The 56,413-nt window shown below is 67.1% G+C and carries 46 protein-coding genes, 1 tRNA gene and 8 pseudogenes (2 of these 55 cut by a window edge); 23 read left to right on the top strand and 32 right to left on the bottom strand.

Annotation, left to right across the window (positions count from 1 at the left end; all coding sequences use genetic code 11):
- A pseudogene (locus tag ACIQAK_RS24280) lies at window positions 1-471 on the bottom strand (restriction endonuclease) (it extends 1,629 nt beyond the left edge of the window).
- Between the two features lie 434 nt (window positions 472-905).
- Here ACIQAK_RS24280 and ACIQAK_RS24275 point away from each other — a divergent pair.
- Window positions 906-1,142 (top strand): annotated as a pseudogene (locus ACIQAK_RS24275) (aminoglycoside phosphotransferase family protein); the annotation flags it as partial.
- 233 nt (window positions 1,143-1,375) lie between these two features.
- On the opposite strand, the gene ACIQAK_RS24270 reads toward ACIQAK_RS24275, so the two are convergent.
- The 4 genes from ACIQAK_RS24270 to ACIQAK_RS24255 form a co-directional block, all read right to left on the bottom strand.
- A tRNA-Arg gene (locus ACIQAK_RS24270) sits at window positions 1,376-1,448 on the bottom strand.
- Between the two features lie 205 nt (window positions 1,449-1,653).
- Window positions 1,654-3,159, bottom strand: a complete 1,506-nt coding sequence (locus ACIQAK_RS24265) for a hypothetical protein (protein ID WP_366391219.1) — start codon at window positions 3,157-3,159, stop codon at window positions 1,654-1,656.
- Window positions 3,156-4,070, bottom strand: a complete 915-nt coding sequence (locus ACIQAK_RS24260; RefSeq protein ID WP_366391218.1) for a hypothetical protein — start codon at window positions 4,068-4,070, stop codon at window positions 3,156-3,158. Before ACIQAK_RS24260 ends, ACIQAK_RS24265 begins: the two co-directional genes overlap by 4 nt.
- Window positions 4,071-4,286: 216 nt before the next feature.
- Window positions 4,287-5,159 carry a hypothetical protein gene (locus ACIQAK_RS24255; protein WP_366391217.1) on the bottom strand — a complete coding sequence of 291 codons (873 nt, stop codon included), beginning with the start codon at window positions 5,157-5,159 and terminating at the stop codon, window positions 4,287-4,289.
- 185 nt (window positions 5,160-5,344) lie between these two features.
- Here ACIQAK_RS24255 and ACIQAK_RS24250 point away from each other — a divergent pair, with 185 nt between their 5' ends.
- On the top strand, window positions 5,345-5,707 hold the full coding sequence (locus tag ACIQAK_RS24250) for a helix-turn-helix transcriptional regulator (RefSeq protein WP_366391216.1): 363 nt from the start codon (window positions 5,345-5,347) through the stop codon (window positions 5,705-5,707).
- 221 nt (window positions 5,708-5,928) lie between these two features.
- On the opposite strand, the gene ACIQAK_RS24245 is transcribed toward ACIQAK_RS24250, so the two are convergent.
- On the bottom strand, window positions 5,929-6,600 hold the full coding sequence (locus ACIQAK_RS24245) for a hypothetical protein (RefSeq protein ID WP_366391215.1): 672 nt from the start codon (window positions 6,598-6,600) through the stop codon (window positions 5,929-5,931).
- 1,388 nt (window positions 6,601-7,988) lie between these two features.
- On the opposite strand from ACIQAK_RS24245, the gene ACIQAK_RS24240 reads away from it, so the two are divergent.
- Window positions 7,989-8,195, top strand: coding sequence for a hypothetical protein (locus ACIQAK_RS24240; RefSeq protein WP_366391214.1), 207 nt, complete (start codon window positions 7,989-7,991; stop codon window positions 8,193-8,195).
- A gap of 87 nt (window positions 8,196-8,282) precedes the next feature.
- Here ACIQAK_RS24240 and ACIQAK_RS24235 read toward each other — a convergent pair whose 3' ends face one another.
- Complete coding sequence (locus ACIQAK_RS24235) at window positions 8,283-9,479, bottom strand: hypothetical protein (protein ID WP_366391213.1); 1,197 nt, start codon at window positions 9,477-9,479, stop codon at window positions 8,283-8,285.
- Window positions 9,480-9,938: 459 nt separating this feature from the next.
- Between ACIQAK_RS24235 and ACIQAK_RS24230 the strand changes: the two are divergent.
- Window positions 9,939-10,169, top strand: a pseudogene (locus tag ACIQAK_RS24230) (transposase); the annotation flags it as partial.
- 254 nt (window positions 10,170-10,423) lie between these two features.
- Here the strand turns inward: ACIQAK_RS24230 and ACIQAK_RS24225 are convergent.
- The 3 genes from ACIQAK_RS24225 to ACIQAK_RS24215 all read right to left on the bottom strand — a co-directional run bounded on the left by ACIQAK_RS24225 (window position 10,424) and on the right by ACIQAK_RS24215 (window position 14,043).
- Window positions 10,424-11,743: a UDP-glucose/GDP-mannose dehydrogenase family protein gene (locus ACIQAK_RS24225; RefSeq protein WP_366391212.1), complete on the bottom strand. Its 1,320-nt coding sequence runs from the start codon at window positions 11,741-11,743 to the stop codon at window positions 10,424-10,426.
- A gap of 67 nt (window positions 11,744-11,810) precedes the next feature.
- Window positions 11,811-12,248: an NUDIX domain-containing protein gene (locus ACIQAK_RS24220; RefSeq protein ID WP_366391211.1), complete on the bottom strand. Its 438-nt coding sequence runs from the start codon at window positions 12,246-12,248 to the stop codon at window positions 11,811-11,813.
- A 28-nt stretch (window positions 12,249-12,276) separates the two neighbouring features.
- Complete coding sequence (locus ACIQAK_RS24215) at window positions 12,277-14,043, bottom strand: asparagine synthase-related protein (protein ID WP_366391210.1); 1,767 nt, start codon at window positions 14,041-14,043, stop codon at window positions 12,277-12,279.
- Window positions 14,044-14,371: 328 nt separating this feature from the next.
- On the opposite strand from ACIQAK_RS24215, the gene ACIQAK_RS24210 reads away from it, so the two are divergent.
- Both ACIQAK_RS24210 and ACIQAK_RS24205 read left to right on the top strand, forming a co-directional pair.
- Window positions 14,372-15,766 (top strand): sporulation protein, encoded by a 1,395-nt coding sequence (locus ACIQAK_RS24210; protein ID WP_366391209.1) that lies wholly within the window; start codon window positions 14,372-14,374, stop codon window positions 15,764-15,766.
- Between the two features lie 390 nt (window positions 15,767-16,156).
- Window positions 16,157-16,357, top strand: coding sequence for a hypothetical protein (locus ACIQAK_RS24205; protein WP_366391208.1), 201 nt, complete (start codon window positions 16,157-16,159; stop codon window positions 16,355-16,357).
- A gap of 105 nt (window positions 16,358-16,462) precedes the next feature.
- Here ACIQAK_RS24205 and ACIQAK_RS24200 read toward each other — a convergent pair whose 3' ends face one another.
- Entirely contained in the window at window positions 16,463-17,071 is a 609-nt protein-coding gene (locus ACIQAK_RS24200) for an epimerase (protein WP_366391207.1), read from the bottom strand.
- 55 nt (window positions 17,072-17,126) lie between these two features.
- On the opposite strand from ACIQAK_RS24200, the gene ACIQAK_RS24195 reads away from it, so the two are divergent.
- From ACIQAK_RS24195 to ACIQAK_RS24180, 4 genes are all read left to right on the top strand, one after another.
- Entirely contained in the window at window positions 17,127-18,407 is a 1,281-nt protein-coding gene (locus ACIQAK_RS24195) for a hypothetical protein (RefSeq protein ID WP_366391206.1), read from the top strand.
- A 1,132-nt stretch (window positions 18,408-19,539) separates the two neighbouring features.
- A complete protein-coding gene (locus ACIQAK_RS24190; protein WP_366391205.1) occupies window positions 19,540-20,619 on the top strand; it encodes a helix-turn-helix transcriptional regulator in 1,080 nt (359 codons plus the stop codon).
- Window positions 20,620-20,705: 86 nt separating this feature from the next.
- Complete coding sequence (locus tag ACIQAK_RS24185) at window positions 20,706-21,086, top strand: sigma factor-like helix-turn-helix DNA-binding protein (RefSeq protein ID WP_175516023.1); 381 nt, start codon at window positions 20,706-20,708, stop codon at window positions 21,084-21,086.
- A 261-nt stretch (window positions 21,087-21,347) separates the two neighbouring features.
- Window positions 21,348-22,100, top strand: coding sequence for an SAM-dependent methyltransferase (locus ACIQAK_RS24180; RefSeq protein ID WP_366391204.1), 753 nt, complete (start codon window positions 21,348-21,350; stop codon window positions 22,098-22,100).
- Here ACIQAK_RS24180 and ACIQAK_RS24175 read toward each other — a convergent pair.
- The 3 genes from ACIQAK_RS24175 to ACIQAK_RS24165 form a co-directional block, all read right to left on the bottom strand.
- Complete coding sequence (locus tag ACIQAK_RS24175) at window positions 22,043-22,648, bottom strand: DUF5753 domain-containing protein (RefSeq protein WP_366391203.1); 606 nt, start codon at window positions 22,646-22,648, stop codon at window positions 22,043-22,045. The two genes, ACIQAK_RS24180 and ACIQAK_RS24175, sit on opposite strands and share 58 nt — an antisense overlap.
- Window positions 22,540-22,986 carry a helix-turn-helix transcriptional regulator gene (locus ACIQAK_RS24170; protein ID WP_366391202.1) on the bottom strand — a complete coding sequence of 149 codons (447 nt, stop codon included), beginning with the start codon at window positions 22,984-22,986 and terminating at the stop codon, window positions 22,540-22,542. The genes ACIQAK_RS24175 and ACIQAK_RS24170 overlap by 109 nt, the downstream gene beginning before the upstream one ends.
- Window positions 22,987-23,075: 89 nt before the next feature.
- Window positions 23,076-23,336, bottom strand: a complete 261-nt coding sequence (locus ACIQAK_RS24165) for a DUF397 domain-containing protein (RefSeq protein WP_366391201.1) — start codon at window positions 23,334-23,336, stop codon at window positions 23,076-23,078.
- A gap of 308 nt (window positions 23,337-23,644) precedes the next feature.
- Between ACIQAK_RS24165 and ACIQAK_RS24160 the strand changes: the two genes are divergently transcribed.
- Window positions 23,645-24,058, top strand: coding sequence for an ATP-binding protein (locus tag ACIQAK_RS24160; protein ID WP_366391200.1), 414 nt, complete (start codon window positions 23,645-23,647; stop codon window positions 24,056-24,058).
- A gap of 18 nt (window positions 24,059-24,076) precedes the next feature.
- On the opposite strand, the gene ACIQAK_RS24155 is transcribed toward ACIQAK_RS24160, so the two are convergent.
- The 4 genes from ACIQAK_RS24155 to ACIQAK_RS24140 form a co-directional block, all read right to left on the bottom strand.
- Window positions 24,077-24,652, bottom strand: coding sequence for an ImmA/IrrE family metallo-endopeptidase (locus tag ACIQAK_RS24155; protein WP_366391199.1), 576 nt, complete (start codon window positions 24,650-24,652; stop codon window positions 24,077-24,079).
- 34 nt (window positions 24,653-24,686) lie between these two features.
- Window positions 24,687-25,190: a helix-turn-helix transcriptional regulator gene (locus ACIQAK_RS24150; RefSeq protein WP_366391198.1), complete on the bottom strand. Its 504-nt coding sequence runs from the start codon at window positions 25,188-25,190 to the stop codon at window positions 24,687-24,689.
- A 30-nt stretch (window positions 25,191-25,220) separates the two neighbouring features.
- A complete protein-coding gene (locus ACIQAK_RS24145) occupies window positions 25,221-25,439 on the bottom strand; it encodes a hypothetical protein (protein WP_366391197.1) in 219 nt (72 codons plus the stop codon).
- Window positions 25,440-26,050: 611 nt separating this feature from the next.
- Complete coding sequence (locus ACIQAK_RS24140) at window positions 26,051-26,512, bottom strand: hypothetical protein (RefSeq protein ID WP_366391196.1); 462 nt, start codon at window positions 26,510-26,512, stop codon at window positions 26,051-26,053.
- 499 nt (window positions 26,513-27,011) lie between these two features.
- On the opposite strand from ACIQAK_RS24140, the gene ACIQAK_RS24135 reads away from it, so the two are divergent.
- Window positions 27,012-27,473 (top strand): hypothetical protein, encoded by a 462-nt coding sequence (locus ACIQAK_RS24135; RefSeq protein ID WP_366391195.1) that lies wholly within the window; start codon window positions 27,012-27,014, stop codon window positions 27,471-27,473.
- A 215-nt stretch (window positions 27,474-27,688) separates the two neighbouring features.
- Here ACIQAK_RS24135 and ACIQAK_RS24130 read toward each other — a convergent pair whose 3' ends face one another.
- The gene (locus ACIQAK_RS24130) at window positions 27,689-28,486 is read right to left on the bottom strand and encodes a hypothetical protein (RefSeq protein ID WP_366391194.1); all 798 of its coding nucleotides are present in this window, start codon (window positions 28,484-28,486) and stop codon (window positions 27,689-27,691) included.
- Window positions 28,487-28,619: 133 nt separating this feature from the next.
- On the opposite strand from ACIQAK_RS24130, the pseudogene ACIQAK_RS24125 reads away from it, so the two are divergent.
- Window positions 28,620-28,904 (top strand): annotated as a pseudogene (locus ACIQAK_RS24125) (HNH endonuclease); the annotation flags it as partial.
- 294 nt (window positions 28,905-29,198) lie between these two features.
- Here the strand turns inward: ACIQAK_RS24125 and ACIQAK_RS24120 are convergent.
- The 4 genes and pseudogenes from ACIQAK_RS24120 to ACIQAK_RS24105 form a co-directional block, all read right to left on the bottom strand.
- Window positions 29,199-31,145, bottom strand: coding sequence for a DUF3732 domain-containing protein (locus tag ACIQAK_RS24120; RefSeq protein ID WP_366391193.1), 1,947 nt, complete (start codon window positions 31,143-31,145; stop codon window positions 29,199-29,201).
- Window positions 31,142-31,618, bottom strand: coding sequence for a three component ABC system middle component (locus ACIQAK_RS24115; RefSeq protein ID WP_366391192.1), 477 nt, complete (start codon window positions 31,616-31,618; stop codon window positions 31,142-31,144). Before ACIQAK_RS24115 ends, ACIQAK_RS24120 begins: the two co-directional genes overlap by 4 nt.
- Window positions 31,615-32,754: an ABC-three component system protein gene (locus ACIQAK_RS24110; protein WP_366391191.1), complete on the bottom strand. Its 1,140-nt coding sequence runs from the start codon at window positions 32,752-32,754 to the stop codon at window positions 31,615-31,617. The genes ACIQAK_RS24115 and ACIQAK_RS24110 overlap by 4 nt, the downstream gene beginning before the upstream one ends.
- Window positions 32,755-33,035: 281 nt before the next feature.
- Window positions 33,036-33,278: pseudogene (locus ACIQAK_RS24105) on the bottom strand (transposase family protein); the annotation flags it as partial.
- On the opposite strand from ACIQAK_RS24105, the pseudogene ACIQAK_RS24100 reads away from it, so the two are divergent.
- Window positions 33,270-33,433: pseudogene (locus ACIQAK_RS24100) on the top strand (transposase family protein); the annotation flags it as partial. The pseudogenes ACIQAK_RS24105 and ACIQAK_RS24100 overlap by 9 nt on opposite strands.
- Here the strand turns inward: ACIQAK_RS24100 and ACIQAK_RS24095 are convergent.
- The 5 genes from ACIQAK_RS24095 to ACIQAK_RS24075 all read right to left on the bottom strand — a co-directional run bounded on the left by ACIQAK_RS24095 (window position 33,355) and on the right by ACIQAK_RS24075 (window position 38,204).
- Window positions 33,355-34,335, bottom strand: a complete 981-nt coding sequence (locus tag ACIQAK_RS24095; RefSeq protein ID WP_366391190.1) for a hypothetical protein — start codon at window positions 34,333-34,335, stop codon at window positions 33,355-33,357. The pseudogene ACIQAK_RS24100 and the gene ACIQAK_RS24095 sit on opposite strands and share 79 nt — an antisense overlap.
- A 263-nt stretch (window positions 34,336-34,598) precedes the next feature.
- Window positions 34,599-34,817: a hypothetical protein gene (locus ACIQAK_RS24090; protein ID WP_366391189.1), complete on the bottom strand. Its 219-nt coding sequence runs from the start codon at window positions 34,815-34,817 to the stop codon at window positions 34,599-34,601.
- A 31-nt stretch (window positions 34,818-34,848) separates the two neighbouring features.
- Window positions 34,849-35,529: a hypothetical protein gene (locus tag ACIQAK_RS24085; RefSeq protein ID WP_366391188.1), complete on the bottom strand. Its 681-nt coding sequence runs from the start codon at window positions 35,527-35,529 to the stop codon at window positions 34,849-34,851.
- A 78-nt stretch (window positions 35,530-35,607) separates the two neighbouring features.
- Window positions 35,608-37,767: a hypothetical protein gene (locus ACIQAK_RS24080; protein ID WP_366391187.1), complete on the bottom strand. Its 2,160-nt coding sequence runs from the start codon at window positions 37,765-37,767 to the stop codon at window positions 35,608-35,610.
- Window positions 37,764-38,204, bottom strand: coding sequence for a hypothetical protein (locus ACIQAK_RS24075; RefSeq protein WP_366391186.1), 441 nt, complete (start codon window positions 38,202-38,204; stop codon window positions 37,764-37,766). The genes ACIQAK_RS24080 and ACIQAK_RS24075 overlap by 4 nt, the downstream gene beginning before the upstream one ends.
- Before the next feature lie 1,027 nt (window positions 38,205-39,231).
- Between ACIQAK_RS24075 and ACIQAK_RS24070 the strand changes: the two genes are divergently transcribed.
- The 4 genes and pseudogenes from ACIQAK_RS24070 (at window position 39,232) to ACIQAK_RS24055 (ending at window position 45,562) form a co-directional block, all read left to right on the top strand.
- The gene (locus ACIQAK_RS24070) at window positions 39,232-41,784 is read left to right on the top strand and encodes a hypothetical protein (RefSeq protein ID WP_366391185.1); all 2,553 of its coding nucleotides are present in this window, start codon (window positions 39,232-39,234) and stop codon (window positions 41,782-41,784) included.
- Window positions 41,785-41,802: 18 nt separating this feature from the next.
- Complete coding sequence (locus ACIQAK_RS24065; protein ID WP_366391184.1) at window positions 41,803-42,483, top strand: hypothetical protein; 681 nt, start codon at window positions 41,803-41,805, stop codon at window positions 42,481-42,483.
- Window positions 42,484-42,749: 266 nt separating this feature from the next.
- Window positions 42,750-43,491: pseudogene (locus tag ACIQAK_RS24060) on the top strand (transposase family protein).
- Between the two features lie 826 nt (window positions 43,492-44,317).
- The gene (locus ACIQAK_RS24055) at window positions 44,318-45,562 is read left to right on the top strand and encodes an AMP-binding protein (protein ID WP_401848904.1); all 1,245 of its coding nucleotides are present in this window, start codon (window positions 44,318-44,320) and stop codon (window positions 45,560-45,562) included.
- Window positions 45,563-45,708: 146 nt separating this feature from the next.
- On the opposite strand, the gene ACIQAK_RS24050 is transcribed toward ACIQAK_RS24055, so the two are convergent.
- Window positions 45,709-46,986, bottom strand: a complete 1,278-nt coding sequence (locus ACIQAK_RS24050) for a M6 family metalloprotease domain-containing protein (RefSeq protein ID WP_366391183.1) — start codon at window positions 46,984-46,986, stop codon at window positions 45,709-45,711.
- Window positions 46,987-47,272: 286 nt separating this feature from the next.
- On the opposite strand from ACIQAK_RS24050, the gene ACIQAK_RS24045 reads away from it, so the two are divergent.
- Together ACIQAK_RS24045 and ACIQAK_RS24040 are read left to right on the top strand one after the other, a co-directional pair.
- Window positions 47,273-47,935: a TetR/AcrR family transcriptional regulator gene (locus tag ACIQAK_RS24045; protein WP_366391182.1), complete on the top strand. Its 663-nt coding sequence runs from the start codon at window positions 47,273-47,275 to the stop codon at window positions 47,933-47,935.
- A gap of 198 nt (window positions 47,936-48,133) precedes the next feature.
- Window positions 48,134-49,690: an MFS transporter gene (locus ACIQAK_RS24040; RefSeq protein ID WP_366391181.1), complete on the top strand. Its 1,557-nt coding sequence runs from the start codon at window positions 48,134-48,136 to the stop codon at window positions 49,688-49,690.
- A gap of 60 nt (window positions 49,691-49,750) precedes the next feature.
- Here the strand turns inward: ACIQAK_RS24040 and ACIQAK_RS24035 are convergent, their stop codons facing one another.
- Window positions 49,751-50,263, bottom strand: coding sequence for a MarR family transcriptional regulator (locus tag ACIQAK_RS24035; RefSeq protein WP_366391180.1), 513 nt, complete (start codon window positions 50,261-50,263; stop codon window positions 49,751-49,753).
- A 104-nt stretch (window positions 50,264-50,367) separates the two neighbouring features.
- Between ACIQAK_RS24035 and ACIQAK_RS24030 the strand changes: the two genes are divergently transcribed.
- Entirely contained in the window at window positions 50,368-51,150 is a 783-nt protein-coding gene (locus ACIQAK_RS24030; RefSeq protein WP_366391179.1) for a class III extradiol ring-cleavage dioxygenase, read from the top strand.
- A gap of 65 nt (window positions 51,151-51,215) precedes the next feature.
- On the opposite strand, the gene ACIQAK_RS24025 is transcribed toward ACIQAK_RS24030, so the two are convergent.
- Window positions 51,216-52,259: a questin oxidase family protein gene (locus ACIQAK_RS24025; RefSeq protein ID WP_366391178.1), complete on the bottom strand. Its 1,044-nt coding sequence runs from the start codon at window positions 52,257-52,259 to the stop codon at window positions 51,216-51,218.
- Window positions 52,260-52,802: 543 nt separating this feature from the next.
- Here ACIQAK_RS24025 and ACIQAK_RS24020 point away from each other — a divergent pair.
- Window positions 52,803-53,804, top strand: coding sequence for a sigma-70 family RNA polymerase sigma factor (locus ACIQAK_RS24020; protein WP_366391177.1), 1,002 nt, complete (start codon window positions 52,803-52,805; stop codon window positions 53,802-53,804).
- A 376-nt stretch (window positions 53,805-54,180) separates the two neighbouring features.
- Here ACIQAK_RS24020 and ACIQAK_RS24015 read toward each other — a convergent pair.
- Window positions 54,181-55,198 (bottom strand): annotated as a pseudogene (locus tag ACIQAK_RS24015) (helix-turn-helix transcriptional regulator); the annotation flags it as partial.
- Window positions 55,199-55,259: 61 nt separating this feature from the next.
- Here ACIQAK_RS24015 and ACIQAK_RS24010 point away from each other — a divergent pair.
- On the top strand, window positions 55,260-56,413 hold the 5' portion of the coding sequence (locus ACIQAK_RS24010; protein ID WP_366391176.1) for an MFS transporter. Its footprint extends 406 nt past the window's final position; the window shows 1,154 of its 1,560 coding nt (coding positions 1-1,154); its start codon is at window positions 55,260-55,262; its stop codon lies beyond the right edge, outside the window.

The raw sequence follows: 56,413 nt of genomic DNA, 5'->3' as shown, positions 1-56,413 counted from the left end.
ACGCTGCGCCTCCGCGACCTGGGCGGCCTGCCGGTCACGCTCGAACGAGGCCCGTGCTTCTGCCTACGCCTGGGATCGTCGGGTGGCGGTCCAACCGCCCTGCGGCTGGTACTGATGCTGCTCCGGCATACGGATGGGCTGCGCGAGCTGCCCCGGGGCGAACGCCGCGACCTGCTCCGCCCGGGCCAGGGTCCCCGCCCTGAACGCCGGGGACCGGCACCCCGCCGCCAGCAGCCGCTGCAACGACTCGACCCGCGCGTCGATCTCCTCCGTACGCCGACGCGCCTCCGCCTCGCGCTGCTCCCGGTACGCCCTCCGCTGCTCGCGATAGCTGGGCGCGAGCTCCCCACGGACGGCGCGTTGCTGCCGATCCAGGTCCCGCTGGTACCCGGCTTGCGCCTCTTGTTGACGTTGCTGTTGGCGCTGCGCCTCAGCCCAGACACCGACCAACCCATTGGAGCGACGGCTCATGCTCTACAGGCCCTCCCCACCAGCGGCTGGGCGTGCGTACCCCCGGCCCTGGCCCCATAACCAGCAGTGATGGAGTGACTCTAGTCGGCAACCTGCCGCGAGCCCATGCCCTTGCCGCATATGCCCTCGCGCGGTGGCCGACGAGGACCTCGTACGGTTCCGTCGGCGCCGCGTTCTCCGGAACGCGGTCCGCCGCACAGCTCCAACTCATGGGCTGCGAAACGTGTTTGCGCGGGGCACCTTCTCGAAGCCGGCAGGGAGTGTGCCGACGGGCGACGGGGAGATCGCGCGATCGGCCGGGACGGGACAACGGTGCTGCGGGAGAGCGTCGGGGATGACCAGGGCCGCCGGGTGCCGGAACGCAGCCGGCCGCGTGATCGCACGCGATAGACCCGGCGACATCGGCGACCATCCCCGAGATGCTGGCCGCCGATATCGACTGGTCCGAGGCGGGCGAGGGTGATGCTTTGTACGACCTCGCCACCTTCACGCTCGGACACGAGAAGCACCTCGACGACGTCCTCGCCGGCTACGGCACCGACATCGGCCCCGACGCGATCCGCGCTTGGTGGTCGTTGCGAAGCCTGCTGGCAGTCCGTCGGCTGATGGAGCACGGCTTCGACCCGTTCGCGCCGGGCTGTGAGGTCGACGTGCTGAGATCCCGGATGTGAGGCTAAACGGGCCCCGTTGTCACGAACGCGTTCGACGCGACGAGCAGGCGGAGGCGCGAGAGCCGAGCCCGTGGTCCCCGGTCAAGCCCTTGACCCCCCTGGCTGCGGCCCGCAAGGACCCTCTGTACGCCGCATTCGTCCTCGCCGTCACCGTGGGGCTGAGGCGCTGGGAACTGGCCAGGAGTGGATGTCGGAGGCCACCTAGGAACGTTCCTAGGTGGCCTCTTCGCTTGTGCCCCCGGCAGGATTCGAACCTGCGACACCCGCTTTAGGAGAGCGGTGCTCTATCCCCTGAGCTACGAAGGCGGGGATCTGCCCAAAAATGTGTCTAAAAAGGCGCCACGTGCGGAGTCGATTTTTGACATGTTTTGGACAGGTTGGTGATCGACCGGTGAGGGTCTGCTCGCCGCCGCCAGTGTAGCGGGTGGCGTGCTGGACGTATGGGTGTGTGGCTTGCTGGGGATCTGGCCCGGGCGTCCTGGGGTGCAGGGAAGGGGGTCCGCCGAGGGTGTTAGGGGTGGAGGGGGTTGAGTGCTCGGGTGATGGAGTTGTTCAGCCAGGCGTAGCCCAGGTAGATCATTAGGGCTCCCTTGGCGCCGTATGCCGGGACTCGCTCGTGGGGGTAGGCCTGGTCGAAGCGGGAGTGGATGGACTCGCTGTCCTGGCGGAAGCCCTTCAAGCGGCGGCCGGCGGGGGTGCCGGGAGGTACCTGGCGGAGATGTTCGGTGCGGTTGAAGCGCTGCTTCTTCGTCTTCGGGTCGACCTGCCGGTCCTCGTCGGTCTCGTCGACGCGGATTCGGAGTTGGTGACTCTCGGCGGGGCAGGGGATGGTGATGCGGTGGTAGAAGCGCGTGCTGTTCTTACCTCCGCGGCACTCGAGTTCTTCGACCGGCAGCGGTGTGTAGAGCGTCTTGCTGTCGTCGCTGAGGCGCCGTTCGCACACTCTGCCCTCAGCCACGTAGAGATCGTGGGAGCACAGCCCCTTCTTGTAGCGCATGAGGGATTGAGGCGTGAGGCCGTCGTGCTGCGAGGAGAACACGACGAGGCCGTCGGCGATGAGGGGGGCGCGGTGCCTGCCGCGCAGGGCGACGTCGTAGGTGACGGCCTTGGTGCCGCGGGCGCGCTTGAGGATGCGCTTGACCATGGCGACCAGCGCAACACCCTCCGACTCGCGGTGAGGGTCTTCCGTCGGCGACTTGTGGCGGATGGACTGCAGGGCGAGGATCACGCGGCTGTGAGGGGTGGCGGCTAGGCGCACGGCTGTGGAAAGGAATTTGTTGCCGTAGACCTGCTTTCCGCCGCCTTCGATGCAGATACCCGCGTCTTCGTCTACGCGGTGCCGGCGAATCTCGCCGGTTCTTTTGTCGAGCGTCTCGTGCTCGGAGTGCCCGGAGGGGGGCCGTGCGACGGTGGCGTCGCCATGGAGGACCTGCTGGCGCTCTGGGCGGACGCGGCTGGCCCTCTTGCCGGTTTCGCAGAGCATGCCGTGCGCCAGGGCCTGTTCGACCCACAGGTCGCTGCTGACGACACGGATTGCGTCGTGAGCAGGCTTGAGGTATCGCCGGAAATAGTGGTTCCAGTTGCTGCGGGTGGGTCCGGTCGGCCGCAGTGCGTCCGCGGCCTCGTCGCCCTGGTTCGTGCGGATTGCTGAGCGGACGCGACTCCACCAGTCCTCGTTCTGGAAATGGGCGGCAGTGGCGCGGGCGGATCCGAAGACGGAGATCGAGCACAGGAAGATCAGATAGACGACAGGTGGATGGTGCGGGGGCCGCCCGACCGGTCGGGGCCCGGGCAGGGTGCCGGCCGCGGTGTAGAGGTCCGGGTTGTTGATCAGGTAGGCGAAACGGTCGTCGGTGATCAGGTGCGGGGCTTGTGGCCCGTGCGGCTCTCGTGGATCGCTCTTCGCTCCGAAGGTGTCATCGGGGATGGGTCCGTAGACGTACGACAGCGGGGAATCCGTAGGCTTGAGGGAGGCTTTGGGCGTGGCCTTGGAGCGAGCAGCTCTGCGCGTCGTCATCGCGGATTTCCGCCGGTCTTCCAGGCGAGTCCGGCGAGTTCGGCTGCGTTGTCGAGGGACGAGAGGCCGAGCCGCCGGGCGACTTCGGAGATCTGGCCGGTCTGCAGCAGCACCTGGCGGGCGACGTACCGGGTGATGTCACGGGGTTCGACCCTGCGGGCGGCGGTGGCGAGGCCCGAGAGGCGTGCGATGTCGTTGAAGCCGGCGCCGACGCTGGCCTGGGCTGTGTACCGGGAAGAGGAGTCGCCGGTGACGAGGCGGTTCTGGCCGGGCCGGTGCTCGGCCAGGTAGTCGGCGCGCAGACGGAGGGCGCGCACGGACCAGGGGCTGAGCGAGCAGGTCCTGGGGGCGGTGTGTGTGCTGCCTTCGGTGGTCACGGTGGCTTTACTCAGATCCAGGTCGCCGGGGGTGGCTTGAGAGGTCTCGGCGCTACCGAGGCCCGAGAGCAGCAAGGCCAGCAGGGCGGCATGCCGGGTGACGGGTGTGCCGCGTTCGGAGTGGAACTGGAGGTCCTCGATTTCGGCGTCGGTCAGTTCGGCGCCGGTGCTACGAGGGGGGCGTGGGATGGGGGGAGAGTCGAGCAGGGGAACGGCCTGGGTCATGCCGAGGGCTCGGGCGTGCGCGAAGAGCGAGGCGAGGGCGGAGCGGCGCTGGCGGCGGGTGCTGTCCCTCGGGATGAGGGTGATGTTGTCGCGCCGGTCGCGGCCGGGAGCGTTGATGAAGATTTCGGCCAGCTGTCCGGTGACATCATCCATTCGATGGATGTTGTGGCTGTCGGCGAAGACGCCGAACCGTTCACTGATCTGGATGTAGAGGTCGACGGTCTCGATGGCCATGTCGCCGTCGGCTGCCTGCTGCAGCCACTGACGGCTGACTGCCAGCAGAGCCCGGTGGATGGTGGTCCTAGCCATGCCGGACCACCTCCTGAAGAGGTCCGGAACTGGAGTGAACGTGGACGCGCACGTGATCGGCCGCGCTACGGTGGGTGTTCCTCGCCTTGTGTGAGGACATGCCGAAGCCCCCTTCCTGCACGGCTCTGCCGTGCGGGTTGTCGGGTGGAGGTGGGAGTCCGGCAGCGCCGCACCGGCCAAGGAAGCTGGCGCTGCCGGACTTTTTGTCTTCCGGGATCAGGTGACGCGATGGCCCCGGAGTTTCGTGGTGAGGGCCGTGACCGCCCTCAGGTGGCTGTGAAGTTCGAGGACTTCCGCTGGGGTCAGGCGGGTCAGGTCCGCCAGCAGGATCGGCGGCAGCAGCAGAGACAGAAGGTCCTGTTCCGTGTTCGTTTCCTTGGCTGCTTGTTCGCCGCCGGGTTCCTCGGTGCGTGGGTGAGGAACCTCTGACGCCGGCCGTCGGGGATCTTCGCCTCGATCGGGACGCGCCTTTTGACCGTGGTCGCCGGGGCCTGTCCTTTCGGTCTGTGACGGGTCCATTCCCTGGGGCAGCTCTTCCTGGACCCCGTCCGCCGGGCCCTCTTCGCGTGGAGTGCCGGCGTTGACGGGATCGGGGGTGGAATCCGGGTGCGAGGTGCCCTCGAACCAGTGCAGTTCGCCGGGCTCCTCGACGACCACCAGGCCGACGGCGACCATCAGGTCGAGCAGGATGTGAGCTTGCTTGATGCGGCCCTTCTCGGCACGGGCAGCCGTCATGAGCTTGGCCACCAGACCCTCGCGAGAGACCGGGCCGTAGCGGCAGCGCTCCCTCACGGCCCGTGCGAACCACTGGCCCTTCCACTTGTTCCGCAGCGCGGCCAGTCCTTCGCTCTCGCCGCGCTGGAAAGCCCGGGCAACATGTCGGCCCTTGCCGCTGGGCAGATACGTCGCCCGCCGGTGCCCCTTGACGAGCAGCCCGCAGTCCATCGCGAACACCGGGACCAGCCCGCAGTTCTTGGCGACGACTCCGGTAGCGGCCGCAAGTTCGGCCGCCCCTACCGGGTTGACCGCCGAACAGGCCGCGACGAGCACCAGAAGGTACTGATCCGCCGGCAATTTCGGCATAGGCATCAGCCGCTCCCCGGCGGCCAGCCGGGCACGGCCGGTGATCGGTGGCGCTCCCGCCTGTCGAGTCGACACTAGACACAACACCTTTCAGCAGAGAGGGGGCACACGCCCCGGCGATTGCTACTCTGATAGCAACTCATGGTGGTTCGGGGTGCGCAAGTCGGCATCCCGTCCGTCACACTGGTCGCATGCCCGGAGGAACAAGACGTGGAAAGAAGCCGCGCGACTACGCCGTGGCCGGCGAATGGCCGTACGCGGTGATGGACAGCGTCCGGCAGGCGCAGGTGGGGCAGGCTCTAGCCCGGGCACTGTCGGAGGCGATGGAGCGGCGAGGCCTGTCGGCCAACGCTCTGGCGACCGCCTCCGGTGTCAACCGGCAGGTCATCTCCAACATCCTCGCCGGAACCGTGTGGCCCGACATGTTTACGCTCGCGAGCCTCGAGGAGACCCTCGACGAGATGCTCTGGCCGCAGCACACGAAATGGCCGACGGGCAACGGCGGTGCCCGCCACCAGCCCATTCCGGCGCACCGGCGCGGTGACGAGGGCTAGCTCCTGTCCGTGCCATCCGGCCCGGAAAAGTCTGATGATGTGTCTGGCGCATGGGGTTCGACCTCCCGATCGGGCGAAAAGCAGGCCGAACCACCCCTTGTCCGTCCAGGGACCGGTAACGTGGGGGTACGGCCGAGAGTCGTATGAGACCGCCCCCGCGCGTGTAGCGCCGGCCTGGAAACCTTGCTAGCACGCGGGAGGCGGTCGCCTAAGGGGGGCTTCTAAGCAGCTCCCGCCGTCGAGGCAAGGGTGAAGTGGCATCGCCGCTCGGCATCCTGGTGCTTCACCAGGAAGTGCTTCTTGGCCAGGCCGTCCATCAGGGCGCGGGCGCGGTTGTGCGCCTTCTGGTCAGCTGCGGCCTCCTGGCCTTCCAGCTGGGTGGCGAGGAGTTTCGGGGTCCACCGCAGCCCGGGCTCGCTGGTGATGACCTGCAAGGCCTGAGCGGTGCGCGGGCCGAGCGTCGAAGCGTCGGGGGTCGTCGGCGACTCCGCAGCCTCTGTGTGGTCTCCGCCCTCGGTCGCAGGGGTATCCGTCGCCGGCGGCGGAGAACCCGCGGGCGCATCCGCGTCGTCGACAGCTTCGCTCCCACCGGGTTCGGAGGCGTCCGCGCCCCGGGAGCCTCCTTGACGCTGACCGCTTCGTAGGGCAACCCCTGCCCGTGTTGCCCTCAGTAGGTCCTCCCGGACGCGCTTTGCACCGTCGCGGGTCTCCGCCTTCTTCTGCATCGTGCAGCGCAGCTCGGCCATTTTCGATTGCAGAGCGGCGACTCCCATAGACAGGCGGACAAGTTCTGCGTCGTCTTTAGCCAGGTCGGCGTCGCACTCGAGAATCAAGGAGTCCATGTCCGCCACGACCAAGCTGGGGTTGGTAGTGGCATCGTCGGTCGGCTGCATGGCGATCACCTTAGGGCCTCAGCAGCACAGGAGCGCACGGGCTGACCTCAGCTGGGCTCGTATGTCAGGAGCGCAGGGCATGTCAGGCTACGTCCCCCTCGCTGCATCAACGCTTCCCTGCTGAGGTGCTTCTAACTGGGCCTAACGTCCATTGAGGATTGCGGCGCGGCCTGCCGTGTGAACTGGAAACGCGACCGCGGCCGGGCCCCCGGGAGATGCTCAGGAGGGGCGTAGCACCACAGCGTTCCTGGGCTGTAGGCGGGATCACGCCCGGATCAGAAGCCCAGTCGGCGCCTTGTGCTGCGGTGCCGCTGCGGCGGGGACCTGTCACCTCAGCAGCCCGTGCCCACCTTGATCAAGCGGCTTACTGAGCAGCACACAGAGGGGCCTGCCCGGCCACTTCTTGCCGCACCCAGCTCCGTAAATCTTCCGTTCACCCGTATGAGCGGCACGAGGGAGCGCAGGTGACAGAGAGGGCGCGCACACCCACATGTCCTTGTTTACACGGGTATCGCAGCCCTCTCGGGAGGCTCTGTGCTCTCGGTATCTGTCATCGCAGCCCGTGGTGCCAGACCGTACGGGACTGCTCTCCCAGCGTCCCCGACGTCATGTAGTGATCAGGATCAGGGATGGCTGAATGACGGTGCCGTCAGTGCCGACGCCTTCATCTCGCCGGGGAGATAGGTCAGGACTGAGCTCCCGGATCAGGAGACTTTCCGTCCCCCGCTCGTGGTCGTCATGTCGGCCATGCCCGACCTGCGCCTGGTCGCCGACCACAGCTGAACTCCTGCCCTACCGCCGCCCGGCTTCAGCAGCCGGTGCCGGGCGGGCGGCAGACCGCCAAGGTGCGCTTGGAGCGTGGTGAGCCACTCGGCCATGCTGAGCGCCTGCCCGGCCTTGATCCGTACCTCGGACGACCGTCGCCTCCTTGCCCCGTCAGGATGGCGTGTGGAAGGAGCGATCCGAGGACGGACGGGAGTTCACCGCGCCCCCGGAGATTGTCACGAGCGGCGACTACGGCACTCCGTTCTCTTCCGAGGCCCTACCCCCGGCGGGGCGGGGTTCGACGGCCGTGTCCTGCACGGCGCCGACTACCGCAGCCCGGCCTGTTCGCCGGGCAACGGGTGATCGTGGTCGGTGGAGGAAACTCCGCGATCCAGCTCTCCGCCAGACTTGGCCATGCCGTCGACACCACCCTCGCCCTCCCTTGCCCGGTCGGATGGGACACCGCAGCGCCCGATGGGCCGGGATTTGCACCGTTGGTTCAAGCGCTCGGCTCGACATCGGACCGAGCCGCTGCCTGCTCGCGAGGGTTCCCGTGTCCGTGATCGATGAGGGCCGCTACCGCCCCGCCTCGCGCTCGCCGGTACGTCGTCGATCGCCGCGAGATGTTCAGCAGGTTCACCACCGACCGGGTTCTCTGGGCCGACGGAACCAAGGAAGTTGTCGCCGCGGTCGTCTTCGCGACCGACTACCGACCCGTGTTCGGCTGCCTGACTGGCTCGGGAGCTCTCGACGACGCCGGAGGGCCCGTTCTCCGCGGCGGCGTGTCCACCACGGCGAAGGGGCTCGGCTTCGTCGGCATGGAGTTCTAACGGAGCTTCTCCTCCAAGACGCTGCGTGGAGTGGGCCGTGACGCCGCCTGCTCCTTCACCGCCTGTCAGCGGCGCGTTGCTGACGCCTCAGGCGTTGCCGCTCTGTGGCCACAGCTCCTCGAACTCGGCTACCTGGTCGGAGGTGAGCTCGCTGGGGCCCAGTACCCTCACCAGCGTGGTGTCCCAGGGACGGTTGCCGCTGTGGTTCGGGGTGAGCATTACGCCGACGCTGCATAGCGACTCCGGTCGGCCGGTGCGTTCGCCGACCTGGTGGTGGCGCAGCATGACGTAGCTGCCGAACGACGCTTCCACGTACTTGTCGAACCGTGTGGCGCAGACGAAGAGCATCTGCCGGTCACTGGCCGCCTCTTGGTGGAGCTGGCGGCGCGAGCGCCACATGACATGGCCGTCGGGAGCTTGCACGACGTCGTCGAGCATGTCGAGGAGCAGTTGGCCCCATTCCTCGCGCATGCCGACCGGGAGGCGGTCGAGATCGGCGAGCACCGTGAGCCGGTCGCTCTCGGAAATCTCGTCGCGCAGCATGCTGGCGGCCACGTCTTCGAGCACGTGCCGGATAACTAGATGGGTGTTGGTCTGTCCGGCCCCGGCCGGGACCTGGGGCAGCAACGGCGTGGAGAACCGGCGGCCGCCCGGGCCGACGAGTTCGGTGTCGATGTCCACAGGCGGTGCGGCGGCGTCGGCCGCGGCGAGTTCGTAATAGCGCACCGGCTCGTCGTCCAGCGCGATCGCCGGCTCTCCGGCCGCCCGGAACAGGTAGTCCAGCACCGCGGTGGTGGAGCGCAGCTGGTCGAAGAGGAAGTCCCAGTCCCGGCGGGTCAAGGTCAGGGCGGGCATGCCGATCGGGTCGAACGTGGGCACCATCGCGTCCGGAACGTGGTCATGGTCCAGCAGGGACACGGCCATCCACTCGTACGCATCCCCTGACACGGGCAGGGTAGTACCCCGCCCGTTGACCATGTCGGCCGTATGGAGGCGCAGCATGCGCACGGTCCCCTTGGCCTGGCTCATCGCCTTCTTGGTCACCTTCTGAATCCAGGCCCGCTCTTCCTCATCGCCTTTCGGCTTCACGGTGCGGCTTTTGATCTGGATTACCGCGCCGCGCTTGCCGCTCAGCAGCAGCCGGTCGCCGAGCTCCCGCTGCCCGGAGCCCTTGCGGGTGAGCGAGGACTGGAACACGAAGTCGGGCAGGCCCCAGGTGGCAGCCGCCGTATGGGCTGCCTTCTCGGCACCGATACCCGGTTCCACACCGGCGGGCAGGGGCATGGCCGGGGGTATGCGGCGCACATGCGTGCCGACGGGGGTTTCCACGATCAAGCTGACGGAGTCACTACCGGTGTCGGGAAAACGCCACAGGGCGTCAGATGCGGCCATAGCAGCCATTAGACGCCTTTCACTGATTCACGTACCCATATTTGCAGCGACTGCCGTCACGCGGCCAACCGCCGCCGGTCAGGGCCGGCGCGATGTCAGTGGCCGCGGGGAGGATGCTCTGATGAGGATCGATATCGCATGGGCCGCGCGGAGCTGTCCAGCTCTCTGTAGCTGACCGAGCTGTACTCGCCCCCGGATCCGCAGGGGGATTTCACGGCTGGCGGCCGCTTGTCGAACCGCGGCGAAGAACACGAGAACGCAGCCAGCGCTCAGACTGTGGAGCAGATTCGGGACTGTCCTGCCGCGGTGGCGCATAGCGGCCCCCGGCAGGACAGTTGACGAAAAGGTTCGCTGACGATGTGGCGGATCGCCGACCTCTACCCGGGCGAGGCCAAGACGGATGCGAGGGAAGCGTTCATTATCGCGGACGCGGCCTGTGCGATGTCGCACACGCTGTGGGCGATGGACGGCGGGGACGAGACGATCGCCGAGCTGGAGATGATCGTGAGGTTCGACGAAGACCTGGCCGACGAAGCGACCTGGGTGGCGAACCTGCTCCACGGCCTGCTGACCCAGATTCACATGGTCCGCTCGTCCTTGCGTATCTGAGTCGGGGATCCGACCAGTTCCGGCAGGGTCAAGACAGCCGGGTGCTGCAACCGCGGCCCCAGCGCCCGTTCCAACGCCGGATCCCTTGACCAGCGCAAGCTGCTGTCCGGGTGGGTCGAGGAATCGCTGGAGGTCAACCCTCTTTTCAAGGTCCTGACGTCGATGCCGGGAGCCGGCTCGGGACCGGAGCCATAGCGGCCCGGTCAGAAGAGTCGGACGGCCTGCGATCAGGGGCGTCCGAGGGTTCGGATGATCCAGCCGGCTTCGCGCCACTGCCCCGTGTCGAGGGTGCCGCGGGCGTCGATGACTTTGGACCTGCTCGCGCGGGTGGTGAGCGGCTTGGGGTCGATAGCGGAGAACTGGTGCCACTCGGTGAGGTGGAGCAACAGGTCCGCGTCATCGACGGCTGCGATGGGGTCCTCGACATAGTCGAGGTCGGGATGGACCTTGCGGGCGTTGTCGAGGGCCTTGGGGTCGGTGACGGTGATTGCGGCACCGAGGCCGTGGAGGGTTTGGGCGACAGCGAGGGCAGGCGAGTCGCGAATGTCGTCGGTCTCAGGCTTGAAGGCGGCACCCCAGACGGCGATCCGCTTGCCCCTCAAGTCGGAGCCGAGTTCCTCACGGGCGAGATCGATGATACGGCGGCGGCGGCGAGTGTTGACGGTGCTGGCTTCTCGGAGCATGCCGACGGCTTCACTGGCGTCGAGTTCGTCTGCGCGGGCAATGAAGCCGCCGAGGTCCTTGGGGAGACAGCCGCCGCCGAAACCGAGACCGGGCCGCATGCCGCGCTGTCCGATGCGGATGTCGTGGCCAAGGATGTCGGCGAGCTCGGCCACGTTTGCCCCGGACTTCTCGCAGATTTCGGCCATCGCGTTGATGAACGAGATCTTGGTGGCGAGGAACGAATTCGCGGCGCCTTTGGCCAGTTCGGCTGTGGCCCAGTCGGTGACGATCATTGGCGTCCCTGACTCAATGATCTTGTCGAACGCCTCCCGGAGGATCGCTTCGGCCCACGAGTGATTGCTGTTGACGCCGAGGATGAGCCGGTCGGGCCGGAGGGTGTCCTCGACCGCAAAGGACTCGCGGAGAAACTCAGGGTTCCAGGCGACCTCAATGAGGTCCCCGGCTGGCGCCATGCTCCGGAGGAGTTCGGCGACGCGGGTCGCCGTGCCGACCGGGACGGTGGACTTGACGGCGACGACGGCCGGGGTCGTCAGGCCCGGCGCAAGCTTGGTGATGGCGTCGAAGAGATGAGTGAGGTCGTAGGCGTCGGTGCCAGGCTGCCGCGGGGTGCCAACGCCGATGAAGTGCAGGTCGGCGAACCCGGCCGCCTCGCCGTAGGAGGCGGTGAAGCGGAGCCGGCCCGAGGTGGTGTGCTTGGCGAGGAGCTCGTCCAAGTCGCGTTCGAAGAACGGGGCTCGTCCGGAGTTGAGGGTGTGGACCTTGTCGATGTCGGAGTCCATGCCCAGGACCTCGTGGCCGAGCTCGGCCATGCAGGCGGCGTGGGTGGCGCCGAGGTAGCCGCATCCGATGACGGTCATCTTCATGAACGGGTTCGTCCCTTCGGGTGGGGCCGCCGCTGGCGGCCCCACCCGTGCCCCGAGGACGGGGTGATCAGGAGGGCCTGGCGGCCAGATGGCGGTTGATCCCGTCGCGGATGAACGGCGGGATTGTGAGGATGTCGAGGTGTTCGGGGGCGAAAAACTGGAGTTTGACGCCCTCGGAGAGCGGGAGACGGGTTTCGTCGCCGTCCCAGCTGGCCGCGAAGAAGGTGATGATCTGACCAGATCCGTACTCATCGCGGATGTCGAACAGCTCGGTCAGCGAGTCGGCGGTGAGGCCTGCTTCTTCGTCGAGCTCGCGGACGATCGCGGTGGCCGGGGCCTCGCCGAGGTCGCAGCCGCCTCCCAGGAGACTCCAGTGCGCGGGCCAGGCGATGGTCGGGAGGTCGTCGCGGAGGTGGAGGAGTAGTTCGCCGCGCCGGTTGGTGATGATCGCGACGGCCCCTCGGGCGGCGGTCGGCTCCTCGGCGGCGGTGGTATCGGAGTGCATCCCCTCACCGTAGTAATGAAGTTGGGGTTCATGCGGCAGCCCTCACTGTCTGGTCAGAGAGCCAAGTGGCTGCCATAAGGGCCTGCATGCGTGTGCGGTCGAACCGGCCGCCGATCTTCAGGCCCCCCTCGAGAAGGGGGTGGAAAGGCGCCGGAGCGTCGGTGAGGGCCATGCGGATCTGCGTATCCGCCCAGGCCGCGAGGTTACCGTTGAGCCAGGAGGGAACCGGGGAGGCGAAACCGAGCTTGTCCCGGCTGGCCCAGACCTCGCGGGGCAGCCCGAGGGCCTTGGCGGCGTCCCGCAGGATCCGCTTGCCCTGGGCCGGGTCGGTGATCTTGTACTCGGCGGGCAGCCGGTAGGAGAACTCGACTAGGTCGCGGGCGAGGTAGGGGGACCGGCGTTCGAGCGCGCAGGCGGAGGCGAGCTTGTCGCTGGTCATCACCAGCGGCCGCCAGGCCGTCGCCAGATCCGCGAGGGTTAGGCCGCGGGTCAGATCCCCGCCCGCGCGGGACATCGCGTCGGCGACCAGGTCCCGGAGCCGGCCGTCCGGGTCCGGGCCCCTGAGGATCAGCCGGGTAACTGCCTCCGCCGGGTCCAGAGGCTCGTCAGCGGCATGCAGGAGCTTGGCGGCCAGCGGCCGGTAAGCTTCCAGCCCGGCGTTCAGAACAGCGTCGGGACCGAAGAGGACCAGGGCCTGACGGACGTAGCCCATCAGGAACTCGTCCGGTCCCAACCCGCCGATCGCGACCCGGAGACCGAGGTCGGAGATCTTCCGGTAGGCCATGTGCTCGGAGAACGTGGATGCGTTGCCCATGGGGTAGTCCAGAGCCCGCATCATGTGCGGCAACGCGGTCATGAAGTCGACGTGGCCGGGCTCGACCACCACTAGCTCGGCCCCGATGTCCCGGGCAATGATCGCGGCCGTGGACGACTCGTCCAGGCGGTCCTGGCCCGGGTAGCGGACGGTGACACAGACCGGCGGTCGCATCAGGTAGGCCAGCACCGCCGAGTCCAGTCCGCCGGAGAGGAGCAGGGCGAAGTCACAGGCCGGGGATCTGAGCGGGATCTGCTCGGCCAAGAGCGTGGAGAACTTCGCCAGAGCTTCGTCGTAGGTGCCGGTGAACGGGGTCCGGTCCTCCAGATGCCACCAGGTCATCTGATCGATCGAGCCGGTGGGGACGTCGAAGGACAGCAGCGTGGCCGGCGCCAGCAGCTGGATCCCCTGGAACGGAGTGTCGACGCCGGTCGGGGTCTCGATCGCGGTGACCTCCGGACGTAAGACCGGCGAGGCCGCCCCGTAGCCGGTGAGAGTGGTCACCTCGGAGGCGAACGCGAGCCGGCCGCCGTCGAGGCGCCAGTAGAGCGGCTTCTCGCCCAGCCGGTCGCGGGCCAGGAACAGCTTCGCGACCCTCGGGTCATAGACAGCCAGTGCGAACATGCCGTCCAGGCCGTCAAGGCAGGACGGGCCGATCTTGGCCCAGGCTCGCAGCAGGAAGTGGGCGTCCGTCTCCCGGTCGTCGATTGTGATGCCCCAGGCGGTGGCCTGCTGATGCCAGTTGTAGATCTGTCCGTTGAAGGCCAGCAGTACCCCCGTGGCCCGGTCGAGGTAGGGGCCCGGCAGGGCCTGCGGGTCGACGATCAGCAGCGTGTTCATGGCCAGCACTGCCCGCCCGTCGCCTGTGACGGCGTGCATGGTGCCGTCCGGGCCGCGGTAATGCTGCGAGGCACTCATCGTGGCGACGGTCTTCTTGTGCCGGACGGCGTCGCCTCCGGCCAGTCCTGCGATTCCGCACATCTGGTTCACCCCCGAGCCTGAAGTCGTGGTGCCTTGGTATCGGCCACCACCGAGAGCCCTTCCTAGCGTCCCGGCGGTGGCCTGCGTGCTCAGCACACCGGCTGGGCGAAGCGCCGGACAGGGCTTACAAGGGGGCTCACAACTCGCAAGCCCGGTTCACCCAGGGTCCGCAAGGCAATACCCTCAGTGCCTCAAGGCGTGGGGAGAGTGTGCGGCTTCCCGTGCCCAGCCGAAATGCGCCGACCGGAAACACCCTCGACGCAGTGCGGACCCATGACGTTTCCTCGTCAGCAGCTATGTTGCTGACCTGGTGGAAAAGGGGATTCGGGTGGCGACGACCAGCCGCCGGAAGCGTCCGCCCAACGCGGACCTGGACCGGCTCATCGAGATGTCCGGCGCGAGCCACAAGTCTCTGGCCCTGCGGGTCAACCAGCTCGCCCAACAGGCAGGACTGGTCACGGACTACTCGCATACCTCCATCGCGAACTGGTGCCAGCGGGGCATGATCCCCAAGTGGCCGGTGCCCACGTGCCTCGCACAGGCGATCTCCGAACGTCTCGGCCGACCGGTGGCCCTTGGCGAAATCGGTATGGGCGAAGCGCAGACACCCGGCGCCGATGTGGGGTTGGATTTCCCGCGAGACCGTGCCGATGCGGTCCAAGTGGCCACGTCGTTCTGGAGTTTCGTGAACCGCCGCGACTTCCTGACCGGATCCGGCTTCGCCGTGTCCGCGTTCACCACCCCCGTGACCCGCTGGCTGGTCACCCCCGCAGATGACGCCGCAGATGTCGCTACCGGAAGGAAGCAAGTCGGCCGGGCCGACCTCGAAGAGCTCCGAGATGCGGCGGACGAGGCCCGCCGCTGGGACTCCAAATACGGCGGCGGAAACTGGAAAGCCAACTCTGTCACCGTCTGTCTCCAGCAGCGGGCAGCCCCACTGCTGCGGGGCTCCTTCACCGATGCAGTGGGCCGCGACTTGTTTTCCGTCACCAGCGAGCTGTCCCGCCTGGCCGGATGGACGGCGTTCGACGTCGGCCAGCACGACGTCGCCCAACGGCACTTCATCCAAGCCCTCCGCCTGGCCCGCGCGGGCGGCAATGTCCAGCTGGGCTGCTATGTGCTGACCACCATGGCCATGCAGTCCCTGCTGAGGGGCTTCCCCTCCGAGGCCGTCGATATGGCCCAGGGCGCCTTCGAACGTGCGAAGGGCCAAGCAGCCCCGAGGGTGCTGGCGTTCACCAAACTCATCGAGGCCAGAGCTCATGCCCGCGAGAACAATGCCAGGGCCGCATCACGGGCCCTGAAGGCGTCCGAGGGCCTCATCAGCCAGGCCGACCAGAGTATTGGCGACGAGCCTGCCTGGATCGACTTCTATCACCATGCCCGCCTTTCCGCGGACGCCGCCGAGGTCTTTCGAGACCTCAAGAACCCGAAGGCATCACTGGCCTGGAACCAGCAGGCCGCTGCGATGCCGTCCGGGGTGTTCACCCGTTCGGTCGGGATGCGGCTGGCGATCGTGGGGACCGCCCACCTCCAAGCGCGCGACCTTGACCAGAGCCTCGACCTGGGCAACCGGTCAGTCGATATCCTCGCCCGTGTCCAATCGTCCCGGGCCCTGGACTACGTGCGCGAGTTCAATACCGCTCTCGGCCCGTGGCGGCGTGAGCCGACCGTCCGCGAGTTCATCCACCGCACCCGCACCGAACTCAAAATGGCCGCTTGAGCACGTCGGTGGGCAGCCGAGTCCGCAGACCTCGTCGGCAGAGTCGGCGGGCCGACAGCAGAGCCGCAGGCTCCGCTGCTCATCGGCCGTCGTGGAGGTAGCGGCGTGCCGCAGACTGCGTTACGGCCCTATCGCCTTGTCAGGGGTTATGCCCCTCATTTTTCGCGGGCGCTTCACCCAGCGCGTCGTCGAGGCCGGCAAGAACCGGCCGAAGCGGATGCTGAGCCGTCCTGGTGACCTTAACGTGCTTACGGCTGCTATTTCTGGCATGACTTCCAAAGCGACCGGCAGTTCCTGCCCATCCACCACGACACCCTCACCCGCATCAGTGAACTACAAGTCGGTGCCGCTGCCGTTGGCCGTTCCCGCGCTGCTGTCGTCAACGCACAGATGGCCGCCGAGGTCGAGCACCTCATCGCCCTGCTGATCAAGCTGTGGGACACCCGCGCCGCCACCCCGCTCGAAGCGGACTGGGCACTCGCCACGACCGTCTTCGACCGCATCGTCGCCGAACTTAACGGCATCGACGGCGAAGGCCAGACCACCCGCATCGTCCTGGACTACGGCCTCCCTCACACAACCAACGACTGATGCCTCCTGTGAGGGAAGCTGGTGGGGCTATCTGGATAAACCCCTGAGCCACACACGGGTCAGGCTGCCCCGCGCCGAGTGACCGGTGGCCAGGGGGACTTGAGGCTATCGCTTCGAAAGGGCGGCGAGGTCGTTGATATCGCGGTTTCGTACGACGGCGGGCGCCGTGCTGCCGGGCTGGGTAGCGACGAGCATGGCGCGGCCGACGGAGTCCGTCGTGGTGATATGCCCGGGGAAGAAGCGCTTGAGCAGCGGGTAGAGGGTTGCGGTGGCACGGTACAGCGTGCGATGGATCGGGGTGCGGGAGACGGCGCCTTCGACCGGTTGGATGAACCCTGGGCGGAACATGTAGGTGGTCAGGGGCAGGGCTTGGAGGTCGTTCTCGGTGCGGCCCTTGATGCGTGCCCACATGTGGCGGCTCTTCTCGGTTGGGTCAGTGCCCTCGCCGGAGACGTAGATGAACGTCAGGGTTGGGCTTCCGGTGATCAGGGAGCGTGCGGCGGCGAGCGCGTAGTCGTAGGTGATGCGGGTGTACTGCGCCTCTCGGCGGCCGACTGCGGAGACGCCTAGGCAGTAGAAGCAGGCGTTCAGGCCGGTGAGCTGATCCTGGATGGGGCGGTAGTCGGTGAAGCCGCGGCTCCCAGGGATACGGTGGCGCCGCGCGCCCGCTGTGAGGTGCCAATTGCCTTGCACAAAAGAGGGGGTGGGGTGCACCCTGGCAGGTTCGTCGGTGTCAGCGCCGGTGTCAGGATAGACGGAGCCTTGCCGTATGGAGATCAAGTCGCTCGAGGAACTGCAGGCCGTCGATGAGCGGACTCTGAGCTTCACGCCGCTCGGCCTGGGAAGGATGCTGCCCGAGGACTCGGCTGACTTCCAGCAGCGGGTGGTCGCCGGACTCCGCCTTGCTGACGATGCCGCCGGCACGACGCGCCATCGGTTCGAGCAACTGCGTACCGCCTTCACTCACGGGGTGCTCTGCTACGAGCTGTTCACCCTCGTCGAGGACGGCACCCGGCTGGCGCTGGAGCAGGCGCTGCGCGACCGCTTCGCTGCCCACCACCAGGGCCGGGAGGTCGAGGTCCGCGACAGCCGAGGACGGATCCACCGGGTCCCGGCAACGAACTACCCGGAGTTCTTCGAGCGGCTGCGGAAAATCAGCCGCCCCGAGATCCGTATGAAGCCCGCAGGCGACTGGGCGCGATTCAACGGCATGCTCGCCGGACTGTTGAAATGGGCACGCAGGCAGGGGCTGTTGCGGGGCCAGCGCAACCGCAGCCTTGAGCCCACCCATCAGGAGCTGCGCAATATGGTCGCGCACGGCACCTACCACCTGACCACCCCGGTGGACGCCGCCCGGAGCCTGTCGGACCTCGCGGAGACCATCAACCATCTGTGGGGTCAGCAGACTCACGGAGGACGTTTGTATCCGGCACCCGTTGAGAGGACGGTCTTGGCCATCGGCTGGTCAGCAGACGGCGGCAGGACGGTCACGGGACGGGCCGACCGGCTCGACGAGACCTACGACGACATCGAGTTCACCTACATCCTGGTCCGCGCCGTACACGACGATCCCAAGCTCATGGAGTTCGACAGCCGAAGAGCGACAACCGCGTTCCCCGCTCAGTACATGTGGGGTCCGGGTACACGCGATGAGGCGATTGCCTGGCTGGACCGTGACCCCCCTTCCGCCGACCTGTGCGACCACCTGGACCAGGTCGTGGTGGTGCGCACTCTCGACGGCCGGGTCGACGCGCCGTCCTACCCTGCCATCGCGGCCGCGCGTCCTCGCGCCGAGCAGACGGGCGTCTGGCACGCCGTGCGCGTCGACCGCCCTCTCGACGCGATGAGACATGTCCGCGCCGTCACCGAAGGCACGCCCGGGCACCGGCCCGAAGGAGAGTGCAGGAGCTGCCCGGCGGAGACCCTGGCCAAGGGCGACATCACCGTCGTGCTCGAGGCAGCGCGTCGCGCCGGCGCCGACACCGAACCGCTCCACGTCCCGGACGTACGCACCCCCCTGGCCGCAGCCTTTTCCCGGCTGCCGCTCTGATCGGGCATTCGCGTCCCCCTCCCGGCGAACTCGTCTTCTACAGAGGTCTTCCCGCCGCGCCCTGTGCAGAGGGCCAGCTCGTTCACCTCTCGCCCGGTGGCCGTCTCAGCCGAATTGGTTCGGCCGGCATCCCTGCAGGTGGCTGGACCCCAGCCCGACGCGGGGTGAGCTGCAGCCGTCGCGACGCCCGTCCGCCAAGAGGAAGACACACCCCGACCACACCGTTCTTTCGGCACCCGTCGGGCAGGAAGAGGAAGCTTCCTCACCTCGGCGACTTTGCAGATGCGTACACATCGTAAATGGAGGAGCTCGCGAACGGCAGGAGGATCGGGTGCTAGGCGGCACGGGGGGTTCGCCGGGCAAATGGGCGAGATGTGCGTCACATCGTCGCAGCTCATGCGGTGTTCCTCGTGCAATTGCGCGAAGGCCGGGGCGATCGGAAGCGATGTCGAAAGCAAAACCATTCGATCAATATTGATCGATTCTCGAAACAGGTCTCTGTGTCGAGGTGGCGGCCGGCCTGGAATTTGTCTTCGCGCGTTGCTCCGTGTTTGCGCAATGAAGCGCATCAAATGGCGACGGGGAGCAAGGAGGGGGTAGCGTTTCGTGACGCGAGTGGGGCCCCCGCAGGGCAACCAACCATGGAAGGGCCCCCTCGTGTGTTCAGTCGAAGATCGCCCTTGACTCGAAAGCCGAGGACCTATCGTGTTTGACCGAAACAATGCTGCGGGGAGTTTCCTACCCGCAGTTGGCACCGACGCTAACATTCCTCCCCGTTTCGCGGCAGAGCCGCAGGCTGTGAGTGCCTGGGATGTCACTCTGCGGGCCGGGCTGTTCGTGGGCTTTGTGCTCCTGCCGTTGCTGTTGGTCACCGGGGTGTGGGAAGCGCCGGTGAGCGTGGCTCTCGTGGCGCTCGGCATCGCTGCTACCCGTGGCTCCTCACATCCGCTACCAGCGCGTTCGCCTTTCCTGACCGATCGGCCGCCGGCCGGCCCGCCGCTGTGCGGTGGGCCGGCCGGCCCCGGTGGTCGTATGCGAGCCGGATCAGTGCGGAGCGCCCAATTCCTCTTCGTTTCGCTGGAAGCGGTCGCTGTGGTCCGGAAGAAAAGACTGTGCAGAGCGGGGTGTCGAAGTGACGGATGCAAGTGGTGAGTTCGCCGAGTGCCGGGAGTGCTCGATGCAGTTCCCGCAGAACGGTGGACGGGGGCGCCGCAGGGCGTACTGCAGTCTCGCCTGCCGCCGCCGCGCGCAGCGGCAGCGTGACGGCCGTCGGCGTCGCCCGCCTCAGAACGCGCTGCCCATGGGGCGGTCCATCGCCGAGGAGCTGTACAGCCTGGCGTTCGACCTGCTGGAGGCGGAGTACGGGCGGGCTGATCTGGGTGAGTTGCTCGGCCGTGCGCGTTCCCTGGCGAAGGAGACCGACTACTACGTCAGCGCCGCGGTGCGTGACGCGCGGCAGAGGGCCGTGAGCTGGGAGGAAGTAGCGGCCGGTGCTGCGGTCAGTGTGGCGACGGCGCGGATGCGGTGGGGTGAGGCGCACGTGATGCGCCGCCTGCAGATGCGGTCGGTGGAGCGTGCGGCTGCCCGTCAGGCCCCGGCTTCGGTACCCGATGTGCGGCCGAAGGAGGGGAGGGAAGGGGTGGGGCGGGCTTCCCGGCAGTTGGCGGCAGCCCTGTCCCAGCTCCACCAGGACTCCGGGCTGATGATCCGGGAGGTAGCCGAGAACACGGAGCTGTCTCCCTCCTACGTCTCGCGGATCCTGTCGGTGGACCGCACCCCGAGCTGGCCGGTGGTTCGACAGCTGGTGGAAGCCTTCGGAGGCGATCCGCTCGTGCTGCGGGTGCTCTGGGAGATGGCACAGGGTGTTCCGCCGGCACCGCAGGACTTCATCGACGCCGCGACGAGGCTCAACGGTGTTCTGCGGGGGCTTCATCTGGCTGCCGGCTGCCCCAGTACGGGGGAGGTGTGCGAGCAGAGCAACGGTGCACTCGTCCAGGAGGAGGTGGAAGCGATTCTCGCCGGGACCGAGGTGCCCACGTGGGAGACCACAGGTCGCTTCGTCACCGCGGTGGGAGGGCATCCGGCCGACATCCGCCCGCAGTGGGAAGCGGTGTACAGCACCATCCTGGGAGCCTGCGACCCCGCGCCGAAGCCGGCAGTGCCGACTGCGCGGCAGCAGGACGACGGGGCATCGTCGACGGAGGAGCGGTGAACACGACGGCCCGGCCGGTGCGCCGACGCCGGTGCACCGCCTGCGGCCCGCAAGCTTCCGTCCTCCTTGGGTACAGGGCGTTCTGCATGCGCAACGAGAGCCGCTACATCCAGTACGCCAGAGCCAGATCCCTGGCGCCGGGCGCTGCACGGGCGGTGGTGGACTCGGTGCTCCGTGCCCTGGTGGACGACTGGCCGCGGATCATCATGAGCGACCGGCCTGCCTCCGAGGCCTGGAGAATCCTCACCATGCGAGTGGCGGCTGCCAGGAACTCGCCGCCGTTTTGCGATGACCGCGGGACGGACGCTGTGCACCGGGCGCTGGAAGGACAGGAGGCGGATGTCTTCCTGCTGCGTTACCGGATGTCGCTCAGCCTCGAGGAGACGGCTGACCTGATGGGGCTGGAGGTGCCCGCGGTCACCGTGGCGCTGAGGAAGGGAATGTCCGATCTCCTCGATCCCCAGTGAGCCCCCTGGCGTACGCCGGGGGCTGCAGCCGGTGTGGTGTCAGGTGGATGCTCCAGTCATATGCCTGAGTCATATATTGCTGGTCAAGGGGCCCAACTTCGTGTGAATGGTGTAGCAGTCTTCCTGCAATCCCGGTATTCGGCGTGGGATGCTCGCTGGTGACGAGGCCGACAGCGGGGATACGTGGGTGATTGTGCAATGGGGCTCGGGCAGAGACCGCTGGCCAGGACCGTCGATGTCACGGTCGCCAGCGTTGCCCGAATGTATGACTATTTCCTGTCAGGCAAGGACAGTTACCCGGCCGATCATGCGGCGTGCGAGAAGCTGGTCGAGGTGGCACCCGACGCCTTAGCCGTCATCGAGGCCCAACGCGCTCTCTCTCTCGCGGCGGTTGATCGTCTTGCCGATCGCCACGGCGTGCGGCAGTTCCTCGATTTCGGGTGCGGACTGCCGACCTGGATCAACACGCATCAAGTGGCGCAACGGGCGAGCTCGGCCAGCCGGGTCGTCTACGTCGACAGGGATCCCATGGTCGTCGCCCACGGTCGGGCTCTGATGGATGAGGACGGCCGTACCGCGGTCGTGCAGGGAGACCTTCTCGACGGTGGTGCTCTGATTGGCACTCTGCGTGTGGCCGGACTGCTCGACTTCGGGCAGCCGGTCGCGGTCATGATGGCTTCGGTGCTCCACTGTGTTCCGGACGCCGAGCAGCCTGGTGCCGCTGTACGCGACCTGCTTGACCACCTGGCCGATGGCAGTTTCCTGGTCCTCAGTCAGTGGGTGAGTGAGGACGCCGGCCTGCGTGAGCGGGTTGCGCGGGTCATGAACCGTTCCACCGCGGGTGCCTGGGGCCAGGTGCGCACATCGGCTGAGGTCGACCGGTTCTTCAGCGGTCTTGTGCTGGACGAGCCAGGCCTCGGCGACGTGTCGATGTGGCCGCGTGATATGGGGCGTTCCTATGCGGAGACGTCAGGACTGCTCGAATACGGCGGTGTGGGCCGGGTCGTCCGGTAGCGCTCCAGAGCGGCGACGAGCCGGCTCCGGGTCTGCTCGGGGCTGTGCGCCTTGGAGGCGAGCGGGTCCAGCAGCGCCCGGAAGTGCGTGGTCTCCTTGGCGCGGTCCAGGTAGTTGGCGCCGAAGGAGTTCTCCAGGTAGACGATGTCGGGCAGGTCCAGCGGGAAGCGGATCAGCGTGACCGGCATGCCTATGGCGACGACGAAGTTGGCGGGCACGATCTGCAGCGTGATCCGCGGATGGTCCATCAGGTCGATCATGTGGCTGATCTGTCCGTACATGACCTCCGGGCCCCCGATCTCACGGTCAAGGACGCTGGCGTCGATCAGCGCCCACAGACGAGGGCCGTCCGCCCGGCTGAGGATCTTCTGCCTGTCGACCCGCAGGTTCACGCGCGCCTCGATGTCGAGGCGGTCGGCAAGGGGGAACCCCTTCTGGGTTACGGCGAAGGCGTACTCGGGCGTCTGGAGCAGCCCCGGAACCAGAGCACCTCGTAGGTCCAGATGATCGAGGCACCCTCCTGCAACCCGATCAGCTTGTCGAACCACTCCGGAACCACGTTGTTGTACCGCTCCCACCAGCCCGACCTGTTGGACAGCTCCACGAGATCCGCTGACGCCGCGCGTTCCCTGGGGTCCACTCCGTACAACTCGAGCAGGTCCTGGACGTCACGCACCTTGAGAGGGACCTTGCCGCACTCCATCCTGCTGATCTTGGATTCATGGCAGCGAATGTGCGCGGATGCTTCGAGCGGGGAAAAGCCGGCCGCCTCACGCAGCTTCCGCAGGCGCGAACCGATCGCGATCCGCAGGACGGTGGGACTCGACCCAGGGGCGGAGAGCATGAGGTCGAGAGACGGGATGCCGGGGCTCTGGAATGCGGACATCGGGACTCCTGCAACGGGGCGTATGAAGCTGAATTGTCCCATGCAGGAGCCCCCCGTGGCGCCGGAAAAGCGTTATGTCCTGATAATTATCAGGCCGTGAACGAAGCGAACTCGTCGTCCTTGGCGCCGGACACGAAAGCTGAGATCTCTGCGCGCGTATAGATCAGTGCCGGCCCTTGCGGGTAGCGGGAGTTGCGCAATGCGACCGCGCCGCCCGGCAGCTCCGCCAATTCTACGCAGTTTCCCTGGTGGTCGCTGTGCCGGCTCTTCACCCAGGTAACGCCTTCGAGTGAATCTGCGGCAATTCCGTTGCGATACAAGCTTTCTCCCCTGTAGTTGTTCGCCCTCATGTTTCGCCTTCCCTGCCTCTCGGCCATGACCGTCCGGCCGCCTCCCGCCGTCACCCCTCCTTCCGTCATGCAATTCCCGGTGCAATTGCATGAGCGGGATGCAGGCCTGGATACTAGCCACGTGACCCGACAGTGGTCCGGAGCTATTGATCACCTGCGTGGAGGGGCGGATGGCGTGCGTACCAGGCTTGATGACTGAGAGTCACGAATTAGACGGAGGGGAACTCGCCGATCTGGCCGGAATGATCCCACCCGAAATCGGTAACCTCGCTCTCTCAAACCCCCTGGACTGGGGTCTTGCCCTGGGGGTGAGCGCTGCAGGGTTCGCGGCGAAGAGTCTGAGCGCCCAGGAGGAGTCGGGTGTGGGTGTGCGGGCGTTCACCCGCACGGTCATGGACCAGTGGGGCGCGGCCTCGGGCGGGGAGACCGTGGTGACCGTGGCCTGGGAACTCGCGGCCAACGCCATCCAGTACGCGCTGCGCGCGGATGTTCCCGCTCAGCAGCCGGGCCGTGCATGGCTCGGGCTGATGCGCAGGGAGGAGGCGGTGATCTGTGCTGTGACCGACAGCAGTCCCGCGCCACCGCTTCCGCGCCCGACCGCACCCCTGGACAGCGACGGGCGAGGTCTGCACATGGTGGGCCGGCTCAGCTCGCAATGGGGGTGGTCGCGCTCGCCGAGCGGCACCAAGACCGTCTGGGCGAGAGTGCCGACCACCTGGTGAACTGGCTTCGCGCGGGCGTCAGTTGCGGACGAGGCGCAGGGCCGGCCGCGCAGCCTGGTCTGCGCCGCTGTCGCCGCCCCCGGTGCCCACGACAGCGGTCACCGGAACGAGCCCGAAGACGTACTCGTTCAGCTCGGCCGGTGAGATGTCCAGATCTGCGGCGACGTCCTGGGGGGAGATGCGCTGGCCACGCAGAGCCTGGAAGACTTTGGCGAGAAGCTGGCTCGACTCCCGGGCCATCTCCTTGGCGTCGGGCTCCCCACGCCGGTAGCCACGCCGGGACAGTTCCTTGGCCGTCTGTGAGTACCGCCACTCCGACAGCAGACCGAGCTTGCGCAACCGGTAGGTCAGCGCCATGGCCGACACTCCCCACTTCCGCTTGGCGCTCAGGATCCGCTCGACGGAGGCGTTGTGAAGTTGCTGGGCGAGAATTCCGGCCTGCGGCATCAGGAAGGCCGAGGCGAACTCGTCCGCCTCGGCCTCGGCGGCCGGACCGCGCGGGATGCGGTGCTGGCAGTGCAGAACGAGATGCCCGAGCTCGTGTGCCGCGTCGAAGCGCCCCCGCTGCCCGGTCTTGCGGGTGTTCAGGAACACGAATGGGGTCGTGGCCTTGATGGTGGAGAACGCGTCAGCGTCCAGGCAGTCGGGCGCGAGGGAGAAGACCCGGACCCTTCGACTCCAGCAGGTGCACCATGTTCACCACCGGAGCCTCGCCCAGCCCCCAGGCAGCGCGGACCTGGGCAGCCGCTTCGGTGGGAGAGCGGTGCGGGAACGTCGGGAGGCTCGGTTCCGGCAGCTTGAAACGTTCCTCCAGCCACATGTTCAGGTCGGCCGCGATCGTCCCCGAACTCAGTGCACTGTCCCGCTCGAGTGCCGTCATCTTCGACGGGGCCCGGAAGCTGACGGCATCGGGCGTCAGCTCCACGGGCGCCGGTCGGCAGAAGAAGGCCGGCGGGTAGCGGAGCGCGTCGGCGAGGGAAGCGAGGCTGTCCTCCGAGGGCTGCTTGCGGCCGTTCTCGAATGCCGTGATGCTCTGCGCCGAGACGCTCGACTTCTTGGCCAGCGCCGAAAGCGTCATCCGCCGCCGCTGTCGCGCCAGCACCAGCCGCTCCGGGGTGAACACGTGCCTCATCCCACTTCCATCGCCGTCTTGCCTCGTACGTCAGCCCCCCAGGTACTCCACCATGACCTGCGGGCTTTCCCCGTCACCGGGGTCGTCCAGCAGTGCGACGTCGACCCCGGGGTCAGCCAGGTCCGGAAGATCGAGCGGGATCCGCTCGATCCACTCGTCGACGTATGCACCGTTCATCTTCACGGGCAGCGACAGCTCCGCGGAGATGCCGTTGTCGTCCCGCTTGTAGAGCAGGCACCACGTGGGCATCTCGTCGAGCTCCCGCCCCAGCGCACCTCGTCCGGTGTCATCAGGACGAACTGGCCGTTGTTCTCGACCACACGGGCCATCTTCGGGCCCTTCGGGTTCTTCGACCTCACCTTGGCGTCGAGGTCGCCGACTCCTCCGGCCGCGCTGATCGCGGTAACCACGTGCGTCCGATCCGGGTGGATTGTCCGGAGGATGCTGTCCCTGGTCGTGTACTCCCAGCCCAGCGGCGTCAGCTGCTCGGCCAGGTACCGGTTGGTGCGGCTCCAGAACGTCGTTCCCCTCATGGAGGGAGCGTCCATGTCCGTGCAGCCGCGCACGTCCTCCGTCGCCAGGCCCAGGGCCAGGTGGAAGAGGTCCTTCGAGAAGTCGAGCCCGGCTAAGCGCTCGTCGCACTGCCGCGGATCCAGGCGCTGCAAGTCCCCTCCAGGCAGATGAGTTTCAAAAATCCTACCTCAGTCGAGGTTGAATTCTTGAAACCCGCGGCGATTCTCGCACGTCAGTTCTATTCTGCCATCTCGCGTCGACTGTCCATCAACTGCCGCGCGCTGAAACAGCTTTGGCGGGTCGCGATCGCGGTGTCTGCTGGGGGCGGGCGCCCTGTCAGGGATGGGTCAATGGAGCGTGTGACGGCCGTCCGGCAGCCACCCCTCCAGGAATCCGGCCAGGAACGTGATCACGCCTTGAGGGGTCACCTGCCGTCGCCGGCGGCGGAGGCCCTCTAGTGTCCACAGGGAGTATCGGGCATCGCGGTTGCACGCCGAGCGGGCGTCCTCGTTGCTAATCCGGCAGACCAGGAGATGGGTCTCCGTGACCCGTTCGAACTCCCAGGTTTGATCTCTGCCGGACGTGTGGACGCCGCGGACCGCTGCTAGCTGCGGATCGCTGATCCCGAAGGTGCGGGTGAGGTGGCGCCGCGCCTCGTCGGCGGGCTTGGCGTCCGTTCCGATCTGGACCGAGGGGATGGTCCAGGTGTCACGGCAGACGCCGCACAGCAGTAGCTGCCGGTCGTCGTTGACAAGCAGCAGGAGTGCCCGCCGGTCCTGTTGTGCGTCTGGGATGCGCTGGATGGTCACCGTGCCACCTTCCCTCCTTGCTATTACAGTAGCAAGGAGGGGAGTGCTGTGTCGTCCCGCGCCTGCGGCTCCGTTGCACCGTGAATCTGGGCTGCCCCATGGATGAGGGCTGCGCAGGTGCCGGCCTCACGGAACGTCCGGTCGCAGGCGGGCGGTTGGCGCTGCCGCCTGGTACGCCGGATCCGCTCGCCGTCTACCGCCCGGTCGAGCCCTGCGCCGCAGCCAGCTTGCGGCCGCACCCTCTCGACTCGGATGCCCTGGGGTGTTCGACCGGCCGTTCTGCCTCTCTGCTCACACTTCACGGTGTCAATGAGGACCAATGGAGCAAGCGAGCAGGGATCAGTGGGCCGCTTGCTTCCAGGCGTGTCGGAAAGCTCTGGGTGCTGGTCGGCGCTGACCGGGTAGTGATCGTTTCTTCGGTGAATCGGCGCGGCTGAGCGGGTGAAGTTCGCACCGGGAGCCTTCCGTCCGCGCACGGGAGGCGGGTACAAGACGGGGCGTGATCAAGAACCTGATGAGGCGCGGCCTGCCCGCGTTCGCCTTCGCTGCCCTGCCCCTGCTCGCCGGGACGCTTCCCGCCGCGGCAACGGCCCCTGGGAGCGAACTGACCGTCACCTCTTATATGTCGGAGCCGATGTTCGCCGGCGGGCCCGGGGGGCGCCTTGCGCCGCTGCCGCTGTTCGAGGCGATCGACCGGATCCCGGTCGCGGTGGAACAGCGTGACGGCTACAAGCGGGACTTGTACAAGCACTGGAACCGCGGCGTGAACGCTGAGGACGGCTGCGACACCCGCCGAGAGGTCATTCTCTCCGAGGCCGTCGAAGCGCCCCAGGTCGGGGCTGAGTGCAAGCTCACCGGTGGTTCATGGCTGAGCCCGTATGACGGGGTCACCGTGACCGCCGCAGGCGGTCTGGATGTGGACCACATGGTTCCTCTCGCTGAGGTTCACGACTCCAAGTAGGCGGAGTTGGGCTCAACGCATCATTCTGCTCCCACACGCTGACGGCTTGGGGCAGATCGGGAATGGGGTTGTCACTCGTAGAAGTGACGGTAGGTGCATTCTGACCTGCGGCGGGACGTTCAACGCCACGATGTTGCATCTGATGCAACCGTGGGAGCTGGTGTGGTTTCTACCGATATCTCGGGCTCACCCGGGGATGAGTCCAGGGCTCTCGATCAGACCGTCTCGGGGCGTACCTCCGGATTGCTGGCGAGGCTCTCGAAGTACTCGTCGATCAAGTCGATCAGGCCGGCCACGGCGTGCTGTTCGGCCTCGGGTGACCAGGGCTCCTCGGGGCGGCCGGCGGGAAAGATCAGCTTCTTGGCCAAGACCCAGTACACCAGGTTCCCGCCGTAACCCAGCTTGGCTGCGAGCCACTCCCTGAACCCGTCCAGCAGGGCTTTGTCGGAGGCGATGTCATAGCCGTTGAGGAACGCGACGACCGCTCCGAAACTCACACGGCCGACGAACAGTTCCGGGCTCCTCCTGAAGTTGGCCCAAAGGTCCTGGTGTGACCGCGTCGGCTTGCCCCGGCCGCGGCCCCAGGCAGCGGGCACGTGTCTCAGGTCGGTGCCGACCCCCCAGGTGGAATACGAGACCGCCTCCGGCCCCACCCCAAGAGCCGCGAGGAGGCTGTCCGCGCGGGCAGCCGGATCGACAGGCCCACCCTTGCGGGTCCACACGTGGGTTCCCGGAGCGTCCCCCTCGTGGTGGGTGACGACGTAGTCCGTCCCGTCCAGCACGAAGAACGCGGCTCGCACATTGCCGTGCCCGTCCCACGAGCTTTCAAGGGTCAGCTTCAGCCGCCGCGCCACTGCCTCCAGGTCCACTGAGAGCAGCGCCAGCGAGCTCAACGGCCAGGTGGCGCTCTGAAACATAGACGCCTGCCGCGCCGGATTACGTCTACTCGCCGGAAACTCCGTCGCAGGCTCCCAGTCACCCTGCGCATCTGGTACTTCGATCATCTCGGTCACGGCACATAGTCAACCAGTACGCGACCTCGATCCTGCTGGACGTCAGTTGTTCACGAAACTCCGGTCAGAGCCAGAGCCGAAGAGCTCCGGCAAGGCGAATACCGCACATCGGGAATGACGCTCCCCGCCAGTCGGCGGGTACGCATGGGGCGCTTCGCGCCGCGAGGCGTACGCGAACGACCAGGCATCACCCCTGACGCTGATCGCGGTCACTGCCAAGTCGAACCGCAGCAAATCGGATAAGGACCCAGCCCAGTGGATGCCCCCGGCCGGTGGCTACCACTGCCAGTACACAGCCGAGTGGGTGGCTACCAAGCTCCGCTGGGTCTTGGCCGCCGACGAGGCCGAGCGCGAAGCGCTGCTCGGTCTGGCGGAAGACTGCGGCGGCACAACGGTCGTCTACGAGCCCGCACCGTAGGCCTGGCTGCCTGCCCGGGCCGCAATCCGTTGCTACGGCCCGGGCCAGGGGGGGCTGTAACTGCGTATGTGGGCAACAGCTCTGATGCCGTCGGCGCCGCTGGTATCGCCACCTTCGGCGTCGAGAGGCTTCGGCGCCCGCCGTCGGCCTTCCGATCGCCTTTGTCCTTGAATCCTTGTGCAGTGCGGGCAGTTCAACGCGGTTCCTGGTAGGCGACGGATCGCAACAGGCCTCCTCAGCGGAAGGGATATGTGTTGCTCGTTGCGCCTGCGCGCTACGTCGGGCGACCGGCTGTCAGGAGCCGCTCTCGGGAGCCATCCATGAGGAAGGCACGAGGGCTGAGTCGTTCCCGTAGCGCCAGCGCTGGACGACGTGGTTGCTGAAGGCGGGATCGTCAAGGTCGGCGTGCTCCATGACGATGATCTGCATCCTCCCGTCAAGCTGCTCCAGTGTGTGGTGGAGGGCTTGGAAGATGTTCAGCAGATGCATACGGTCGTTGGTCTGCAGATCTTCCTCGCCGGTCGGTTCAGCGGGGAAGTAGACCTGCGAAGGCTGGTCGAGAATCAGCACGCGGGGAATAGGGCTGCTGTGCCTGGTGAACCACTCGTGGAGGCTGAGAAGGGTGGAGACGTGGTAACCGAGATGGTTCTCAGCACTGCCCATGTTCTTAAGCTGCACTGGGCCATCGAGAGTGTCGGCGATCACCGTCAGGCGGTTGATGTCGAGGCGGATGGGTGAGTCCGAGAAATCGAGGTCGAGCGTCCCGGCCTTCTCTTTGATCTCCTGGTTGATCAACGACAAGAAGCTGGTGAGACGCTCGTCCTGAGTGCTACCGCTCAGCTGCTCCTCGAGCTCCGCAATCTGCTCGCGCAGTCCCTCGCGGCGGTCCAGAACCCGCGGCGCTGCGGCATGCTGGGCAGCCGTGTCGAGGTAGAGGCTGATGCGCCCCTGGACGATGGCGGATCGACGCAAATCGTCCGGCTCCCGCTGGATGGTACGCATCGCGGTGGTGAGTTCGCGGGTCTGGTCCTGGTTGCGAGCCAGCTCGGAGCGGAGCTCTTGCAGTCGGGTTTCGTGGCCGACGAGCAGGCGCTGAATGGCGGGAGTGTCGCTGCCGATGGCCTGGAGATCGCCGTCGAGGTGGGCGACGTCTCGCATGAGGCCGGCGATGGTGTCGTTGGCCGAGGGGACACGGCTGTCGCAGACAGGGCAGCGCTCCTGACCGGAAGCTTCTGCATCTCGGTTGAGAAGCCCCAGAGAAGTGAGGCGGGCACGCTGCTCGAAGGCTTGGTCGTTGAAGTCGTTGTTCTCGGCCAGTGCCACCTTCAGGTCAGCGATCTGGGCCCGGGTCTGTGCGAACAGCCGACGCAGTTCGGCCCGTCGGGAGTTGAGGGCCGCGAAGGGATCGTCGTCCGCCAGACCGGGCTCCGGGAAACCATGGGTCATGGCGTTGCGCAGGCGCTGGAGGACGACGTCCGCTGTTAGCTCACCGGTCTGCGGTGGCAGGAGGCCGGCTTCGACTGCCTCGGTCAGCAGAGCCTGAACCTGGCCGCTGGCCGGGGTGAGGTCTGCGGAGACGGCGATCACGGCTTCGTTGTCGGCCAAGTCGCGGCGCAGATTGCGGAGCTTGTTCTGAAGCAGTGCCTGGTCGCGGTCCACCGCGCCGAGAAAGTACGGGATGACTCCCCTGATGGTGTTCGGCTTCCAGTCCTCGCCCTGAGAGTGGAAGAGAACGTCGGGGTTGGCGACTTCGTTCTGAGCCTGAAAGCAGAAGAAGAGAGCGTGGCGCACAGAAGGGGCGATGAGCGTGTTCTTGCCGACGGCCGGAACACGGACGGTGTTGTCGATGCCGCAGAAGTCGCTGAGGAGCCCGCGGGCGACGTCACCGGGCGTCGAGAAGCGGAGCTCTTCGAGGATGGGGGGAGGAGCCCCGGGGGTTTGGGTAAGGACACACATGACGGTGCTGACGGCCTTGCCCTCCGGAGCACGGCGTGCGACGAAGAGCTGCTGGCCGGGCTTGGAAAGGGTGATGGCATAGGCGCTGACGTAGTCGCGGACTTTGCCTGCTTTGACCGGGTAGTCGGAGCTGGCAAGGCAGTAGTCAATGATCGTCAGCAGTGCACTTTTGCCTCGCCGGGAGTCGCCCGTGACGATGTTCAGGGCCCCTGTCTTGAAGGGGACGACGTTCATCTGGCCAGGCTGCTTGCCGTAGATGGTGACCGCTTGAATCTGGAACGTCACGGTTTGACTCCGAGGAGGGTCAGGACAGTGGTGAGGCTGCCCGTGCTGGGCAGCCAGCGCCCGAGGAACAGGGCTGCCCTCTGGGCCGCGATGGTCTGTTCGGTGGCCCCCGTGACCTCTAGCGTCGTGGGGCCGGCTGCCAAGACGAGCCCTGCGTCCGACGTGGTGAGCGCACGGGTCTGAAGTGCAAAGAGCACCCCAGGGCGTACTACGGCGGCCAACGAGGGCGCGTTCCTGGCCATCGCGATGCGGACACTCTCGTGCGTGTCGAGCCACTTCATCAAGCCGGACTTCATCGTGCGGGGAAGCTCTGCTCTGATCGAGGGCTGTAGGGCCATGATCCCGGCCACCACGGCTAGGTGCAGGGGACAGGCGCCGCCGAATTGCTGCGCGTACCCCTGGACGGAGCGGGTGCAGAGCAGCCCGGTGAAGGCGGGGTTGTACAGGGCGCGCTCCTCGCGGCTCAGGTTCATCCGCGAGCCTCGGCAGGCTCGAGGAGCTGCATCAGCCGGGCGGCGAAGTCCGGGTGCCATCCGACTCTGCGCTCATCGGCGAGCATGTGGTAGGAGCCCTTGGTCACGAATACCTCGTCACAGCCATCTCGGATCTGGAAACGGGCCTCGGTGTCGACCCACCGGTAGATCAGCCTGGCCTCGGCCTTCATCTGTTCCTCGGTAGCCTCCGGGCCCAACTCCTCTTCCATCACCGCGAAGCGGGATTCCCATTCTTCCACCAGTCGCCGCTCGTATTCACCGATCTCGCCAGCGCGCAGAAGACTTTCGTTCAGCCACCGAGAGCGCTGGGCAAAGGCGCGGACATAGTCCCGGACTGCGTAGCCGATGCGTGTGGAGCCGACCCCGATCAGTCCGAGTTGCTGAACGAAGACCTTGTCCGCCTGTTCCCCGAGGTTGCCGGACATGCCAATGATGTCGCGGTCGATAGGCAGGTTGTCGTACTGGAACTGTCGTTGCAGACCGGTGAAGACCTCGTCGAACTCGACACCAGTCACCGGGCTGCCACCGGGTGTCCGCATCTGCTCGATCACACGGTCGTAGAACCAGCCCTCCAGCCTGTTCAGGAAGGACCGGGCTGCGCTGTGACCGGCGGCTACCGCAGCCAGCCGCAGCATGGAGGTGCGGACTTCGGAGATGTCCTCAGTACCTCCGACGACCTGAATCCGTGCGAGGAGTGCGGCCTGCTGGGGTTCGGCCAGTCCCGTCAGAGCTGCGAAGGACTTTCGCAGGTCCGTGCTTGTGGTCTTTGATGCCTTCGCCGCATCGCAGAGAAGCGTCAGGGCCAGGCCCTCATCGCGATTCCCTGTGGCGTGGTGCTGGAGAAGAAACCCCACGCTGCCCTCGGGGAGCTCTGCCGTGGTGAGCAGGTAGAGATTTGTGGTGTCCGGGTCGAACCGCCCTGCTGCAGCCGCTTCCGCCCAGATCCGGAGAGTTTTCCAGAGATCCTTGGAGGTGTTGGTCAGGCGCACGCCCTCGGCACGCTGCTTGAGCTGAAGAAGGTCGGTCATGGAGCCCACGTGCTGCTCGATATCGTCTGCGGCTTCGACCGCGATGCTCCAGTCCGGGCCAGTGTTCATCCACTGCTCGATGCACATGTGCAGAGCTTTAGCGAACTGGAACAGGTAACCCAGAGCGGACGCTGATGCCTCGTACTGTTCACCTCCGTCTGCCATCACACCCCCAGAGCCAGACCGGTCCGGCGATCATTCCACGAGAGACCTGATCCGCAAAGGGGGTGGCACGAGGCATGCGCTTCTCTGCCGGACCAGGTACGTCGTGGCGGCGAGGAGGGTACGCCAGGGGCTGGTCGGAAGAGACACATGGAGGTCTTTGACGCGTCAGCCGTCGTCGCCCTCGAACCCGCCACTCAACGTTTTCAGCGCTGCTTCTCCAGGGTGAGGACGGCCTTGGCGATTGACGTCATGCGGTTGGGGCTGCATCGCGATCTTCGGAATTCCCGCCAGGACTTGAGTCGTGCCATCGCGCGTTCGACGGGCGCTCGGGACGTGGCCAGTGCACGGTTGACCGTCTGTTCTGTAGGGGGCAGCCGGCCGCCAGGTGGGCGTCTGCGCCCGGCGGTGACCCCAGGTCCGGCGCCTGTGTAGGCGCGGCCTGCCAGGGTGCCGGCCCATGGCTGACAATCAGCGTCGAACACAGAACCTGCAGGAACTCACCCCCACCGAGAAGTCCCGCAATCAGGCATTGGCCGCAGCACGAGCACCAGTCGAAGGCGGCGTCGCGAGGCTGAAGTCCTGGCGCATCTTCCGCAGGTCCTGATGCAGCCCCAACCGCATGGCGTCGATCGCCAAGGCCATCCTCACGCTGTAGGGGGCAGCGCTGAAGCTCGGCCCGGACGGTAGACCTCGACCGGATCCCCTAATCCGCGAGGGCGTCGAGTACGTGAAGGAGCGGAAGGTCGGCTCCTCGTCGCTGTTCGCCGAGCAGGCGCGGATGACGCCCATATAACCGCCCTGGGGCCCAAAGTGGTTGACGCACCCCCCGTCGGCCCTGACACCTACAGATTCGAGTCCCTCCGTTCTTCGCAGGGCATGGAGGTTGGTCACTAGAAGCAGCCTCAAGCGATCAGCTGGCCGACCCAGCGCGCCAGAGAAAGGCGGCAAACAGCAGCCAGGCCATTGGATACCAGGAACATCGAGTTCTGAATAGTAGAGACCACGCAGCGCCGGATCGGTACCCAGCGCGACAATCTTGCTGGGGCTCATCAACCAGAAGGCTCCGCGCAGGCCGGTCGTCCGGATGGTCCACACCGTCACGATGGCGATGAGGGCAAGGCACAGAATGGCGCCCACGAGCCGCCAGGCACTGAAGCCGAAATCCTGAGAATACAGCACAAGATCTACCAGGGCTGCCACGGGGAGTGCTGCCAGGACAACCCGGTAGAACTCATGACCGCGGCGTTCCGGGCCGTATATCTCGTTGCTGAGAACGGAGACGGCCACACAGACGGTCGGCGTGAGCACCACGACCATCAGGGTGTTCCATCCCGTTCCCGGGACACAGGCAACGCCGTACCTCGCCCCGCACGAGCCGCCCAGGATGAGCGCCCGCACGGCGAAATACCAGAAGAAGACTCCCCAGGTGAATACCGCCGTCATAAACGACATGGCCGCATAGCCCATCAGCCCAGTGGTCGTTCTGACCGAGGTCTCAGCCATGCGTTCTTCTCATCCCCGACTCTTCGCGCACCACCTCCGGCACCGGTTTGAAGGGCTCCGGTGGCCATGGCCTGAGCGCGCCGCCAACTGGCTGCGCGGAGGAGTAAACCATGTCCGCGTCACCCCAGGAACTGCGTGAGATGTCAGGCATCTCGATCAACAGACCGGGGCCTCGCTCGTTACGTTCCCGGCTCATCAACTAATAGGTGGCCAACTCGAAGAAGCTCACTGCTTCGGGATGCCCGAGGCACTCGTCGCCGTTTCTAGGGCGGGCAGGGAGGGTCGCAGACGGGCTCCTCCTTAGGCATCCCGTTGCAGCGGTGGCCGGCGGACCGGAAATCGACCTCGTCGGGGTGGCGTTGCAGGCGGACCTGGCGCCAGGCAACGTCGAAGTCGATGGTGCTGTCACTGGCCCGGTGGAGCTTCCAGGCCGCCCAGCTGGTCTTCGGCGCGAGAACCCAGCGCCATATCCCAGTCCTCATCGGCGGTGCCGCCCGCCATGTCCCGCGCGTCTCACAGCACTTCCTGCGGATCGGCCGACAGATCCATGAGCTGCTCAACACTGACGGCCTGTTCGGGGCGGTTGGCGGCGCGCATGCTCCCGGCCAGCAGTTCGTAGAGCATCCTCTTCGGCTCCGGCTCGGTGAAGGAGTCGAGGAAATGGCGGACCACCTCGACCAGCGCATACTCGGACCCCTGAGGGTGCGGGGGCCGGTACTGGGCGAATATTCGCGCCAGCGAGGCGGCCTTGTCCTCTGTCGCCTTCGACCAGTCGGCCATCTCCCCTTGAAGCATGTGGAGGAGCGCCGTGGCGGGATCGGCGAGCTCTTCGGCGATGGCCTGTGCCTTCTGGCGCCGCAGGGTGTCCTCGAGTGCCTGCTGGCGCTGAGCGGCCAGGAGTACGACCACTGCGGCTTGGTCGTCGGGGAGCAGGTCCACGACTACCGTGGCGGCGAACCTCAGGGGCGGATCGCAGGCAAGCGACCGTACGCGGGACAGTGCGCGCGCGCAGTGGTCCTGGACCGAGGGCAAGTCGTAGGCCTCGCAGTGTTGCAGGACGTCGGCGGCATGGTGTCGGACCCGCGCCCGTACCTCGTTGATGACCTCCTGCGCGTCCATCGCGTACGGGGGATCGCTGTGCACGGTGGCGGCCATCACCACGTGGAACCCGATGCCCTCGTGCCTGCTGCGCACGCGCGCCTCGATACGTGCCAGCCCCGAGCGGATCTTTTTCTTATCTCTTCGTTCGGATCGTGTGGGCACTGGTCGCGATCACGACTCCGAGGCTGGCGCGTCGAGCTGGAAGCGGGCCAGCTGTGCCGGCAGCAGCAGGTCACGTCGTAGCTCGATGACAGCCTTGTCGTCGCGAACGGTCGAGTCCCCGAACAGCAGCGCGGAGATTGGGGAGCTCACCAGGTGCTGCTCGATGATCCTGTTGAGGATGTTGGCGGTCTGCTCGCGGCGTACGAGGTCTTCGGAGCGGGCCTGGGCCCAGCCCTTGATCAAGCGGCGGCATTCGGGGTCGACGTGTGTGTTGTCGAGGGATGCTTTCCACCCCTTGACGATGGTTTCCTCGACCCTGGTGTCCTGGTGGGCTGCCTCCAGCATGACCTGGAGTACGTACGGGTCGGTCTCCGGATCGAGGAGAGCCAGGAAGGCTCGGTGTACGCCGTTCCTGTCCTCCTTCTTGTCCGTGTCGATCCAGCGGCTGACCATCCGCCAGACTGTGGGCAGCTGTCCTTCCTTGGCTGCGATGAGCTGGAGAGCGGTCGCCGCGTCCGATACCGCGCGGCCTGGTGTCGGCCGGTTGAGGATGTGCCGCAGCCGGATCAGTGCCTGGCGCGGGTAGCGGTCCGCGAATTCGCCCGTGCAGACGAGGGCCACCACGCGCAGCACGGACTCGGAGGGATCCTGAGCCCAGGTCAGCAGTTTCGACCGGACCTCCGGGCCCAGGGATCTGGACACGGCGGCCCGGCCCAGGACGCGTGCGATCAGCTGAAGGTGGCTCTCGTCGCTACTGCCGTCGATCCATTTCTTGATCTTCTCCACCACGCGGAAGTCGCTCTCCGCGATGGCAAGCTCTACCAGCAGGTCGCTGATCCCCGCGAGCTGCGCCGAGTGGGACTCGTCCGCGACGATCGAGTCGAGCCAGGTGAGCAGGTAGTCGTGGATGTCGGCCCGCTGGTGCCACAGGTGCAGCAGCACTGCCTTCGCGTAGCCGGGTTTGTGACCGAAGTCGACGGTACGGTCCGTCACACGGGCGTGGACGCCTTCGAGGCGGGTGGTTAGGTCGGGGCCGGTCAGGACGTCGCGCACGCTTTTGGTGGTGTTATCGGCGAGAAGTTTGCGGGCGGCTTCCTGGACGGTGAGGGCATCGGAACCGCTGAGGAACAGGCCGGCGATCAGCAGGGCCCGGTCCTCGGGGTTCTGTTCAGTTTTCTTGAACACCCCGATAACGTCGGTGCTCCACTTCTGAAACGCGGCGATGGCGGCTTCGATGCCGACTGTGGTGCCGTCCGAGGCTGCCAGCCCTGCGGCCAGGCGTGCGGCGTGGGCCGGACTGGTGTCCTCGGTGAGGAGATGGGAAGCGGCCCCTGCCTCCTTTCCATCCGTTGCTTTGTTGAACAGTGCTTTGAGGCTGGGTTTGCGGTACACGTACTCCAGGTGTGCGCACGCTACTAGCTCTGCGTACGGCCGGAATTTCACCCGCTGCATGACCGTGTTCAGTGCCCCGGAGGAGTTTTCTGGCCAGCTTCGATCATCGGCCACCACAACCAGGCACGACCCCAGGGACTCCAGATTCCCGGCATGCTGCAGCAGAGCCTCGGCGGCCTTCCCGGGAGCCGTCCACCGGGACATCTCGGAGGCGACATCCAAGAGGTAGGCGGTCCCGGAATCCTTTGGAAGCAGTGCGATGTCCGGCGTGGCGATGTCCTCCCAGTCCGGACGGATCTCCTTCAGCGCGAGCGGCTGACCTTCGTGGGGACGTGCCAGGGAGATTTGGCGCAGTGCGCGAATCGCGGCCGTACGTTTTCCCGTGCCGGGCGGGCCAGCGACTACGGCGAGGGCAGAATGCCCGGAGAGCACCAGGTTGGCGGCGTCACGGGCCACGGTGATCTGGTCACCGTTCGAACTCTGGCTCACCCATGCCTCACGGACAACCTTCAGCTCGGCTTCGGAAACCGCCAGAACCGTCAGGGGCTGCTTCTCGTGCAGGGTGACGGGGCCGGCAGCGACGATGATGCGGGAGTTCACCGCCCCCGTCACCGTCTGGCGTAATCCCTCTTCCTTCCCCACCGAATCACCCAGGGGTCGAGCTTCCAGCGGCGGCTCCGGGGGCTTGTCAGGCAGGGCCGGCATGTGGACCAGGTCGTTCTTGACCTCGGCCGCGGGGGGCGGCTGATCCGCGTTTGCGCCGAACCCGTAGGTCACTGGGTCGGCTCCCCGCGGAAGGAGACACTGCCCGTGATGGAACCCCCGGACATGAGAACCTGACTGCCCGTGTTGCCCTTCGCGGTCATGACCGGTCCTGTACCGCTGGCCGGCTCTGACTCCTGCTTCTCGTCGACGAGTGCGAAGAGCTCCGCGGCGGCGGACGGGTGGCGCTGCAGGAACCCCGCGAGCTGGATGGAGAGCATCCCGCGCACCTGCTCTTCCACCGCGGCCCGCTCCTCTTCGGAGCTCTGCACGACACTCTGGTGGCGGAGGTCGAGGTCATGGATCTCCTCTGCGGCACGTGCCTCACTCCCGTGCCGGAAGATGCCGACCATCCCTTCCCGTACAGCTTCCCAGGAGCTCCTCACCATTTCCGCCACGAGCATGGTCGCGCCACTGGTGGCTAGTTCCGGCACATTGAACTCGTCGATCATGATTCCCCTACTCGCCTTTGGAACTTTGAGAGATAAGAGTGGGATTGACTTCCTGGCTTGGCAATCGAAAACTTATTCTCGTCCGGAAATCGCTTTCAGTAGCGAAGAGGGAACGAGCCATTCTCCGAGGCGGGGGTCGGAGTAATGGATCATGGGATGGCCAGGTCACCGGCGTCGGTGATCTCCTGGGCTCGAATCGAATCAGCCATCCTGTCGGGTGTGATGTGATGGCTGAAAGGTGAGGGAGTTGCCCACCTTTGGCCAATGGTTGGCTCATACCACTCCGCTGTGAATATGGGGACTGGTTTCTCATTTTCCGCGTGTCGCAGAAGAATTCATCTTGGAGTGCCCTTGTGGGCGGGGAATGAACCTCTTCCAACCACCCGTCAGGTTGGAAGAGGTTCCTTGTAGAGATCATGGGAGGGAGCGCCGGTGGCCGAGCTGATGTTGTTCCGGCGGGACGCGGACGGGGAGTGCCCAGGTCCCCCGCGACCCGCGCGTTCGGCAGGCCCTCCGCACACGCCAGCACGACCCTTGACCGCAGCACCAGTGCCTGCGACGCCGTCTGCTTGCGCAACCAACCCCGCAGCACCAGCACCCGGCGTTCGTGATCGGACAGCTCCAGCGGCAACGGCTTCGGAGCCATGCATTGCCCAACCCTGCAACCGCAAGCGAACTACCGACTCAGGACACTAGACAGTTCTGTAACCGGAATGATTGCTACCTCAAGAAATGCTCAGTTCCGTTAGTGATTAACGGACAAATGATCTACTTTGCTTCCTCGATTGGCATGCGCCTGCTAATCTCGGCACGCTTAGATGAGTCAGGTCTACCGGTGTATCCGTACAGAAATTGCCCCATGTGGCACGGCATCGGTTAGTTCTATCTGTCAGACACCACTCAGCACGATCAGCCTCAAGAGGTTGAGGGGCACCCTCCCTGGTCGTTGGGCGCCCCTCACACCCCACAATCGACCCTGTCTGGAGACGTAGTGAGGCGTACTAAGAAGATAGCGCGCTGGAGACGCGTGGTAAACGGAGCGTTCAGTTCAAGTGCGTTGCCGCTGGCTACGGCTGGTGCGATTCTGCTGGGCGCGGGAGCGGCTCAGGCCGAGCCACTGGAGCAGGCGCCGGCAGCACCCAAAACAAAGGTGCAGGCCCCGCGCATAGGCGCAGACAGCGAAGAGGTCGCACCGGAACCTGTATCGCTCGATGTCGAGGGGACCGTTGCCCTGACGGGGCGCGTGAGCGATGACGTTCGGCTTCAGGGCGCGCGCATCGACGTATGGGCGCGGCCGAATGAAGACATCCAGAAGAAGCTCGAACCAGGTGACACGGTGCCTCGCTTCCATTTGCCGCGGTCAGCAGTGACGGCAGAAGGTGACGAGTTCGCGATCGTCCTTGACCGGAAAAGCCTGGAGAAGCAGTTCATCTGGGAAGGTGATATCGCTCAGCTAGAGATCGAGATTGTCGATCCGAAGACTGGGAAAATGTCCTTCACCACCGCCTCGGTTCGATCCGTTGGTGACGACCTGAGTGGGCGGAAATGGGTGGACCCTCTGGAGCACCCAGCGTCGGGAGCTCGGCCAAGAATCTCGGCGGTGGAACCGGTCCTTCTTGATGTCACCATGAAGCAAGCGCCCGGCACGCTTGACGCTGACATTGACCGCTGCGGAACTCAAAAGGTGGAGAAGGAGTATGACGCCTGGGCGGACATAGGTGAGACCTTCCCTGTTGACGACGGGGGAGGCGGCATGAAGTTCACCGAGGGGTCGACGGCGAAGTTCACTGTCGCCGTAAACCTTGAATTTCCGACTGGAAGCTGGTCGGACGAGAGCAGCTCGAGCATGACGTCAGGGAAGACGTACGAGTGGCCGGCGTGGGGAGCGGCCGCCGGTGACGACGTCGGTAAACCGCGCAAGTATCAGGTGGAGGTGAGGTACCAGCTCATCAAGTGCAGCGTGCCCCCGTACAACATGAAGTCCTGGCACGTCCTGTATCCGAGCGCGTACACGGGTCCGGCGAGGCACCAGGTTGTGGATCGACCGAATTGGATCGGCAGCGACTTCTCGAAATGCGGACCAGTGACGGCATCGCTATGGAGCAGATCCGATGGCGAGGGAGGTTCGCAGGGAAACAGCTGGAAAGCTTCCAAGGGAATCACGGAGCTAGGTGGCTGGTCGGGTGGCTTTGACTTGAAGGTCGAGCGGGAATGGTCCAAAGACTCCACGATCACCTACAAAATGGGTGGAGCGGGCGGCGCTAACTGGCTTTGCGGATCGGATGAAAAGCCGGGTCTCGCCAGTAAGGTCGGCCAGTTCTCAAAGATTCTGATAAAGGACTGCTCCAACTCGAAAATTCCGGTTGCAACCGCAGTGCAGAGAAAGGCGGCTCCGGAGGCAACGTTCAACAACTATGCCAAGAACACTTCCAACGGGTGGACGGGAGGCGACTCAACCTACTCGGTCCGTTTGCCGGACGGGAGGATCCTCTGGTTGTACTCGGACACCTTCCTCGGACCCCTCAACTCGAACGGAACTCGGCCCACTAGCGCCCCACTGGTAAATAACACGTTCGTGATCCAGGACGGGAGCTCGCTTTCGACAGTGCAGGGAGGGACATCTAGTTCCCCGGCTGCGATCATGCCTCCGCCCGCGACATCCACTGCGGATCATCCGCGGTGGTACTGGCTTGGCGATGGAATGATAGGAAAGGTCGATAACGAGAATCACCTTCAAGTCATATACCACCAGTGGGAGAAGTTCGGTCCTGGTGGTTGGGACTTCGGGATGGAGAAGGTAGTTGTCGCAACCTTCGCGCTGAACAACCTGAAGAGCCCGAAATCAGTGACAGAGATACCGGTTTCGTCGAGCCGTGGCAGCCGTATCCAATGGGGTGCAGCAATCCTGCCCGCATCGATGAGTGGTGACGGGTATACATACATCTATGGTATCGACGATGCGCCAACCAATAAGGCGCTCAGGATCGCTCGCGTGAAGGGTAGCGACCTGTCCCAAGTCGACAAATGGGTGTTCTATAACGCGGATCTAATGGCATGGATGCCGGACTGGGAAGACGGCACCCACTCCACAGTCGGAATCGCGAATGAATTCAGTGTGACAAAATGGGACGAAGGGAATTCGTTCGTCCTGATCAGTCAGGACAGCATCGATGCCTTCAGTGGCAAGATCCGTATCTGGTCCAACTGCCAGCCATGGGCTTTCGGCCGCCTCCTGGACCATGATGTCCTCACCGATATGCCCGAGGTTGGCCTGTTTGGCAGCTATGGCGACAAGAACATCTTCGCCTACAATGCACATGCTCACCCGACTCTGGCTTCTGGTGGTCGATGGACTCTGTCCTACAACGTCAACAGCTTCGACTCGACGGTAGGGGCCCAAGGGGCGCATTACAAAGATCCAAGTATCTACAGGCCAAGGTTTGTTTCGTTCAAGCTGGTTCCGTTCGAAGTGAATCGCTCACAACTCAAGCTCGAAGTCGGAAAGAGTAGCGCCGAAGAATCGCGTGAGCGAGGCGTCGGCGAACCGCCGTGCACCACCTGCCGAGGTCTACCCCGGTAACGAGTGAGGAGCAGTTCGATGTTCTTTGAGATGGTCCGCCAATGCGTTTCAAAATCACGTTGGCGGGCCATCCGCCTGGTCTCCCGTAGAGCATTGCTCGCGGGCGCGGGTGTACTCGTGCTCTTCTCGACAGCCGCGGATATGCCTCGGTCCACCACCGAGATTCTGAACGCCCGGAACGCTGGTGGTTACGTCGTGATGAGCGAACCCGGCGTCCATCCGTGGGTCGGCACCTTCGGCGCCCACCTGCTATGCGTGGAGGGTAAGCATACGGTCACCATCAATCGAGTGCGGTACGAAACTCCAGTTCGTCCACTGGATGTCGACCTGATGCTGCGTGAGGTAGATACTGATGCAAGCGTCCTCGTGTCGGCTCAGGGAAATCCGCCAGAACTTGTAGACCAGGAGAGCGGCGCTCGCCACGAGATAGCCGGTAAGTTTGAATCGCTACGCGCAGGCCACGCTATCGAGCGCCCTTGCGCAAATGGGTACGATCGTGGCTTCACCGAACTCCTCTTCATTGTCAAGGTCGACCCGCGAGGCGGGGTAATTGACCACGTGCGGATCGACTACGCGATCGACGGGCATCCCGGCGACCGCACGGTTGAACTGGATTGGAAGATCATTCTGTGCGGCGACGCCGTAAGAGACGCGGATGCCGTTCCCTATTGCGACGAGACACGGCCAACACCGACATGATCTGCGAAGACGCTCGTCGGCCACCGTCAGCAACGCCGCCTGCGTAGCACCCGTCCATGCTATGGAGTAGGGGATTTCCGAGGCCATGATCCGGCAGGTTTCCGCTCGGGCCCGCGCGTCGGTGTGGCGGACGGAGAATGCTGACGCGCACCCACCCAGGACTGAGCCTCTTCCAAGCTGGCGGCGTTGACCGCGAGGTGGACAGTTCTGCACACCTGGTAGACGGCTTCTCGACCAAGATCGCCCGTGTCCGCCAGGAGCTTCGCGTGCTTGTCTATCCGTCCTCGATCGACTTGTCCACCCGCACCCTGCGGTTCCCGGCCGGACAGCTGACGGCCAGGCGTCGAGACATCGGGACGCGGTGGCGACGGCTTCCCGTGGCGCGTCAGGCCCTGCTCGCCCTGGCCCACCTGCGGTGCGGCGACACCTACGCCCAGCTCGCGGCCGGGATCGCCTCCGTCTACCGCTACATACGTGAAGCCATCGCGGTCTTGGCCGCCCCAGTCCCGACCCTGGCCGAGGCGATGAAGACCATCCGGACGAAGGCGTTCGTCATCCTCGACGGCACCCTGCTGCCCATCGACCGCATCGCCGCCGACACCCCGTACTACTCCGGGAAACACAAGCGTCACGGCATGAACGTCCAGGCCCTCACCGATCTGTTCGGCCGTCTGCTGTGGACCTCACCGGCTCTGCCCGCCTCGCCCCACGACCTGGCCGCCGCCCGGCACCACGAGATCATCGACGCGCTCGCCGCAGCGGGCCTCACGTGCTGGGCGGATAAGGCATACCAAGGAGCCGGCAGGCCCGTCCGGGTTCCGTTTCGAGGCCGCCACATCAAGCAGTGGAAGCGACGCCAACACCACCCACGCCAAGATCCGTTGTCTTGGCGAGCAGGCCATGGCCACCCTCAAGGGCTGGCGCCTCCTACGGAAACTCCGCTGCAGCACTAACCGCATCACCAACATCGTGAAGGCCGTCCTCGTCTTTCACCACGCGTCAGCATGAGGCTGGAAGAGGCTCAATCGTCGGACCTCCTGCAGCTGCCGTCCGTTGAATCGGCCGCACCGGGCATGCTGGCCCCCAAAGCCCTGGCGCGCAGCACCGTCGCCGCAGACCTGCGGCCTCCAAGCTCAGCGTGGCTTGGTTCAGACCTGTCAAGGACAGCAGGGCAGGTGCCACTTCCTTGACCACGAGGGGGCCCGGGCCGGCCATCGGAGGGCCGCATCCGGCGAGGTCGAGATCTCAGCCCTTGGGATACGCATGCTTCAGCCAACCGTTGTTGGGCGTGACCGGAGGTCACGCTCTACCTGCGGTCTGGAGCAGCTCCCGGGCGACCTGCGGGGCAGCTCGGGAGCTGCAAGGCGCTTAAGAACTGCAAGGTTCGCTCTCCGCATGTGGAGTCTGGAGCAGCTGCACTAAATCAGCAGCGGCCATCGCTCTGGGGAGTCTTGTGCGCCGACCTTAGGTGCGGGGCGCCTGCACAGCGAGACGGGCTCTGGGCGTTTTGAGATCGGGAGAAGACGTTCTGGGACGTCGACGGCCGCACCCGCGACCTGCTGTTCTGGGGTTTTAGACAGATCCCACGAAGGCGGGACCGGACGTGCTGATGTCCGGCCATGGACAGCCTAGCGGATGCGTACCGGTGCCGAGCCGATGTAGTGCTGCGCTGCGGTTGGCACGCGGCTGGTCCCGGTTCGACCTGCGGTTTCTCTCCGTGGGTAGGGAGGGCGGCGGACGGGTGGCTCCTGCACGCCTTCGCGTGGCCTTGGCGCTCCCGTCCGGCCCGCATAGCGTCACCCCTACCGAGCCAGCGCGAGAAAGGCCGCCGCCCGTGCCCCACACCGCCCCGCCCCCGAATGGGCACCCGGAACCCGAAGGTGCCGGGCGCGACCACGCCCTCCTCACCGCCCCCGGCGCCCCCTTCGCCGTGGTCCGGGGCGAGCGGGGGGCGCTGGAGTACGCCGACGGGCCGCGCACACTCCGGGAGTTCGTCGAGACCACCTGGGCCTACGGGGACTCCGTCTTCATGGTCGCCGGTGAACGCCGGTGGTCCTACGGGGAGTTCTTCGCCGCCGCCTCCGCCCTGGCCGTCCGGCTGAGCGAGGGGTACGGGCTGCGCCCCGGCTGCCGGGCCGTCGTGGCGATGGAGAACCTGCCCGAGTGGCAGATCGCCTTCTGGGCCTCCCAGTTGGCCGGGCTGGTCGCCGTACCGCTCGACGCCCGATGGGCCGATGACGAACTCCGTCCCGTTCTCGACGACTGCGAGCCCGACGTGCTGCTCGTCGACGGGGAGCGGTTGGAGCGGGTCGCGGGGTGGGCTCGACAGGCCGGGGTGCGCGTCGTCCTCTTCCGTGGGGAGGGCCGACTTCGGGACGGTGTGAGCGTCGAGCGGTACGAAGACCTGCCCGCCCCCGATCCGCTGGCCGCGCCGCCCGACGTGGAGCCCCGGCCCGAGGATGACGCCCTGATCCTCTACACCTCCGGCACCACCGGCCGGCCCAGGGGTGCGGTGACCACCCACCTCGGCCAGGCCGGGGCCGCGCTCGACGCCCGGTTCCGGGCCGCCGCCTCCGCGCTGGCGAGGGGAGCCATTCCGGGGATGGGGGCGGCACCGGTCATTCCGGTGGCGCTCCCGTTCTCCCACCCCGCCGCGTTCGCCGACCTCTACGGCGCCATGGCGGCGGGCGGCACCCTGGTCCTGACGGACGCGGAAGGCGCGGAGGGCCAGGAAGGCAAGGCAGGCGGGGGAGGTGGGGGAGGTGCGGGAGATGGGGGAGGCGGAGAAGGCGGGGAGGACATCGGGCACTCCCGAGGCGCCGCGTACGTCGTGGATCCCACCCCCGTGACCGAGCTCAGGGTCGCCGGTCCCTCCGGCGGCCCGGTCCCCGAGGGGGAGCCGGGGGAGCTGTGGCTGCGCGGGCAGTCGCTCCCCCGCGGCTACTGGCGTGACGCGGCCGCGACGGCCGAGGTGTTCGGCGGCGGCTGGTTCCGTACGGGCGACCTCGCCGTCCGCCGCGAAGGACGGGTCACGGTCGTCGGCCGGGTCGAGGCGGTGGACCAGGGCCGGAGTGTGTGAGCGGGCGGGCCCCCCCCAGGGAGGCGACGGCACAGGCCGGTCCGGGCCGGCGAGCCGGCCGAGCCGGTCGGTCCGGGGCGGCGTGCCGGGGCGGCGAGCCGGGGCGGCGATCGGGGCGGCGAGCCGGGGCGGCGAGCCGGGGCATGTCAAGGGCGGGTGATCTGGACCCGGTAGTTCCCCTTCCCGTCCTCCTCCAGCACGGATATCCGTACGCCGTTGGCCCGGTCCGTGAACGTCTGGCCGGGCCGGAACGGCGCGTCCGACAGTTCCGCGTGGACGTTGGGGCGGCGGGTGCAGCCGCCGCTGTCCTGCGTGGCGTCGGCCACCGAGACCGGGCCCTGGCCGGTGTCCACGTCGGAGCTGACCTTGTAGATCAGCACCCCGGGGCGGCAGACCGCCTCGTCGTTGCCCGCCGCCGTACGGACCTCCACGGCGTAGCCGGACTCCGCGCTCAGCGGGACGAAGGCCAGCTTGGTGCCGCCCGAGGTGGCCAGCGGGCCGAGGCTGTGCTCGCTGACGCCGGGCCGGGAGGCGCAGGTGATCTGCTCGTTGTCGAGCCAGCCGAGCTTCCACTTGTGCCAGCCCAGGAAGTCGTTGTTGGCGCCCCAGTCCTCGGACATGATGTCCCAATGCCCCACCGAGCCGCCGCCCTCCATCGTGTAGAGGTCGGGCAGGCCGAAGACATGGCCGTTCTCGTGCGGCAGGACGCGGTAGCCCGTCTGCGCGTACGACCCTGAGCCGTCGTCCTGGCGGCTGTAGACGAAGGACGTGTTGGACAGCGGTACGCCGTCCGCGGACGGGGCCTCGTCGTTGCCGGAGAAGGTCACCGAGAGCACGGTGTCCAGCGCGGAGGGGCCCGCGTTCGGGGTGACCAGCACATTGACCAGGTCGTAGGCCGAGAAGTCCACCCGCGGGTCAGCGGCCGCGACGATGTCCTCGACCAGCTGCCGGTAGCCCGGCTCGAACGGTGAACCGCGCTCCATCCCGTACTCCGCGAACGGCATCGGCATCCGCAGCCACTCCTTGACGGGGGCCTCCGGGCGGTAGTCGAGGCGGCCGTAGGAGCTGGTCGTGAACCAGTCGGAGGTCTGCGGGAAGAACTCCGCGAACCGGTCCGCCGCCGGTTCCGTGCCCTCCGCGTCCGGGAAGTCGATCATCAGGTTGAGTGCCTTGATCTCACCGGTGGAGCGGGAGTAACCGGGCGGGGTCGGCATGCCCTCGGACATCTGGACGCCCATGGCCGCCGCGATCCGGCAGGGGGCGAGCGCGGAATCCGGGGCGGTGGCCGCCGGGCCGGCCGTGGCCTTTCCGGCCCCCGGGAGCGTGGTGCTCGCCGACACCATGGCCGCTATGACCAGGGCGGTCGCTCCGGCCAGGGCGAGGGGGCGGCGGTGACTGCGTATCCGGTGGCGGGGCTGGTGCATAGGGGCGCCTTCGGGGTCCGCGGCAGCCGGCCGACCCTGACTGCGCTCTGGCGATCAGCCTGTGCCGGGTGATCCGGGGGCGCTCGCTGGGTGCGCCGATCGGAGGGTTCTCACGGGTGAGAAGTGTGACGCAGGTCACGGAGAGGAGTGGAAATAAGCGGGGAGCTCCTCCCCGTTTGCATCCGTGTCCCCTCGAAACGGGGAGTCGGTCCCCGGTTACGAGCGGGGGTCGTCCGACTACACACCGCTCGCGTCATTCGATCAGGGAGAGGGAGGGTCCGCAGCCGTGGAGACCGTCGCCGACACCACCGCACCGGCAGACAGGCGCCGTACGCCCCGACCGCGGGCCGACGCGCTGCGCAACCGCGAGCGGATCGTCACGGCCGCACGGGAGCTGTTCGTCGAGTTCGGGCCGGACGTGCCGCTCGACGACGTCGCCCGGCGGGCGGGCGTCGGCAACGCCACGCTCTACCGGAACTTCCCCGACCGCGCGGCCCTGACCCATGAGGTCGTCCTCGCGGTCACCTCCCGCACCACCCTGAGGGCCGAAGAGGCCGTCGCCGCGGAGTCCGACCCGTTCGCCGCGCTCAGCCGCTTCGTGCACGCGGCCGCCGACGAGCGGATCGGCGCCCTGTGCCCGATGCTCTCCGGAGTCTTCGACAAGGACCACCCCGAACTGCTCGCCGAGCGCGGACGCCTCGAAGAGGCCGTCCAGGGGCTCGTGTCGCGCGCCATGTCCGCGGGGCGGCTGCGTACCGACATCGCCGTCGGTGACATCCTCGTCGCCCTCTCCCAGCTCACCCGGCCGCTGCCCGGCATCGCCTGCCTGGACATCGACCGCTTCGCCCACCGCCATCTCCAGCTGTTCCTGGACGGGCTGGAGGCCCCGGCCCGCTCCGTACTGCCCGGGTCGGCGGCAACCCTGGAGAACCTGAGGCGCCGCGACTGACGCCCGCCCGACTGACGCCCGCCCGACTGACGCCCGCCTGACTGACACCCGCCCCGACCTCGTCGACACGACGCTTCGACTCGACGCCCTTTCACGTTCACGCATTCACCTGTTCCCAGCACGCGTACGCCGGCACGTACGGCGACTCTTCCTCGCCACGTCCTCGGCGCCCTCTCATGTCCCTAGGTGGCTACTCCCATGGCAAGAACTGCTGACGCCCCGCTGTCGAAGACGGCCGGCACCGGGCTTCCCGATCCCAGTCGCTGGAAAGCGCTGGCCTTCATAGCGCTCGCCCAGCTGATGGTGGTCCTCGACGCGACCATCGTGAACATCGCCCTGCCCTCCGCCCAGACCGACCTCGGCATCTCCGAGGGCAACAAGCAGTGGGTCATCACCGCTTACGCCCTCGCCTTCGGTGGACTGCTCCTCTTCGGCGGGCGGATCGCCGACCTCTGGGGTCGCAAGCGCACCTTCGTCGTCGGGCTGATCGGCTTCGCCCTGGCCTCCGCGCTCGGCGGAGCCGCCCAGAACGAGGCGATGATGTTCGGCTCCCGGGCCCTGCAGGGTGTCTTCGGCGCCCTGCTCGCGCCGGCGGCCCTCTCACTGCTCGCCGTGATGTTCACCGACGCCAAGGAGCGCGCGAAGGCCTTCGGTATCTACGGGGCCATCGCCGGTGGCGGTGGCGCGGTCGGACTGATCCTCGGCGGCTTCCTCACCGAGTACCTGAACTGGCGCTGGACGTTCTTCGTCAACATCCCGTTCGCCGTGGTCGCCGCGGCGGGCGCGTACTTCGTCATCCGCGAGCCGTCCGGTTCCCGCAACCGCTCGCCGCTCGACATCCCGGGTGTCGTGCTCTCCACGCTCGGCCTGGTCGCCCTGGTCTACGGCTTCACCCGCGCCGAGTCGGCCGGCTGGTCGGACGGGGTGACGATCACCATGTTCATCGCCGCCGCCGTACTGCTGCCGGCCTTCGTCGTGACCGAGTCGCGTGTGAAGTCGCCGCTGCTGCCGCTGCGCGTGCTCACCGAGCGCAACCGGGGCGGGGTCTACCTCTCGCTGGGGCTCGCCATCATCGCGATGTTCGGGCTGTTCCTCTTCCTGACCTACTACCTGCAGATCGTGAAGGGCTACTCCCCGGTCAGGACCGGCTTCGCCTTCCTTCCGATGATCGCGGGCATGATCACCGGATCCACCCAGATCGGCACCCGGCTGATGACCCGCGTCCCGCCGCGGCTGCTGATGGGACCCGGCTTCCTGGTCGCCGCGATCGGCATGCTGCTGCTCACCCAGCTGGACCTGGACACCAGCTACGCGGCCGTCATCCTGCCCGGCATGCTGCTGCTCGGCCTCGGTATGGGTACGGCGTTCATGCCGGCCATGTCCCTGGCCACGCACGGCATCGAGCCGCGTGACGCGGGAGTGGCCTCCGCGATGGTCAACACCTCGCAGCAGGTCGGCGGCGCCATCGGTACCGCCCTGCTGAACACCATCGCGGCCGGTGCCACCACCGCGTACATCACCGACAACGCGGCCCGCGCCACGGACCCGAAGCTCCTTCAGCTCCAGGCCATGGTCAGCGGCTTCGCCAGCGCGATCTGGTGGGCGGTCGGCATCCTCGTCCTGGCCTCGGCCATCGCGGTCGTACTGATCAACACCGGTCGCCCGGGAACGGGCACCGGCGCGAGCGGCGGTGCGTCCGACGGGGCGGCCGAGGGTGCCGAGGACGAGTTCCTGATCCCGGTCGTCGCCCACTGACGCCGCCCCCGCCCGGACAGGCCCTGGCCTCTCCCCTCGGATCTGCCCTGACTTCGCCGCTCAGCGGAGCCAGGGCAGATCCGCGTCCGTACCCTCCGGTTCGAGGCCGCCGGCGATCACCCGCATGATGTCGCCGAGGCTGCGCACCTGCTCCGGGGTGAGCCGGTCGAACATCGCCTGCCGTACGGCGTCGACATGGCCCGGCGCCGAACGGCTGAGCATCGCGTACCCCTCGTCGGTGAGCACCGCGTTCTGGCCGCGCTTGTCGGAGGGGCACTCCTCCCGCCGCACCCAGCCGTTCTTCTCCAGCCGCGCTATGGCGTGCGAGAGCCGGGAGCGGGTGATCTTCACGTCCCGGGCGAGTTCGGTCATCCGCATCCGGCGCCGGGGCGCCTGGGAGAGCTGGACGAGCAGCCCGTAGTAGGTGTGCGGCATGCCCGCGTCCCGCTGCAACTGGCGGTCGAGATGGTCCTCCAGCAGCGTGGTGGCATGCAGATAGGCGCGCCAGACGCGCTGCTCCTCGTCGGTGAGCCAGCGTGTCGCGCCGGTGGATGCCGTGGTCATGTACTCCACTGTACGCCTTTTCTTGAATGTTGAACTAGATAGGGTTAAGATCTCCGGAGGTTGGAACTTGAAGGTTCAAGAACCTCGTCGGTGTCCAGTAAACGGAGAGTGCCATGACTGTCACCGCGGAGCGCATGCCCGCCCTCTACCTCTCGCACGGCGCCCCTCCGCTCGCCGACGACCCCGTCTGGCCCGGCCAGCTCGCCGCCTGGTCCGCCGCGCTGCCCCGCCCCCGCGCGATCCTCATGGTCTCCGCCCACTGGGAGGAGGCCCCTCTCGCGCTCGGTGCCGTCGATCCGGTCCCGTTGGTGTACGACTTCTGGGGCTTTCCCGAGCACTACTACCGGGTGCGGTACGGAGCCCCCGGCGCCCCGCGACTCGCCGACAGCGTCCGCAAGCTGCTGCGCGGTTCCGGTACCCCGGTCCAGGACATCGCGGACCGGGGGCTCGACCACGGGGCCTATGTACCGCTGGTGGAGATGTTCCCGGACGCCGACATCCCCGTACTCCAGATCTCCATGCCGACGCTCGACCCGCAGAAGCTGATGGCCGTCGGGCGCAGGCTCGCCCCGCTGCGGGACGAGGGCGTGCTGATCGTCGGCAGCGGCTTCTTCACCCACAACCTGGCCGCCCTGCGGCACCCGGGCGGCGGAGTCCCCGGCTGGTCGGCGGAGTTCGACGACTGGGGCGACCGCGCGCTGCGGGCCCAGGACATCGACGCCCTGCTCGACTTCGAGCACACGTCCCCCGCCGGGAAGCTGGCCCACCCGCGCACCGAGCACTTCGCCCCGCTGTTCGTGACGCTGGGCGCCGCCGAGGAGGAGCTGGACCAGGGGCAGAGCGTCATCGACGGCTTCTGGATGGGGCTGGCCAAGCGGTCGGTGCAGTTCGGCTGAGGGTACGGCGCCGGGCCGGCGGGCCGGACCGGCGCAGGTGTTCGGCGGGTGCGGGCGAGGGCGTCTCACCAGGCCGGTGTGTTCAGCTCGATCGCGCGTCCGGCGGCGACGAGGGCAGCCGCGTCACCTACGTCCAGTGCCGTGTCGGTGAACTTGATCGTGTGGTCGTCACCGTGCGCCGCCGCCCGCACGAACATCTCCTCCGCGTCCTGCGGGGCCGTGAGGTGTGCCGCGACCGGCAGCGCTTCGCGGGGCCCGTAGGCGGAGGTCACCGCGGCGCTCGCAGCCCAGGCCGCGTGCAGACTCGGCACCCACAGGGCGTGGGGCAGCGCGGGCAGGGTGCGCAGGACCGCGTTGGGCGCGGTCGCCGAGTGGACCAGCATGATCGGTGAGGCGTGGCCATGGGTCGCGTACCGGTGGGTGGCGGCCCGTACGAGCTCCTCGATCGCGGCGCGGGCCGCCTCCGGCCCGGCGGGGGCCTGCCCGGGCCAGTCGGGGAACCCGGTGAGCCGGTCGAGCCGGCTCAGCATGTCGCCGTCCTGGTCGGCGATGAGCGGCACCCGCTCCAGGGCTGCCGCCGCATCGAGGGGCGGGGCGAGGCGTTCCACGGCGGGCAGCGGCTGGTGCCGGGCGGCCCAGTAGCCGAGGGCGTGGGCGAGCTCCCGTACGCGCGGGGCGGTCTCCTCGCCGTCCAGGAGGGTGCGTACGGAGTGGCCGACCCGGATCACCCCGTGCGTGGCGCCACCCGCGATGCCGGGCAGGAGCCGGGGCCACCACTCGGCGAGGACGGTACGCCAGGGGTGGTCGGCGGTCTCCCGCTCGAAGAACAGCGTCCAGTCGGCGACGCGGTCGATGTCGCCGAGGGCCTCGTGCCAGTTCCGGCCGGTCACCGCTGCGACGGAGGCGGGCATGTCCTCCAGCCGGGGGCGGTAGTTGTCGAGCCAGCGGTGCGCGGTCGGCGCCAGCCCGCGCCGCACGAGGGCCTCGACCGCCATCGGCGCGTGATTGCTGAGCCAGCCGTCCCGCTCCGGGCCTGACAGGTGGATGCGCTCCAGAGCCTCGTCGAGGGTGCCGGATGTGTCCGTGTGGTCGCGCGCAGTATCCGTCATGGATCTCACGGTAGGGACGACGGCGGTCCTGCGGATCGGGCTGAGGTCCCGGTCCGCGGGAGCGGGGACCTCCTCCTGTGGACCTAGGGCCTGGCGGGGAGGCGGCGGGCCTGGGCCGTGCCCGCTTACGGCGGCCGGTACCGGCGTCCGGTACTCCACCGCGACATTGCGGACATCGTGAGCAACCCCGAGGCGGTACGGGTCGTCTTCCGGGGTAGACGCGAGATCGGAACGATCTGTGTCATGGGAAACGTTCACCTGTGGGCGGCGTGGCCCATAGGTGTGGCCCTCTGTGAGCGCCGTCTCACCGGAACGGTGTCGACGGCGCCCTATCGGGGCTGCCGACGTCCCCTCGGCACCGGGCCTGACCTGCGCTTCCGAGGGTGTCCTAGCCAGGTTTTCCTCGGTCGGCGCCGGACAGGGTACTGCATGATCGAGAAAATGAATGGGCGGCATGGGAATTCTGTCCGGATTCCAGTCGTTGTTTCCATCGGATGCAGGGCACCCGAAGGGTGTCGCGACCTACTCAGCAAGGGAGCACGCATGGCAACCCGTGCCGTCGCCCGTCGTTCGACCACCACCTCCGGTGGGAACGACCGGGCAAGCAGTGTTCGCGCCGTGGGCGGGGAGATCGCCGATCGCGACCTGGTCGGCATGTACCTGGACGAGATCGCTCGCACACCGCTGCTCGACGCCGCCAAGGAAGTCGACCTCTCCCAGTCCATCGAGGCGGGCGTCTACGCCCAGCAGATCCTCGACGGCGAGGTGGAGAGCGAAGCCCGCGGTGCGACGCGTGAGGAGCTGGAGGCGCTGGTCGCCGAGGGCGAGCGCGCCAAGGACATATTCATCCGTTCCAACCTCCGCCTCGTCGTCGCCGTGGCCCGCCGCTACCCGCGCGCGGGGCTGCCCCTGCTCGACCTGATCCAGGAGGGCAATGCGGGCCTGGTGCGCGCGGTCGAGAAGTTCGACTACGCGAAGGGCTTCAAGTTCTCCACGTACGCGACGTGGTGGATCCGCCAGGCCATCACCCGGTCCATAGCGGACCAGTCCCGCACGATCCGCCTCCCCGTCCACCTGGTGGAGGAGCTCGGCCGGATCCGCCGGGTCCAGCGCGAGTTCAACCGGGAGAACGGGCGCGATCCCGAGCACGCGGAGATCGCCGCCGAGCTCGACTCCAACGCCGAGCGCGTGAGCAACGTCCTGGACTGGGCCCGCGACCCGGTCAGCCTCAACATGTCGGTCGACGACAACGGGGACACCCAGTTCGGTGATCTGCTGGAGGACACCTCCGCCGTCTCACCCGAGCAGTCGGTGATGACGCTCCTGCGCAGCGAGGAGCTGGACGACCTGATCGGCAAGCTCGACAACAGGACCGCCTCCATCATCAAGATGAGGTACGGAATCGAGGACGGGCGCGAGCGGACGCTGACCGAAGTGGGCAAGCAGCACGGCCTGACGCGGGAGCGGATCCGGCAGATAGAGAAGCACGCACTGCTGGAATTGAAGCGAATGGCTCACGACACGGGCTTTGACGCTGCGGCGTGAGCCGATAACCCGTAATCTCCCCATCAAGCCGGTTCGCACCGGCTGACCGACCGGATCACACCGGTCACCGACCGGTTTCCCGCCGGTCCCCGGAACCGAGTCCCGGCGCCCACCCCCCCCGGCGCCGGGGCTCATCCATGTCCGGGCCGTCCATGTCCGTGCTGGTGCCGCCCGGGCCGCTGCCCGGCCTGCCCCGGCACCTGAGGCCGATCCGGCGTCGCCCGTGCCTGCCCCGGCTCCAGCCTCTGCGTCCCGGGCTCCAGCCTCTGCGTCCCGGGCTCCAGCCTCTGCGTCCCGGGCTCCAGCCTCTGCGTCCCGGGCTCCAGCCTCTGCGTCCCCGGCTCCAGCCTCTGCGCCTCCGGCTCCAGCATCTGTGGCGCGGGCCTCTGCGGCCCGGGTCCGGGGGAGGCCGCACGGGTCAGCCGGGCCCCCAGACTCTCCAGGTACGCCACCAGCTGCGGCGGCCCCTGCACGGTGAACTCGCAGTCCACCAGGGCCAGCCGCAGCGCCACCCAGTCCAGCGAGTGCGTGGATGAGGAGCGCAGCCGGCAGGCGCTCTCCCCGTCCGGCTCCGGCACCCCGAGCATCGGCGGCAGACGCTCCACCACGAACTCCGCGGGCGCCCCGAACCACACATCGAGCCGGAGCTCCGGCTGCATGCGCGCCATCGAACGGGTGAAGAAACGCGCCGCGCTCTCCGCCCCGCCGCCCTCCCCGTCCCCGCCGCCCGCCATGGGGAGCGGCCGGGGCGCGAAACGGACGCCGGTCGCGAAGGGCTCGGAGACCCGGTCCACCCGGAACGTCCGCCAGTCCTCCCGCAGCAGGTCGTACGCCACCAGGTACCAGCGCCGCCCCGTGCTGACCAGCCGGTACGGCTCGACCTGCCGCTTCGACCCCGTACCGTCACCGCTGCGGTACGAGAATCTCATCCGCTCCTGCCCGGTGGCCGCCGAAGCCAGTGTCGTCAGGGTCTGCGGATCGATGGTGGACCCGTCGCCCCGCGTCAGCGGCACCGTGGCGGTCTGCAGCGCCGAGACCCGGTGCCGCAAGCGTGACGGCAGTACCTGTTCCAGCTTCGCCAGCGCCCGTACGGAGGCCTCGTCGATGCCCTCGATGGCGTGCCCCGCCCCGGCCCGCAGCCCCACCGCGATGGCGACCGCCTCCTCGTCGTCCAGTACGAGCGGCGGCATGGCGGTCCCTGCGACCAGGCGGTAGCCGCCCAGCGAACCGCGTGAGGCCTCGACCGGGTAGCCCAGGTCGCGTAGCCGGTCGATGTCGCGGCGGACCGTGCGCGGGCTGACGTCGAGCCGTTCGGCCAGCTCCCCGCCCGGCCATTCGCGCGGGGTCTGGAGGAGCGACAGCAGTTTCAGCAGTCGTGCCGGGGTGTCGGTCATGAATCGAGGATGCGCCCTCATTAGGTCAGGATCAGACCTCATGGGGACATAGCTTCTTCTCATGTCTTCTTCCGCAGCGCTGCCGGATTCGGCACCGAACACCGCACCGAACACCGCGTCGAGCACCGCACCGCCCCAGCCCGCCCCTGCTGACCGGCGCCGCTGGTTCGCCCTCGCCATCGTGATGACCGCGGCCTTCATGGACCTGGTCGACGTCACGATCGTCAACATCGCCATACCGAGCATCACCCGGGACACCGGAGCCTCCGTCTCCGCGATCCAGTGGATCACCGCCGGGTACGCGCTCGCGTTCGCGGCCGGGCTGATCACGGGTGGCCGGCTCGGCGACATCTACGGGCGCAAGCGGCTGTTCCTCATCGGCATCGCCGGGTTCACCGTCGCATCGGCCCTCTGCGGCTTCGCGCCCAGTCCGGAGATGCTGGTCGCCGCTCGCATCCTCCAGGGAGCGACGGCGGCCCTGATGGTGCCCCAGGTGCTCTCGATCGTGCACGCCACCTTCCCGGCCCACGAGCGCGGCAAGGTCTTCGGCCTCTTCGGCGCGATCGTCGGCCTCGGCGCGGTCTCCGGCCCGCTGCTGGGTGCGCTGCTCACCGAGTGGAACCTCTTCGGCCTCGAATGGCGGCCGATCTTCCTGATCAACCTGCCCGTCGGTATCGCGGGACTCATCCTCGGCGCGAAGTTCATCACCGAGTCCAGGGCGCCCAAGGCCATGCGGCTCGACCTGGCGGGCGTCGCCCTGGTCACCCTCGCCATGCTGATGCTCATCTACCCCCTCACCCGCGGGCACGAGCTGGACTGGCCGCTCTGGGGCTACTTCTCGATGGTGGGCAGCCTCTTCGTCTTCGCACTCCTCGTCCTGCACCAGCGGCGGAAGGCCGTCGTCGACGGCTCCCCTCTGATCGAGCTCTCACTGTTCCGGGTCAAGAGCTTCGCCGCGGGCATCGCCGTGCAGCTCACCTTCGGCGTCGCCCTCGGCATCTTCTTCCTGGTCTGGACCCTGTACATGCAGATGGGCCTCGGCTGGAGCGCCCTGCGGGCCGGTACGACGGGCATTCCTTTCTCCGTCGCCGTATCGGTGGCCGCCGGGATCTCCGTGCAGAAGCTGGTGCCCCGCTTCGGACGCAAGGTCCTCCAGGCGGGCGCGCTCCTGATGGCCGCCGGGCTGCTGACCTACCTCTGGGAGGCCGAGCACTA

Source organism: Streptomyces sp. NPDC088706 (assembly GCF_044752765.1).
Classification (GTDB): Bacteria; Actinomycetota; Actinomycetes; order Streptomycetales; family Streptomycetaceae; genus Streptomyces.
Note: the sequence above shows the minus strand (reverse complement) of the source record. Positions and strands in the feature narration are given on the sequence as shown.

What these genes read in the sequence shown, in the direction of transcription:
- ACIQAK_RS24090 (WP_366391189.1), bottom strand. Translation starts at nt 34,817, where the DNA reads ATGAGGACTGGGATATGGCGCTGGGTTCTCGCGCCGAAGACCAGCTGG.
- ACIQAK_RS24235 (WP_366391213.1), bottom strand. Translation starts at nt 9,479, where the DNA reads ATGCCCCTGCCCGCCGGTGTGGAACCGGGTATCGGTGCCGAGAAGGCA.
- ACIQAK_RS24150 (WP_366391198.1), bottom strand. Translation starts at nt 25,190, where the DNA reads ATGAGGCACGTGTTCACCCCGGAGCGGCTGGTGCTGGCGCGACAGCGG.
- ACIQAK_RS24115 (WP_366391192.1), bottom strand. Translation starts at nt 31,618, where the DNA reads ATGAACCTGAGCCGCGAGGAGCGCGCCCTGTACAACCCCGCCTTCACC.
- ACIQAK_RS24240 (WP_366391214.1), top strand. Translation starts at nt 7,989, where the DNA reads ATGTTCAGCAGGTTCACCACCGACCGGGTTCTCTGGGCCGACGGAACC.
- ACIQAK_RS24205 (WP_366391208.1), top strand. Translation starts at nt 16,157, where the DNA reads ATGGCCGCCGAGGTCGAGCACCTCATCGCCCTGCTGATCAAGCTGTGG.
- ACIQAK_RS24265 (WP_366391219.1), bottom strand. Translation starts at nt 3,159, where the DNA reads ATGACGACGCGCAGAGCTGCTCGCTCCAAGGCCACGCCCAAAGCCTCC.
- ACIQAK_RS24220 (WP_366391211.1), bottom strand. Translation starts at nt 12,248, where the DNA reads ATGCACTCCGATACCACCGCCGCCGAGGAGCCGACCGCCGCCCGAGGG.
- ACIQAK_RS24095 (WP_366391190.1), bottom strand. Translation starts at nt 34,335, where the DNA reads ATGGCTGAGACCTCGGTCAGAACGACCACTGGGCTGATGGGCTATGCG.
- ACIQAK_RS24170 (WP_366391202.1), bottom strand. Translation starts at nt 22,986, where the DNA reads ATGTCCGCATTCCAGAGCCCCGGCATCCCGTCTCTCGACCTCATGCTC.
- ACIQAK_RS24030 (WP_366391179.1), top strand. Translation starts at nt 50,368, where the DNA reads ATGACTGTCACCGCGGAGCGCATGCCCGCCCTCTACCTCTCGCACGGC.
- ACIQAK_RS24180 (WP_366391204.1), top strand. Translation starts at nt 21,348, where the DNA reads ATGTATGACTATTTCCTGTCAGGCAAGGACAGTTACCCGGCCGATCAT.
- ACIQAK_RS24040 (WP_366391181.1), top strand. Translation starts at nt 48,134, where the DNA reads ATGGCAAGAACTGCTGACGCCCCGCTGTCGAAGACGGCCGGCACCGGG.
- ACIQAK_RS24065 (WP_366391184.1), top strand. Translation starts at nt 41,803, where the DNA reads ATGTTCTTTGAGATGGTCCGCCAATGCGTTTCAAAATCACGTTGGCGG.
- ACIQAK_RS24110 (WP_366391191.1), bottom strand. Translation starts at nt 32,754, where the DNA reads ATGTGCATCGAGCAGTGGATGAACACTGGCCCGGACTGGAGCATCGCG.
- ACIQAK_RS24185 (WP_175516023.1), top strand. Translation starts at nt 20,706, where the DNA reads ATGCGCAACGAGAGCCGCTACATCCAGTACGCCAGAGCCAGATCCCTG.
- ACIQAK_RS24250 (WP_366391216.1), top strand. Translation starts at nt 5,345, where the DNA reads ATGCCCGGAGGAACAAGACGTGGAAAGAAGCCGCGCGACTACGCCGTG.
- ACIQAK_RS24245 (WP_366391215.1), bottom strand. Translation starts at nt 6,600, where the DNA reads ATGCAGCCGACCGACGATGCCACTACCAACCCCAGCTTGGTCGTGGCG.
- ACIQAK_RS24145 (WP_366391197.1), bottom strand. Translation starts at nt 25,439, where the DNA reads ATGCCCACGTGGTGCCTGCTCTACAAGCGGGACGACAACGGCATCTCC.
- ACIQAK_RS24165 (WP_366391201.1), bottom strand. Translation starts at nt 23,336, where the DNA reads ATGAGGGCGAACAACTACAGGGGAGAAAGCTTGTATCGCAACGGAATT.
- ACIQAK_RS24215 (WP_366391210.1), bottom strand. Translation starts at nt 14,043, where the DNA reads ATGTGCGGAATCGCAGGACTGGCCGGAGGCGACGCCGTCCGGCACAAG.
- ACIQAK_RS24195 (WP_366391206.1), top strand. Translation starts at nt 17,127, where the DNA reads ATGGAGATCAAGTCGCTCGAGGAACTGCAGGCCGTCGATGAGCGGACT.
- ACIQAK_RS24025 (WP_366391178.1), bottom strand. Translation starts at nt 52,259, where the DNA reads ATGACGGATACTGCGCGCGACCACACGGACACATCCGGCACCCTCGAC.
- ACIQAK_RS24050 (WP_366391183.1), bottom strand. Translation starts at nt 46,986, where the DNA reads ATGCACCAGCCCCGCCACCGGATACGCAGTCACCGCCGCCCCCTCGCC.
- ACIQAK_RS24020 (WP_366391177.1), top strand. Translation starts at nt 52,803, where the DNA reads ATGGCAACCCGTGCCGTCGCCCGTCGTTCGACCACCACCTCCGGTGGG.
- ACIQAK_RS24225 (WP_366391212.1), bottom strand. Translation starts at nt 11,743, where the DNA reads ATGAAGATGACCGTCATCGGATGCGGCTACCTCGGCGCCACCCACGCC.
- ACIQAK_RS24255 (WP_366391217.1), bottom strand. Translation starts at nt 5,159, where the DNA reads ATGCCTATGCCGAAATTGCCGGCGGATCAGTACCTTCTGGTGCTCGTC.
- ACIQAK_RS24260 (WP_366391218.1), bottom strand. Translation starts at nt 4,070, where the DNA reads ATGGCTAGGACCACCATCCACCGGGCTCTGCTGGCAGTCAGCCGTCAG.
- ACIQAK_RS24075 (WP_366391186.1), bottom strand. Translation starts at nt 38,204, where the DNA reads ATGATCGACGAGTTCAATGTGCCGGAACTAGCCACCAGTGGCGCGACC.